At 70.1% G+C, this 56662-nt stretch carries 54 protein-coding genes, 2 tRNA genes and 1 riboswitch (1 of these 57 cut by a window edge); of the genes, 23 read left to right on the top strand and 33 right to left on the bottom strand.

The features are described 5' to 3' along the window. Nucleotides 1-147: 147 nt before the first annotated feature. The 4 genes from ABZ434_RS20570 to ABZ434_RS20585 all read right to left on the bottom strand — a co-directional run bounded on the left by ABZ434_RS20570 (nucleotide 148) and on the right by ABZ434_RS20585 (nucleotide 4889). Entirely contained in the window at nucleotides 148-1698 is a 1551-nt protein-coding gene (locus ABZ434_RS20570; protein ID WP_359138604.1) for a glycoside hydrolase family 3 protein, read from the bottom strand. A gap of 8 nt (nucleotides 1699-1706) precedes the next feature. Beyond that, nucleotides 1707-2537, bottom strand: coding sequence for a carbohydrate ABC transporter permease (locus ABZ434_RS20575; RefSeq protein ID WP_359138606.1), 831 nt, complete (start codon nucleotides 2535-2537; stop codon nucleotides 1707-1709). Then, entirely contained in the window at nucleotides 2534-3520 is a 987-nt protein-coding gene (locus tag ABZ434_RS20580) for a sugar ABC transporter permease (protein WP_359138608.1), read from the bottom strand. Before ABZ434_RS20580 ends, ABZ434_RS20575 begins: the two co-directional genes overlap by 4 nt. A gap of 85 nt (nucleotides 3521-3605) precedes the next feature. Continuing rightward, complete coding sequence (locus ABZ434_RS20585; RefSeq protein ID WP_359138610.1) at nucleotides 3606-4889, bottom strand: extracellular solute-binding protein; 1284 nt, start codon at nucleotides 4887-4889, stop codon at nucleotides 3606-3608. 305 nt (nucleotides 4890-5194) lie between these two features. Here ABZ434_RS20585 and ABZ434_RS20590 point away from each other — a divergent pair, with 305 nt between their 5' ends. The 6 genes from ABZ434_RS20590 (at nucleotide 5195) to ABZ434_RS20615 (ending at nucleotide 12496) form a co-directional block, all read left to right on the top strand. Then, nucleotides 5195-5959, top strand: coding sequence for a GntR family transcriptional regulator (locus ABZ434_RS20590; protein WP_219567584.1), 765 nt, complete (start codon nucleotides 5195-5197; stop codon nucleotides 5957-5959). Nucleotides 5960-6231: 272 nt separating this feature from the next. After that, the gene (locus ABZ434_RS20595; protein WP_359138612.1) at nucleotides 6232-6486 is read left to right on the top strand and encodes a DUF3311 domain-containing protein; all 255 of its coding nucleotides are present in this window, start codon (nucleotides 6232-6234) and stop codon (nucleotides 6484-6486) included. Continuing rightward, nucleotides 6483-8117 (top strand): monocarboxylate uptake permease MctP, encoded by a 1635-nt coding sequence (mctP, locus tag ABZ434_RS20600; protein WP_359138614.1) that lies wholly within the window; start codon nucleotides 6483-6485, stop codon nucleotides 8115-8117. The genes ABZ434_RS20595 and mctP overlap by 4 nt, the downstream gene beginning before the upstream one ends. Before the next feature lie 118 nt (nucleotides 8118-8235). Further along, nucleotides 8236-8748, top strand: coding sequence for a GNAT family N-acetyltransferase (locus tag ABZ434_RS20605; protein ID WP_359138616.1), 513 nt, complete (start codon nucleotides 8236-8238; stop codon nucleotides 8746-8748). 52 nt (nucleotides 8749-8800) lie between these two features. Then, nucleotides 8801-8938: riboswitch (cobalamin riboswitch) on the top strand. A gap of 133 nt (nucleotides 8939-9071) precedes the next feature. Next, nucleotides 9072-11480, top strand: a complete 2409-nt coding sequence (locus ABZ434_RS20610) for a ribonucleoside-diphosphate reductase subunit alpha (protein WP_359138620.1) — start codon at nucleotides 9072-9074, stop codon at nucleotides 11478-11480. After that, a complete protein-coding gene (locus ABZ434_RS20615; protein ID WP_328896255.1) occupies nucleotides 11480-12496 on the top strand; it encodes a ribonucleotide-diphosphate reductase subunit beta in 1017 nt (338 codons plus the stop codon). The genes ABZ434_RS20610 and ABZ434_RS20615 overlap by 1 nt, the downstream gene beginning before the upstream one ends. Nucleotides 12497-12500: 4 nt before the next feature. Here the strand turns inward: ABZ434_RS20615 and ABZ434_RS20620 are convergent, their stop codons facing one another. After that, nucleotides 12501-12713, bottom strand: a complete 213-nt coding sequence (locus ABZ434_RS20620) for a hypothetical protein (protein WP_359138623.1) — start codon at nucleotides 12711-12713, stop codon at nucleotides 12501-12503. Between the two features lie 81 nt (nucleotides 12714-12794). On the opposite strand from ABZ434_RS20620, the gene ABZ434_RS20625 reads away from it, so the two are divergent. Continuing rightward, nucleotides 12795-13769, top strand: a complete 975-nt coding sequence (locus tag ABZ434_RS20625) for a helix-turn-helix domain-containing protein (RefSeq protein WP_359138626.1) — start codon at nucleotides 12795-12797, stop codon at nucleotides 13767-13769. A 92-nt stretch (nucleotides 13770-13861) separates the two neighbouring features. Next, nucleotides 13862-15781 carry a family 20 glycosylhydrolase gene (locus ABZ434_RS20630; protein WP_359138629.1) on the top strand — a complete coding sequence of 640 codons (1920 nt, stop codon included), beginning with the start codon at nucleotides 13862-13864 and terminating at the stop codon, nucleotides 15779-15781. Nucleotides 15782-15834: 53 nt separating this feature from the next. Here the strand turns inward: ABZ434_RS20630 and ABZ434_RS20635 are convergent, their stop codons facing one another. The 9 genes from ABZ434_RS20635 to ABZ434_RS20675 form a co-directional block, all read right to left on the bottom strand. Beyond that, nucleotides 15835-16566, bottom strand: coding sequence for a D-Ala-D-Ala carboxypeptidase family metallohydrolase (locus ABZ434_RS20635; protein ID WP_359138632.1), 732 nt, complete (start codon nucleotides 16564-16566; stop codon nucleotides 15835-15837). A gap of 165 nt (nucleotides 16567-16731) precedes the next feature. Then, a complete protein-coding gene (def, locus tag ABZ434_RS20640; RefSeq protein WP_359138634.1) occupies nucleotides 16732-17370 on the bottom strand; it encodes a peptide deformylase in 639 nt (212 codons plus the stop codon). Nucleotides 17371-17497: 127 nt separating this feature from the next. Continuing rightward, on the bottom strand, nucleotides 17498-18490 hold the full coding sequence (locus ABZ434_RS20645) for a hypothetical protein (RefSeq protein WP_219567555.1): 993 nt from the start codon (nucleotides 18488-18490) through the stop codon (nucleotides 17498-17500). 91 nt (nucleotides 18491-18581) lie between these two features. Then, on the bottom strand, nucleotides 18582-19874 hold the full coding sequence (locus ABZ434_RS20650) for a metal-dependent phosphohydrolase (protein WP_359138638.1): 1293 nt from the start codon (nucleotides 19872-19874) through the stop codon (nucleotides 18582-18584). Continuing rightward, complete coding sequence (locus ABZ434_RS20655) at nucleotides 19871-21277, bottom strand: HD-GYP domain-containing protein (RefSeq protein WP_359138641.1); 1407 nt, start codon at nucleotides 21275-21277, stop codon at nucleotides 19871-19873. Before ABZ434_RS20655 ends, ABZ434_RS20650 begins: the two co-directional genes overlap by 4 nt. A 104-nt stretch (nucleotides 21278-21381) precedes the next feature. Beyond that, nucleotides 21382-21702: a mycothiol system anti-sigma-R factor gene (gene rsrA / locus ABZ434_RS20660; protein ID WP_359138644.1), complete on the bottom strand. Its 321-nt coding sequence runs from the start codon at nucleotides 21700-21702 to the stop codon at nucleotides 21382-21384. Beyond that, the gene (locus ABZ434_RS20665) at nucleotides 21699-22355 is read right to left on the bottom strand and encodes a sigma-70 family RNA polymerase sigma factor (protein ID WP_018105559.1); all 657 of its coding nucleotides are present in this window, start codon (nucleotides 22353-22355) and stop codon (nucleotides 21699-21701) included. The genes rsrA and ABZ434_RS20665 overlap by 4 nt, the downstream gene beginning before the upstream one ends. A gap of 273 nt (nucleotides 22356-22628) precedes the next feature. Next, nucleotides 22629-23279 (bottom strand): alpha/beta family hydrolase, encoded by a 651-nt coding sequence (locus tag ABZ434_RS20670; RefSeq protein ID WP_359138647.1) that lies wholly within the window; start codon nucleotides 23277-23279, stop codon nucleotides 22629-22631. Nucleotides 23280-23329: 50 nt separating this feature from the next. Then, entirely contained in the window at nucleotides 23330-24145 is an 816-nt protein-coding gene (locus ABZ434_RS20675; protein WP_359138650.1) for an SOS response-associated peptidase, read from the bottom strand. Between the two features lie 65 nt (nucleotides 24146-24210). Between ABZ434_RS20675 and ABZ434_RS20680 the strand changes: the two genes are divergently transcribed. From ABZ434_RS20680 to ABZ434_RS20695, 4 genes are all read left to right on the top strand, one after another. Then, nucleotides 24211-24924 carry a M50 family metallopeptidase gene (locus tag ABZ434_RS20680; protein WP_359138653.1) on the top strand — a complete coding sequence of 238 codons (714 nt, stop codon included), beginning with the start codon at nucleotides 24211-24213 and terminating at the stop codon, nucleotides 24922-24924. Nucleotides 24925-24976: 52 nt separating this feature from the next. Next, entirely contained in the window at nucleotides 24977-26317 is a 1341-nt protein-coding gene (gene aroA / locus ABZ434_RS20685; RefSeq protein ID WP_359138656.1) for a 3-phosphoshikimate 1-carboxyvinyltransferase, read from the top strand. 3 nt (nucleotides 26318-26320) lie between these two features. Beyond that, nucleotides 26321-27337, top strand: a complete 1017-nt coding sequence (gene rsgA, locus ABZ434_RS20690) for a ribosome small subunit-dependent GTPase A (protein WP_359138659.1) — start codon at nucleotides 26321-26323, stop codon at nucleotides 27335-27337. Between the two features lie 183 nt (nucleotides 27338-27520). After that, nucleotides 27521-27844, top strand: a complete 324-nt coding sequence (locus ABZ434_RS20695; RefSeq protein ID WP_359138885.1) for a multidrug efflux SMR transporter — start codon at nucleotides 27521-27523, stop codon at nucleotides 27842-27844. A 6-nt stretch (nucleotides 27845-27850) separates the two neighbouring features. Here the strand turns inward: ABZ434_RS20695 and ABZ434_RS20700 are convergent, their stop codons facing one another. Then, nucleotides 27851-28483, bottom strand: coding sequence for a helix-turn-helix domain-containing protein (locus tag ABZ434_RS20700; protein WP_359138662.1), 633 nt, complete (start codon nucleotides 28481-28483; stop codon nucleotides 27851-27853). A 122-nt stretch (nucleotides 28484-28605) separates the two neighbouring features. Here ABZ434_RS20700 and hisN point away from each other — a divergent pair, with 122 nt between their 5' ends. After that, entirely contained in the window at nucleotides 28606-29406 is an 801-nt protein-coding gene (gene hisN, locus ABZ434_RS20705; RefSeq protein ID WP_359138665.1) for a histidinol-phosphatase, read from the top strand. 197 nt (nucleotides 29407-29603) lie between these two features. Then, nucleotides 29604-30005 carry a CBS domain-containing protein gene (locus tag ABZ434_RS20710; RefSeq protein ID WP_359138668.1) on the top strand — a complete coding sequence of 134 codons (402 nt, stop codon included), beginning with the start codon at nucleotides 29604-29606 and terminating at the stop codon, nucleotides 30003-30005. Nucleotides 30006-30068: 63 nt separating this feature from the next. Here the strand turns inward: ABZ434_RS20710 and ABZ434_RS20715 are convergent, their stop codons facing one another. Then, the gene (locus ABZ434_RS20715; RefSeq protein WP_359138671.1) at nucleotides 30069-31520 is read right to left on the bottom strand and encodes a catalase; all 1452 of its coding nucleotides are present in this window, start codon (nucleotides 31518-31520) and stop codon (nucleotides 30069-30071) included. A 174-nt stretch (nucleotides 31521-31694) separates the two neighbouring features. Here ABZ434_RS20715 and ABZ434_RS20720 point away from each other — a divergent pair, with 174 nt between their 5' ends. From ABZ434_RS20720 to ABZ434_RS20735, 4 genes are all read left to right on the top strand, one after another. Then, a complete protein-coding gene (locus ABZ434_RS20720; protein WP_359138673.1) occupies nucleotides 31695-32114 on the top strand; it encodes a Fur family transcriptional regulator in 420 nt (139 codons plus the stop codon). 192 nt (nucleotides 32115-32306) lie between these two features. Next, nucleotides 32307-33125 (top strand): ABC transporter ATP-binding protein, encoded by an 819-nt coding sequence (locus ABZ434_RS20725; protein ID WP_359138675.1) that lies wholly within the window; start codon nucleotides 32307-32309, stop codon nucleotides 33123-33125. Beyond that, nucleotides 33122-33991: an ABC transporter permease gene (locus ABZ434_RS20730; protein WP_359138678.1), complete on the top strand. Its 870-nt coding sequence runs from the start codon at nucleotides 33122-33124 to the stop codon at nucleotides 33989-33991. Before ABZ434_RS20725 ends, ABZ434_RS20730 begins: the two co-directional genes overlap by 4 nt. Before the next feature lie 71 nt (nucleotides 33992-34062). After that, nucleotides 34063-35172: an ABC transporter substrate-binding protein gene (locus tag ABZ434_RS20735; RefSeq protein WP_359138681.1), complete on the top strand. Its 1110-nt coding sequence runs from the start codon at nucleotides 34063-34065 to the stop codon at nucleotides 35170-35172. A gap of 68 nt (nucleotides 35173-35240) precedes the next feature. Here ABZ434_RS20735 and ABZ434_RS20740 read toward each other — a convergent pair. From ABZ434_RS20740 to ABZ434_RS20755, 4 genes are all read right to left on the bottom strand, one after another. After that, nucleotides 35241-35314, bottom strand: a tRNA-Met gene (locus tag ABZ434_RS20740). Between the two features lie 224 nt (nucleotides 35315-35538). Continuing rightward, nucleotides 35539-37596: a sel1 repeat family protein gene (locus ABZ434_RS20745; RefSeq protein ID WP_359138685.1), complete on the bottom strand. Its 2058-nt coding sequence runs from the start codon at nucleotides 37594-37596 to the stop codon at nucleotides 35539-35541. A gap of 213 nt (nucleotides 37597-37809) precedes the next feature. After that, nucleotides 37810-37883: transfer RNA gene (locus tag ABZ434_RS20750), tRNA-Met, on the bottom strand. Nucleotides 37884-37935: 52 nt separating this feature from the next. Next, entirely contained in the window at nucleotides 37936-40869 is a 2934-nt protein-coding gene (locus ABZ434_RS20755) for a UPF0182 family protein (protein WP_359138890.1), read from the bottom strand. A gap of 127 nt (nucleotides 40870-40996) precedes the next feature. Here ABZ434_RS20755 and ABZ434_RS20760 point away from each other — a divergent pair, with 127 nt between their 5' ends. Beyond that, nucleotides 40997-41563, top strand: a complete 567-nt coding sequence (locus ABZ434_RS20760) for a PPA1309 family protein (protein ID WP_359138688.1) — start codon at nucleotides 40997-40999, stop codon at nucleotides 41561-41563. 31 nt (nucleotides 41564-41594) lie between these two features. Here ABZ434_RS20760 and ABZ434_RS20765 read toward each other — a convergent pair whose 3' ends face one another. From ABZ434_RS20765 to ABZ434_RS20780, 4 genes are all read right to left on the bottom strand, one after another. Continuing rightward, nucleotides 41595-42683, bottom strand: a complete 1089-nt coding sequence (locus ABZ434_RS20765; RefSeq protein WP_359138690.1) for a PDZ domain-containing protein — start codon at nucleotides 42681-42683, stop codon at nucleotides 41595-41597. A 145-nt stretch (nucleotides 42684-42828) separates the two neighbouring features. Beyond that, nucleotides 42829-43017, bottom strand: a complete 189-nt coding sequence (locus tag ABZ434_RS20770; protein WP_328950384.1) for a hypothetical protein — start codon at nucleotides 43015-43017, stop codon at nucleotides 42829-42831. A gap of 128 nt (nucleotides 43018-43145) precedes the next feature. Beyond that, nucleotides 43146-43607 carry a molybdenum cofactor biosynthesis protein MoaE gene (locus tag ABZ434_RS20775; RefSeq protein ID WP_359138694.1) on the bottom strand — a complete coding sequence of 154 codons (462 nt, stop codon included), beginning with the start codon at nucleotides 43605-43607 and terminating at the stop codon, nucleotides 43146-43148. 161 nt (nucleotides 43608-43768) lie between these two features. Then, the gene (locus ABZ434_RS20780) at nucleotides 43769-44911 is read right to left on the bottom strand and encodes an SDR family oxidoreductase (RefSeq protein ID WP_359138697.1); all 1143 of its coding nucleotides are present in this window, start codon (nucleotides 44909-44911) and stop codon (nucleotides 43769-43771) included. 189 nt (nucleotides 44912-45100) lie between these two features. Between ABZ434_RS20780 and ABZ434_RS20785 the strand changes: the two genes are divergently transcribed. Both ABZ434_RS20785 and ABZ434_RS20790 read left to right on the top strand, forming a co-directional pair. After that, a complete protein-coding gene (locus ABZ434_RS20785) occupies nucleotides 45101-46540 on the top strand; it encodes a zinc-dependent metalloprotease (protein WP_359138699.1) in 1440 nt (479 codons plus the stop codon). Then, nucleotides 46537-47085, top strand: a complete 549-nt coding sequence (locus ABZ434_RS20790) for an NUDIX hydrolase (protein ID WP_359138702.1) — start codon at nucleotides 46537-46539, stop codon at nucleotides 47083-47085. Before ABZ434_RS20785 ends, ABZ434_RS20790 begins: the two co-directional genes overlap by 4 nt. Nucleotides 47086-47193: 108 nt before the next feature. On the opposite strand, the gene ABZ434_RS20795 is transcribed toward ABZ434_RS20790, so the two are convergent. The 4 genes from ABZ434_RS20795 to ABZ434_RS20810 form a co-directional block, all read right to left on the bottom strand. Beyond that, a complete protein-coding gene (locus ABZ434_RS20795; protein WP_359138704.1) occupies nucleotides 47194-47949 on the bottom strand; it encodes an AIM24 family protein in 756 nt (251 codons plus the stop codon). 19 nt (nucleotides 47950-47968) lie between these two features. Continuing rightward, nucleotides 47969-48649 carry an AIM24 family protein gene (locus ABZ434_RS20800; protein WP_148020615.1) on the bottom strand — a complete coding sequence of 227 codons (681 nt, stop codon included), beginning with the start codon at nucleotides 48647-48649 and terminating at the stop codon, nucleotides 47969-47971. Between the two features lie 11 nt (nucleotides 48650-48660). Then, complete coding sequence (locus ABZ434_RS20805) at nucleotides 48661-50244, bottom strand: TerD family protein (protein ID WP_359138707.1); 1584 nt, start codon at nucleotides 50242-50244, stop codon at nucleotides 48661-48663. Nucleotides 50245-50350: 106 nt separating this feature from the next. Continuing rightward, on the bottom strand, nucleotides 50351-50974 hold the full coding sequence (locus ABZ434_RS20810; RefSeq protein WP_359138710.1) for a M48 family metallopeptidase: 624 nt from the start codon (nucleotides 50972-50974) through the stop codon (nucleotides 50351-50353). A 187-nt stretch (nucleotides 50975-51161) separates the two neighbouring features. On the opposite strand from ABZ434_RS20810, the gene ABZ434_RS20815 reads away from it, so the two are divergent. Together ABZ434_RS20815 and ABZ434_RS20820 are read left to right on the top strand one after the other, a co-directional pair. Next, complete coding sequence (locus ABZ434_RS20815) at nucleotides 51162-52307, top strand: ThiF family adenylyltransferase (protein WP_359138713.1); 1146 nt, start codon at nucleotides 51162-51164, stop codon at nucleotides 52305-52307. A 41-nt stretch (nucleotides 52308-52348) separates the two neighbouring features. Next, nucleotides 52349-53848, top strand: a complete 1500-nt coding sequence (locus tag ABZ434_RS20820) for an AarF/ABC1/UbiB kinase family protein (protein WP_359138716.1) — start codon at nucleotides 52349-52351, stop codon at nucleotides 53846-53848. A 40-nt stretch (nucleotides 53849-53888) separates the two neighbouring features. Here the strand turns inward: ABZ434_RS20820 and ABZ434_RS20825 are convergent, their stop codons facing one another. The 5 genes from ABZ434_RS20825 to ABZ434_RS20845 all read right to left on the bottom strand — a co-directional run. Beyond that, nucleotides 53889-54092 (bottom strand): hypothetical protein, encoded by a 204-nt coding sequence (locus tag ABZ434_RS20825; protein WP_359138719.1) that lies wholly within the window; start codon nucleotides 54090-54092, stop codon nucleotides 53889-53891. A 225-nt stretch (nucleotides 54093-54317) separates the two neighbouring features. Then, nucleotides 54318-54641 (bottom strand): hypothetical protein, encoded by a 324-nt coding sequence (locus ABZ434_RS20830; protein ID WP_359138893.1) that lies wholly within the window; start codon nucleotides 54639-54641, stop codon nucleotides 54318-54320. 32 nt (nucleotides 54642-54673) lie between these two features. Beyond that, on the bottom strand, nucleotides 54674-55042 hold the full coding sequence (locus ABZ434_RS20835) for a WhiB family transcriptional regulator (RefSeq protein ID WP_093549938.1): 369 nt from the start codon (nucleotides 55040-55042) through the stop codon (nucleotides 54674-54676). A 172-nt stretch (nucleotides 55043-55214) separates the two neighbouring features. Further along, complete coding sequence (locus ABZ434_RS20840) at nucleotides 55215-55547, bottom strand: hypothetical protein (protein WP_359138723.1); 333 nt, start codon at nucleotides 55545-55547, stop codon at nucleotides 55215-55217. A gap of 165 nt (nucleotides 55548-55712) precedes the next feature. Beyond that, nucleotides 55713-56662, bottom strand: the 3' end of a protein-coding gene (locus ABZ434_RS20845; RefSeq protein WP_359138725.1) for an ATP-dependent DNA helicase UvrD2. The gene runs 1300 nt beyond the window's last position; 950 of the gene's 2250 nt are visible here — the last part of the coding sequence; the start codon falls outside the window, past its right edge — the gene reads right to left on this strand; the stop codon is at nucleotides 55713-55715.

A 56662-nucleotide genomic window follows, 5' to 3' on the forward strand; every position in this document is an offset into this window, starting at 1 on the left:
CCCTCCCAAACACTTTCCCCCACCCCCCCCATCTCCCTATCTATCGGCGGGGTCCCCCCCCGTCCGCCCGGTCCGCGTGGGGGCCGGGACACCGTGTGGTGTCCCGGCCCTCTCGCGTACCGGGCGTCCCGCGTGGACGCGTCGTCCTCAAGCGCCGGACGGACCCGAACGGGTGATCGCTTCCGCCGCCGCTCGGCCGCAGACCCTGGCCGCGCCGTGGGTGGCGATGTGCAGGGCACCCCTGGGCTCGGCCTGGGGGACGCCCATCTCGACCACGATCGTGTCCGGACGCGCCGCGAGCACCGCGTCGAGGGCCTCGGTCATCCACGGGTGGCGGTGCGCGTCGCGGACGACCGCGACGATGCGGCGCTCCCCCGCGGCCCGCAGCACACCGGCCGCGGGGGCCTCGGACTCGCTGCTGTAGGTGTCGGTGCCGGTGCCGGGCACCAGCCGGGCCAGTTCGGCGGCGATGCCCCACGGGGTCTCGTCACCGACGGCGATGTTCGCGACCGGGGTGAACGCGGCGACGTACGCCGGCCCCGTGAGCGGCTCGCCGGTGCCGGTCACCTTCACCGCACGGCGGGCGGCGACCAGACCGATGTCCGAGCCGATGTGCGTGCTGTTTCCGGTGCCGGGCACGGTCCCCTCCTGCGCTGCCGCGCCCGGCTCCGGGACAGCCCCCCTGGCCCGCTGCGTCCAGGACGCGAGGGCCCGTACCCGGGCCGCGGCATCGGCGAGCCGCTCCTCGGGCAGTTCACCGGCACGGACCGCCGCGACCAGCGCGTCGCGCAGCCGCAGGACCGTGCTGTCGTCGTCGAGGCCGCCGCCGACGCAGAGCGCGTCGGCACCCGCCGCGATCGCGAGGACCGAACCGCGCTCGATCCCGTACGTCGAGGCGATGGCCTGCATCTCCACGGCGTCGGTGACGATCAGGCCGTCGTAGCCCAGTTCCTCGCGCAGCAGACCGGTCAGGATCTGCGGGCTCAGGGTCGCCGGGCGGTGCGGGTCGAGCGCGGGAAGCAGGATGTGCGCGCTCATCACCGATCTGGAACCCGCCGCGATGGCCGCCCGGAACGGCACCAGTTCACGGGCGTGCAGGGTTTCCAGGTCCACGTCGATGCGCGGCAGCGCGTGGTGCGAGTCGACCGCGGTGTCGCCGTGCCCCGGGAAGTGCTTGGTGCAGGCGGCGACGCCGGCGGCCTGGAGGCCCTCGACGTACGCGGCGGTGTGCCGCGCGACCAGATGGGGGTCGGCGCCGAACGACCGCACACCGATGACCGGATTGCCCGGATTGGAATTGACGTCCGCGGAGGGCGCCCAGTTGAGGTTGACGCCGCAGTCGGCGAGCCGGCGTCCCAGCTCCTGGGCCACGGCTCGGGTCAGCGTGACGTCGTCGACGGAGCCGAGCGCCAGGTTGCCCGGGAAGGACGAGCCGTGACGCACCTCCAGACGGGTGACGTCGCCGCCCTCCTCGTCGATCGCGACGAGCACGTCGTCGCGTTCGGCGCGGAGCTGTGCGGTGAGCGCGGCGAGTTGTCCGGGCGTCTCGATGTTGCGGCCGAAGAGCCCGACGGAGGAGAGGCCTTCACCGACGCGACGCAGCAGCCAGTCCGGTGCGGTGGTGCCGGTGAAGCCCGGCTGCAGGACGGCGAGAGCGTCACGGGTGACGGTGTCCGTGGTGGAGATCAGGGTGGTCATGGGAGGCGTTATCCCTTCACTGCGCCGTCGGTAAGACCGCTGACGGCCTTGCGCTGCAAGTAGATGAAGAGGATCAGGATCGGGATCGCGAAGAGTGAGGAGGCGGCCATGGTCGCTCCCCAGTCGTCACCGAACGCGGTCTGGAACTGCGAGAGCCAGAGCGGCAGGGTCTGGGACTCGATGTCCTTGTTGAGGATGAGGACGAGCGGGAACTCGTTCCAGGCGGTGATGAAACCGAAGAGCGAGGTCGCCATCAGACCGGGGCCGAGCAGGGGCAGGATCACCTTCCTGAACGCCTGCGGGCGGGTGCAGCCGTCGACCATGGCGGACTCCTCCAGTTCCTTGGGCACGGCGGCGACGTAGCCGCGCAGCGTCAGGATGGTGAAGGGCAGGACCATCATCATGTAGAAGGCCGTCAGCGGGATCAGGCTGTTCAGCATGTCCGCGTCGCGGACCAGCATGTAGATCGCGATGACCATGACTTCCCAGGGCGCCATCTGCGCGATCATGAACATAAGCAGGATGCCGCGGCGGCCCTTGAAGCGCATGCGCGCCATGGCGAAGGACGCCAGCAGAGCGATCACCAGCGAGGCGACCACGGAGACGATCGTCACCGTGAAGGAGTTGCCGACCAGGGTCCAGAAGTGGTCGGCCGCCATGGCCTTCTTGAAGTGCTCGAAGGTGATGTCGGTGGGGAACCACACGGGGGTGTCGGTGATGATGTCGCCGGTCGGCTTGAAGGCCGTGCTGAACATCCAGTAGACGGGGAAAGCGAAGCCTATGAAGAGGACGACTGCCGTCAGGTTGGGCCAGATCCGGCCGAACAGTGAGCGCTTCACAGCTCGTCCTCCTCTTGCTTGAGTACGGTGCGCAGGTAGTAGGCGGTCATCGCCAGCAGGACGAGCATCGTCAGGAACGAGATGGCCGCACCCATGCCGAAGTGCTGGTTGCCGACACCTTCGACGAACGCGTAGACGGGCAGGGTCTCGGTGAGCCGGTCCGGGCCGCCGCCGTTGATCGCGAAGAGCTGGGCGAAGCACTTGAAGACCCAGATGACTTCGAGGAACGTCGTGGCCAGCAGGAACGGCTTGAGGAACGGGAGCGTCACCAAGGTGAAGCTCTTCCAGGAGTTGGCGCCGTCCAGCGAGGCGGCCTCGTACAACTCCTTGGGGATCGTCGTCGACGCGGCGTACAGGTTGATCGCCACGAAGGGGATGGACTGCCAGACGATCACCAGGGTGACCAGCGAGAACGTGGAGAGCTGACTGCTCGTCCAGTTGAAGTCGGCCATCGAGTGCCAGCCGAGGCTGTCGAGGACGTAGTTGACGACTCCGAACCGCTGGGCGAACAGCCACTGGTAGACCGTCGTCGCCGCGATCATCGGCATGGCCCAGGCGAGCACCAGGCCCAGCATGAGGACCAGGCGCATCTTCTTGCCCAGACGCGCGAGCAGGAGGCCGACCAGCATCCCGATCACCATGATCAGGACGACGTTGGCGGCGGTGAAGAGGACCGATCGCTCGACGACTCTCCAGAAGTCCGAACTACCGAGGACTTCCTTGTAGTTGTCGATGCCGTTCCACTCGGTCAGGTGGAGGATCAGCTGGCGCGGGTTGAGGTTCTGGAACGACAGCATGCCGTTCTTGACCAGTGGGTAGCCCAGGAGCACCGCTGTGACGAGCAGTGCGGGCACGAGGAGGAGGTAGGGGGCGGAGCCGCCGGCCCGCTCCTTGCTCGATGCGGCGGGGCCACCGGAAGGGGCGACATCCTTGCGGACGCCGGCTGCCGGGACCGAGTCCACTTTTTCGGTCTGCACTGACATGCTCGCCATCTCTGTCTTGGGCCGTACGGTCGAGTCACGCGAGTGCGCCGGGGGGCGGTGGTCGCCCGCCCCCCGGCGCGTTCGATCAGCTCTTCTGCGAGAGACGCTTGTTGATCTCGGACTCGACCGCCTTGGCGGCTTCGGCCGGGGACTTGCCGTTCAGAACCGCGGTCATGTAGCTCTTGATCGGGTTCGGCGCGTTCTCGACTGCGGCCCACTCGGGGATGAGCGGGGTGGTGCCACCGGCGGCGGCGGCCGGGGCGGCGGCCTCGGCGGCGCCGTTTCCGGTCAGGTTGGAGTTGAGCGACTCCTTGTTCGGGATGACGCCGTTCTCCTTGGCCAGCTGGCCCTCGAACTGGTCGGACAGGGAGAGCTTCAGGAACTCCTTGGCGAGGTCCTGCTTCTTGCTGCCCGCGGCGACCGCGAAGTTCGAGCCGCCGAGGAAGACACCCTCGGGCTTGGCGGCGGTCTCACCCGGGATGGTGAAGTAGCCGATGTCGCTCTCGATCTTCTTGTTGGCCGCGATGGCCGTGCCGGCCTCCCAGCCCATGCCGATGAAGGCACCCACGTTGCCCTTGGCGAAGACCTCGGCCTGCTGCGGGGTGGCCTCGTCCTTGTCCTTGGGAGCCTTGGAGTAGCCCTGGTACTTCTTGTAGAGCTCCATGGCCGCGGTGACCTTGGGGTCGGAGAGGTTGGAGACGTACTTGTCCCCTTCCTTCTTCACGAGGTCCGCGCCCTGGCCGATGGTCAGGCCGTCGAAGAAGTACCAGTTCTGGCCGGGCAGGTAGATCGGCTCGGCCTTGCCCTTCGCCTTGATGGCGTCCAGGTCCTTGAAGAACTCGTCCCGCGTCTTCGGGGTGTCCTTGATGCCGGCGTCGGCCCAGACCTTCTTGTTGTAGATGACGACGCGGTTGGCGAAGTACCACGGGGCGGCGTACTGCTTGCCGTCGAAGACCGAGGACTTGTTGAGCGCCTCGACCCAGTCGCCGCCGATCTCCGCCTTGAGGTCACTCAGGTCGGAGAGGCCGCCCGTTGCCGCGTAGGCCGGGGTCTGGGTGTTGCCGACCTCGATGACGTCCGGCGGGGTCGACTCGGAGAGAGCCGTCGTGATCTTCTGCTGAATGCCGTCCCACTTCTGGGTCTCGAACTTCAGCTTGGCGCCGGTCTTCTTCTCGAAGGCGGCGGTCAGGTCCTTGGTCCAGCCGGGAGGCGTCGAGCCGTCCATGGCCCAGACAGTCAGCGTCTGACCCTTGTAGCTGTCGGGGCCCGTCTTCTTGCTGCTGCTGTCGGTCTTGTCGTCCGAGCCACAGGCAGTGGCACCGGCCAACAGAGCCACGACGCCAATGGCCGCGATGAGTCCGCGCTTCACGACACCCTCCTCAGGGATGCAAGAGAATTCCCCCCACCACCCGAGAACGCCCACCGCCGCACAATGAAATGCGACGGGTACTGCCCGTGGGGCTGGGACCTGGTCTTTAATGGTTTAGACCAGTACCGGGAGCTTGGCCTAGACCTTTAGGGGTGTCAAGGGTGTATAAGAAGTGCACTCGCGTCCGTTATAGGACCGACACCTGAGGGAGGGCGACGAGCCGTGACCGGACCGTGCCACCATGTGAGCCGCGACAGACGGAGGAGCCGGTGACGGCAGCAACGCAGCAGTCGGGAAGGCGGGCCATGGGTGCCGACGGGGGCAGTGCGGGGAACGAGACGGGCGCCGGGACGCGCACCGCGCGCGTCCCGAAGTACTACCGGCTGAAGCGACATCTGCTCGACATGACGGACACCATGCCGCCGGGCACCCCCGTGCCCCCGGAGCGGACCCTGGCCGCCGAATTCGACACCTCGCGCACCACCGTGCGCCAGGCGCTCCAGGAACTGGTCGTCGAGGGCCGGCTGGAGCGCATCCAGGGGAAGGGAACCTTCGTCGCCAAGCCGAAGGTCTCGCAGGCCCTCCAGCTCACCTCGTACACCGAAGACATGCGCGCCCAGGGCCTGGAACCGACGTCCCAACTCCTGGACATCGGCTACGTGACGGCCGACGACACGCTTGCCGGACTGCTCGACATCAGTGCGGGCGGGCGCGTGCTGCGGATCGAACGGCTGCGCCTGGCGAGCGGTGAGCCGATGGCCATCGAGACCACGCACCTCTCGGCCAAACGCTTTCCCGCGCTACGGCGTTCGCTCGTGAAGTACACCTCCCTCTACACGGCCCTGGCGGAGGTGTACGACGTACGGCTGGCCGAGGCCGAGGAGACCATCGAGACCTCCCTCGCCACCCCGCGCGAAGCCGGCCTGCTCGGCACGGACGTCGGGCTTCCGATGCTGATGCTGTCCCGCCACTCGCTGGACGGCCAGGGCGAGCCGGTCGAATGGGTCCGCTCGGTCTACCGGGGCGACCGCTACAAGTTCGTGGCCCGCCTGAAGCGGCCGCTGGACTGACCCTGCCGCCGGACCGGCCGGGTCGCGTCACCGTTCGCCCGCACAGCCCCCGTGGAACCCTTCCCACGGGGGCTGTTCGCTGCCCATGGACCTCCCACCCCTGATTGGTCTGGACCAACACCCAGACGTTTGACGTCATTTCGGCCAGGCGTCCGACCGCACAGGACCGTTGCCGGACCGCAATGCGGACAGGGGGTGACGGTGGCCGGATCCCTCGCCTAGATTTCGTGCGCATTACACCAGGTGATCAGCGAGGGGACGGAGTCGCCGCCATGCCAGCAGGCCCAGAAGGAAAACCACCCACCGTCACACCGATGCGGGTGGTCATCGCCCTCTGTCTCATCGCGCCGTTCGTGGCGATGCTCTGGGTGAGTTCGTACGCCAAGGTCGATCCGACCTTCATCGGGATCCCGTTCTTCTACTGGTACCAGATGCTCTGGGTGCTGATCTCCACGGCGCTCACGATGGTCGCGTACAAGCTGTGGCAGCGTGACCAGCGCTCCCGCAAGGGAGGTGCGTCAGCATGAAGGACGGCGTGAACGGCGTCGCACTCGGCGTCTTCATCTTCTTCTTCCTGGCCGTCACGGTCGTCGGCTTCATGGCCGCCCGCTGGCGCAAGGCCGAGAACGAGGCCAGCCTCGACGAATGGGGGCTGGGCGGAAGGTCGTTCGGCACCTGGGTCACCTGGTTCCTGCTCGGCGGCGACCTGTACACCGCGTACACCTTCGTCGCCGTACCGGCGGCGATCTACGCGGCGGGAGCGGCCGGCTTCTTCGCGGTTCCCTACACCATCCTGGTGTACCCGCTGATCTTCACGTTCCTGCCGCGCCTGTGGTCGGTCTCGCACAAGCACGGCTACGTCACCACCTCGGACTTCGTCCGCGGCCGCTTCGGCTCCAAGGGGCTCTCGCTGGCGGTCGCCGTCACCGGCATCCTCGCCACGATGCCCTACATCGCGCTGCAACTCGTCGGCATCCAGGCGGTACTGGACGTGATGGGCGTCGGCGGCGGCGAGAACACGCACTGGTTCATCAAGGACCTGCCGCTGCTGATCGCGTTCGCCGTGCTCGCCGCGTACACGTACTCCTCCGGCCTGCGCGCACCCGCGCTGATCGCGTTCGTCAAGGACGGACTGATCTACCTGGTCATCGCCGTGGCGATCATCTACATCCCGATCAAGCTCGGCGGCTTCGACGACATCTTCGCCAAGGCGGGCGAGGCGTTCTCGGCCAAGAACGAGGCGGCCGGGAAACCGGTGGCCGGACTCGCGCCCGGCGCGGCGGGCCAGTGGGGTTACGCCACCCTGGCGCTGGGGTCGGCGCTGGCGCTCTTCATGTACCCGCACTCGATCACGGCGACGCTCTCCAGCCGCAGCCGTGACGTGATCCGCCGCAACACGACGATCCTGCCGCTGTACTCACTGATGCTGGGCCTGCTCGCGCTGCTCGGCTTCATGGCGATCGCCGCCGGGGTCAAGGTGGACAACGGCCAGCTGGCGATCCCGCAGTTGTTCGAGAACATGTTCCCCGACTGGTTCGCGGGTGTGGCCTTCGCCGCCATCGGCATCGGCGCGCTGGTGCCGGCCGCGATCATGTCGATCGCCGCGGCGAACCTGTTCACCCGCAACATCTACAAGGACTTCCTGAAGCCCGACGCCACACCCGCGCAGGAGACCAAGGTCTCCAAGCTGGTGTCGCTGCTCGTGAAGGTCGGCGCGCTCGCCTTCGTCCTCACCATGGACAAGACGGTCGCGATCAACTTCCAGCTGCTCGGCGGGATCTGGATCCTCCAGACGATGCCGGCCCTGGTCGGCGGGCTGTTCACCCGGTGGTTCCACCGCTGGGCGCTGCTCGCGGGCTGGGCGGTCGGCATGGTCTACGGAACGGCTGCCGCGTACGGGGTCGCCAGCCCGACCCAGAAGCACTTCGGCGGGTCCTCCAAGGAGATCCCGGGCATCGGCGAGATCGGCTACATCGGTCTGACGGCCTTCGTGCTGAACGTCGTGGTCGTCGTCGTCCTCACCTTCGTCCTGAACGCCGTGAAGGCGCCCGCCGGGGTCGACGAGACCTCCCCGGGCGACTACACCGCGGACGCGGGCGACCCGGGTGTGAAGACGGAGCTCCCGCCGGCCACCGCCGGTGCGGCCGGCGGTCACTGACCTGCGCCCTGCGTGAACGGGCCGCCGTCACCCTCCGCGAGGGTGCGGCGGCCCGTTCGCGAGCCGGGGCGGAAAAGCCCTTGCGGCCCCGGCCCGTGCGTGCGGCACACTGCCACGTATGGACATGACGATCCGGCCGGTCGAGCCTGCCGAGCACGCGCTCCTCGGCGAGATCACCGCTCAGGCCTATCTCGGCGACGGCCTCCTGGACTTCGGCGCCGACGATCCGTACCTGGTGCAGCTGCGCGACGTGCCCCGCCGCGCAGCCGAGGCCGAGGTGCTGGTGGCCGCCGATGCGGAGGGCCGCGTCCTGGGCGGGGTCACCTACGCCCCGCCGGGCAACCCGTGGGCCGACATCGCGGCGGCCGACGAGGCCGAGTTCCGGATGCTGGCGGTCTCCCACGAGGCCCGTGGCGCCGGGGCGGGCGAGGCGCTCGTACGGGCCTGTATCGACCGCGCACGGGGCACCGCGGGGGTCACGGGGCTCGTCCTGTCGACGCAGCCGGGGATGCTCGGGGCCCACCGGATCTACGGGCGCCTCGGTTTCGTACGGACCCCCGAGAGGGACTGGAATCCGATCGCCGACCTGAAGCTGCTGACCTACCGTCTGGAGCTCCGTCCCGTGGCGTGAGAGCGCGCTGGGGCCACGTACGACACAACATGTGGGGGCTGCCGCATCCGGCAGCCCCCACATGTATGCTCGTGCTCGCTGTCGCCGCAGGGAAATCCGGTGCGAATCCGGAACTGTCCCGCAACGGTGTGTTCGGTGCGCATTTGCGCACCCCTGAGTCCGAGATCCTGCCGACAGCGCATCCGGCTCGACCGATCCGGATGCCCAGACGTCCGGGCCTCGTGGATGGGCCGGTGGACGCCGCACGGAGCGCTGCCCTGCCGCGCCCCGCCCGGCTGCCCCCGCTCCCCGAAGGCCCCGAGCCGAGCGAGGGAGAGCACCGCGTGACCATCGCGCCAGCCGATCCGGTTTCAGCGGCCGAGTCCGAAGCAGCCGAGGCCGAGGCGGCCCGGTCCGGCGGACCCGCGAAGGACGGACCCGGGACCGCACTGCTGCGGACCCTCACCGACCTCACCGCCGATCTGCCCGACACCGACCCCGGACGCGTCGCCGCCGCCGCGCTGCGCGGCCGCAACGCCCGGTCGGACGAGGCCGAGCTGCGCTCGCTGGCCACCGAGGCCGCCGCGGGCCTGATCTCCGAGGACCCCGCCTACTCCCGGCTCGCCGCCCGTCTCCTCACCCGCACCATCGCGGACGAGGCGGCCGGGCAGGGCGCGACGTCGTTCTCCGCCTCGGTCGCCGTCGGGCACCGTGAGGGCCTGATCGCGGACCGCACCGCCGAGTTCGTCACGCTCCACGCGGCCGCCCTGGACGCGCTGGTCGGGCGGTCGCTCGCCGACGGCGCCGACGACCGCTTCGGCTACTTCGGTCTGCGCACCCTGCACAGCCGCTACCTGCTGCGCCACCCGCTCACCCGTCAGGTCATCGAGACGCCGCAGCACTTCATGCTGCGCGTCGCCTCCGGTCTCGCCGAGGACACCTCCGAGCGCGCTCTGGACGAGGTCACCGCGCTGTACGGGCTGATGAGCCGACTGGACTACCTGCCCTCCTCCCCCACGCTCTTCAACTCCGGTACCCGGCACCCGCAGATGTCCTCCTGCTACCTGCTGGACTCCCCGCTGGACGAGCTGGACTCCATCTACGACCGCTACCACCAGGTGGCGCGCCTGTCCAAGCACGCGGGCGGCATCGGTCTCTCGTACTCCCGCATCCGCGCCCGCGGTTCGCTGATCCGCGGCACCAACGGGCACTCCAACGGCATCGTGCCGTTCCTGAAGACGCTCGACGCCTCCGTCGCCGCGGTCAACCAGGGCGGCCGGCGCAAGGGCGCCGCCGCCGTCTACCTGGAGACGTGGCACGCGGACATCGAGGAGTTCCTGGAGCTGCGCGACAACACGGGCGAGGACCAGAGGCGTACGCACAACCTCAACCTGGCGCACTGGATCCCCGACGAGTTCATGCGCCGGGTGGACGCGGACGGCACCTGGTCGCTGTTCTCCCCGGCCGACGTGCCCGAACTGGTCGACCTCTGGGGCGACGAGTTCGACGCCGCCTACCGGGCCGCCGAGGCCAAGGGCCTGGCCCGCAAGACCATGCCGGCCCGTGAGCTGTACGGCCGGATGATGCGGACCCTCGCCCAGACCGGCCAGGGCTGGATGACGTTCAAGGACGCCTCCAACCGCACCGCGAACCAGACCGCCGAGCCGGGCCGCGTCGTGCACTCGTCGAACCTGTGCACCGAGATCCTGGAGGTCACGGACGACGGCGAGACGGCCGTCTGCAACCTCGGCTCGGTCAACCTCGGCGCGTTCGTCGAGGGCGGCACGATCGACTGGGAGCGCCTCGACGCCACCGTCCGCACCGCCGTGACCTTCCTCGACCGGGTCGTGGACATCAACTTCTACCCGACCGAGCAGGCCGGCCGGTCCAACGCCCGCTGGCGGCCGGTGGGTCTGGGTGCCATGGGCCTCCAGGACGTCTTCTTCCGGCTGCGGCTGCCGTTCGACTCCCCCGAGGCCCGCGCCCTGTCGACGAAGATCTCCGAGCGGATCATGCTCGCCGCCTACGAGGCGTCCTGCGATCTCGCGGAGCGCTCCGGCCCGCTGCCCGCCTGGGCCGAGACACGTGCCGCCCGCGGTGTGCTGCACCCCGACCACTACGACACCGAGTTCCACTGGCCGGAGCGCTGGGACGCCCTGCGCGCCCGGGTCGCGGAGACCGGCATGCGCAACTCGCTGCTCCTGGCCATCGCGCCGACCGCGACGATCGCCTCGATCGCGGGTGTGTACGAGTGCATCGAGCCGCAGGTCTCCAATCTCTTCAAGCGCGAGACGCTCAGCGGTGAGTTCCTCCAGGTCAACGGGTATCTGGTGGACGAGCTGAAGAAGCTCGGCGTGTGGGACGCCCGGACCCGCGAGGCGCTGCGCGAGGCGAGCGGCTCGGTGCAGGGCTTCGCGTGGATCCCCGAGGAGGTGCGGGCGCTGTACCGCACGGCGTGGGAGATCCCGCAGCGCGGGCTGATCGACATGGCGGCCGCCCGTACGCCGTTCCTCGACCAGAGCCAGTCGCTGAACCTCTTCCTGGAGACGCCGACGATCGGCAAGCTCTCCTCGATGTACGCGTACGCCTGGAAGCAGGGGCTGAAGACGACGTACTACCTGCGCTCCCGTCCGGCCACCCGGATCGCCCGTGCGGCGTCCGCCGCCCCGATCCCCGAGCAGGCGCCCGCACCCGACGCGGACGCGATCGCCTGCTCCCTGGAAAACCCCGAGTCCTGCGAGGCCTGCCAGTAATGAGCTCCAACGACGACAAGAACCTGCTGGACCCGGGCTTCGAACTGACCCTGCGGCCGATGCGCTACCCGGACTTCTACGAGCGCTACCGGGACGCGATCAAGAACACCTGGCACGTGGAGGAGGTCGACCTCCACTCCGACGTGGCGGACCTCGCCAAGATGTCGCCCGCCGAGCAGCATCTGATCGGCCGGCTGGTGGCCTTCTTCGCGACCGGCGACTCGATCGTCTCCAACAACCTCGTGCTGACGCTGTACAAGCACATCAACTCCCCGGAAGCGCGGCTGTACCTGTCTCGGCAGCTCTTCGAGGAGGCCGTGCACGTCCAGTTCTATCTGACGCTGCTCGACACGTATCTGCCCGATCCGGACGACCGGGCGGCCGCTTTCGACGCGGTCGAGGAGATCCCTTCGATCCGCGAGAAGGCGCAGTTCTGCTTCCGGTGGATGGACTCGGTGGAGAAGATCGACCGGCTGGAGACGAAGGCCGACCGCCGCCGCTTCCTGCTGAACCTGATCTGCTTCGCGGCGTGCATCGAGGGGCTGTTCTTCTACGGCGCCTTCGCGTACGTGTACTGGTTCCGCTCGCGCGGGCTGCTGCACGGCCTCGCCACGGGCACCAACTGGGTGTTCCGTGACGAGACGATGCACATGAACTTCGCGTTCGAGGTCGTGGACACCGTCCGCAAGGAGGAGCCCGACCTCTTCGACGACGCGCTCCAGCAGCAGGTGACCGACATGCTGAAGGAGGCCGTCGAGGCGGAGCTGCAGTTCGGCCGGGACCTGTGCGGCGAGGGCCTGCCCGGGATGAACACCGAGTCGATGCGCCAGTACCTGGAGTGCGTCGCCGACCAGCGGCTCACCCGGCTGGGCTTCCCGGCGGTGTACGGCTCGGAGAACCCGTTCTCGTTCATGGAGCTCCAGGGGGTCCAGGAGCTGACGAACTTCTTCGAGCGCCGCCCGTCCGCCTACCAGGTGGCCGTCGAGGGCACGGTCGGCTTCGACGACGACTTCTGATTCCTCAGATCCTCGCCCAGCTCCTCACGTACGGACGCCGTGCGGCCTTCACCGGCCGCGCGGCGTCCGCCGTTTGCGGGGGTTCGGTACTCCGGGCCCGTTCAGCTTCCCGGAGCTCGCGGTCGATGCGGCTCTCGCGGACGATGCCGATCAGCACCGGCAGCAGGACGAGAGCGAAAACAACGGATATGCCCAGGACGTTCTGGAATGTGTTCATGCCTCTACTGTCGTCGGTTCCGGCCGATCGCGGCAGTGGCAGGACTGTCATGGAGCATCGAATTACTGCCACACTGAGGTCATGCTGAAAAATGTCGCCGCCCTGCTCCTGGACGAGGTCAATCCCTTCGAACTCGGCGTCCTGTGCGAGGTGTTCGGCCTCGACCGCAGCGACGAGGGACTGCCGGTGCACGATTTCGCCGTGGTCTCCGCCGAGGGCCCGGTACTGCGCACCCACGCCGGATTCACCATCACCACCCCCCACGGCCTCGACCGCCTGGAGGAGGCCGACCTCATCGCCGTCCCGGCCGGTACCCACTTCGTGGACCGGGAGTACCCCGAGGAGGTCCTGGAGGCGCTGCGCCGCGCCGTGGACCGCGGGGCCAGGGTGCTGAGCGTCTGCTCGGGGGCGTACGTGCTCGGCGCGGCCGGCCTTCTGGACGGGCGGCGCTGCACCACCCACTGGCGTCACGCCGCCGAGCTCGCGCGCCGCTTCCCCCGCGCGGTCGTCGAACCGGACGTGCTGTACGTGGACGAGGGCCCGGTCATCACGTCGGCGGGCACGGCCGCGGGGATCGACGCCTGTCTGCATCTGGTCCGCCAGGCGTACGGGACCGCCGCCGCCAACACCATCGCCCGCCGCATGGTGGTGCCGCCGCACCGTGACGGCGGCCAGGCGCAGTACATCCAGCGCCCGCTGCCCCGGACCCGCTGCGACACGGTCGGCGACACGCTGGCCTGGATGGAGCGCCACCTCGACCAGGAGATGACCGTCGAGCAGCTGGCCGCCCAGGCACACATGTCACCCCGCACCTTCGCCCGCCGCTTCCAGCAGGAGACGGGCACCACGCCGTATCGCTGGCTGCTGCGTCAGCGGGTGCTGTTGGCGCAGCACCTGCTGGAGACATCCGATGAAACGATGGATACGATCGCCGGACAGACCGGCTTCGGGAACGCCGCCGCACTCCGTCATCAGTTCGTCCGCTCACTGGGTACCACGCCGAACACGTACCGCCGCACCTTCCGGGGCCCGGGCGAACTGACCGAAGTCGCCTGATCCTTTACGGGCCTGTCATCGGATCATTCGTCCAACTGTTTCCGTCACCTGTCCATGGACCCGGCACCCGATCGGGGTCCAGGGTCGGGCGCATGGACATCCGGATCGCCAAACGAAGGACCATCGGGGCCGTGGTGGCCGCGCTCGCCGCCACTGTGCTGCCCCTGCAGAGCGCCTCGGCCCAGGACGGAGCGGCCGACGCGGCTCCACCGCCCGAGGTGCTTCCGTCGCTGCGGCAGTGGCAGCCCGGCGAGGGGGAGTTCACGCTCACGGACCGGGCGAAGATCGTGCTGGACGGGGTGCGCGAGCAGCGCACGGCGGCCGACGCGGCGCGGTTCGCGGGCGAGCTGGCGGGAAAGGCCCCGGTCTCGCGGGGCGCGGCCCGCTCCGGTGACATCGTGCTGCGCCAGGACCCCGCCCTGAAGGGCTCGTTGGGCGCGGAGGGCTACCGTCTCGACGTCGGCGACCGGGTCACGGTCACCGCCGCCACGTCGGCAGGGGTGTTCTACGGTTCACGCACGGTACTGCAGCTGCTCAACGACGACGGGCGGGCCGCGCGCGGTTCGGCGACCGACGTGCCCGCCTACCGCGAACGCGGTGTCGGGGTGTGCGCCTGCTACATCAACGTCTCGCTGCCCTGGTTCGAGCGGCTGATGAAGGACATGGCCTCCCAGAAGCTCAACCAGCTCTGGATCGAGGCGAAGGTCAGGAGTGACGTCGATCCGGAGTCGGCGTTCTGGGGCTACTACACGAAGCCGCAGGTGCGTGCCCTGGTCGCGATGGCGAAGAAGTACCACATCGATCTGGTGCCGGAGATCAACTCCCCCGGCCACATGGACACGTACCTGGAGAATCATCCGGAACTCCAGCTCCGGGACAAGGACGGCGTCGCCTCACCGCCCCGGCTGGACATCTCACGGCCCGAGGCGCTTGCGTACTACACCTCGATGGTCGACGAGGCCCTGGCGGTGTGGGGCACCCGCACCTGGCACATGGGCGCCGACGAGTACATGATCGGCTCCTCGTACCCGGACTATCCGCAGCTGCAGACGGCCGCGATCGCGAAGTTCGGTGCCTCGGCCACTCCCGACGACCTCTTCGCCGACTTCATCAACCAGGTCAACGCCCACGTGAAGGCCGGCGGCCGGTCGCTGCGGATCTGGAACGACGGCCTGATGGGCCGTAACAGCGTGGTCCCCCTCGACCGTGACATCACCGTCGAGCACTGGCTGGGCGGCGGCGCCATCCAGCAGCCGTCCGCCCTGCTGGCCGAGGGCCGGCCGGTGATGAACTCCGCGTACGCGCTCTACCTCGTGCGCGGCGGGTACACGATGCAGACCCAGAAGCTGTACGAGAGCGACTGGACGCCCCTGCGCTTCGAGGGCCAGACCCTGCCGGCCACGGCGGCGAACCTGACCGGCGCGAAGATCAGCCTGTGGCCGGACAGCGCGGCGGCCGAGACCGAGAACGAGGTCGAGGCGAAGGTCTTCATGCCGTTGCGCTTCATCGCGCAGGCCACCTGGGGCGGCCCGAAGCCCAGCGGGACGTACGCCGGTTTCGAGGCCCTGGCCCGCAGGATCGGGCACGCCCCCGGGTGGGACAACACCGACCGCACCCCGCTGGCCGATGGTACGTACCGGCTGACCGCGGGCAGGAAGGCGCTGACGCCCGGCACCGGCGGCGGGGTGTCGCTGGCCGGGGCCTCGGAGGCGGCCTGGGCGCTGACGGCGACCGCCGACGGCTACTACACCGTGGAGTCCGCGGAGAGCGGGCTGTGCCTGGACGCGGTGCGTGGCAAGAAGTACCTGGGCGCTCCGCTGGAGGTGGGGGCCGAGCTGTCCCTCAGCACCTGTGCGGCGGGCGCGCGCACGCAGCGCTGGCAGCTGGACACCGGAGCCGGTGCGCTGGTCCTGCGCAACGCCATCTCGCAGCTCCGCCTGACGGAGCGGTCCGCGGACGGTGCCGCGGTGCAGACGACGGGCGGGACGCGCCTGAGCGCGAAGTCCGCCTGACCGCCTGGACGCAGAGGTGGGGCCCGCCGGTGCCGGCGGGCCCCACACGCGTGTCAGATACCGCAGTTGGGCGCCGACCAGAAGTGGCTGGGGCCCTGGTTCACGTGGACGTGGTCGTTGTGGTCGGGGTAACCCGGGCCGAGGATCCCGTTGAACCCGTGGTTGCGGGCCTGCTGGGCCAGGGTGCAGAAGGCGATCCCTCCCAGGTCCGCCGCGTCGCCGTACAGATGACGGCTGTTCGACGCGCCGCCGGCCGCGCTGTTGCAGGAGGTGGAGCGGAAGCCGCTGTTGACGGTGATGGGGCGGTCACCGAGCGCGTGCCGCAGTGCCTCCAGCTTCCACATGGTGCTCAGGGCGTTGGCCTTGGCCGTGCCGGCCGCCACGGCACCACCCGCCCAGGTGCTGTTGCAGTGGTTGAGCTCGGCGTACGTGAAGTGGATGGGGGTGCAGTCGTTGTCCTGGAGCGCGTAGATCTTGGACTGGGTGGCGGGGCCCGCGACACCGTCGGCGGCGAGTCCGTAGGCGGCCTGGAAGCGCTTGACGGCGGCGGTGGTGGCCGGCCCGTAGGAGCCGTCGATGGCGAGCACGGAGTTGTATCCGGGGTACCCGGCCACGCGGAGCTGGAGCTGGACGACATCGTTGCCGGTGGCGCCCGGGGCCAGGGTGCGGGTCCAGGTGTAGCAGCCGTCGGCCTGTGCGGTCCCGGCCGTCACCACCGCCCCGCCCAAGGCGAATGCCATGGTCATGACAAGGCCGAGCAGGAGTCGTGCGGAACGTCTGAGCATGGGGGGCTCCCTACCACGGTGAAGGTGTGGAGTGTGAGCCTGTCGGACGAGTCGACGCGCGTCAACTATGCATGGGAGAACGAAAGTTGACGTTCGGTAACACAGCAGGGGCCCCGCCCCGGCATACCGGTGCAGGGCCCCTCGCGGAATGCGCGCGCCGTCCGGTCAGTCGTTCGGGACGACCTCGTAGCGCGGGGTGTTCTCCGCCATCTGGCGCAGCGCGTCCTTGCGGTCGCGCTTGGAGAGGCGGTCGATGTACAGGTAGCCGTACAGGTGGTCCGTCTCGTGCTGGAGGCAGCGGGCGAAGTAGCCGTTGCCCCGCACCTTGACCGGGTTGCCCTTGGCGTCCTGGCCGCGGACCACGGCGTAGTCCGGGCGGGCCAGCGAGGCGTACGCCGTCGGGACCGAGAGGCAGCCCTCGTTGGAGTCGTCCAGGACGCGCTCCTCGGGCGCCAGCTCGTCGAGCACCGGGTTGCAGATGGCGCCCGTGTGCCGGACCCCGTCGTCGTCGGGGCAGTCGTAGACGAAGACCTTGAGGTCGACCCCGATCTGGTTGGCGGCCAGGCCCACGCCCTCCGCCGTCCGCTGGCTGGCGAACATGTCGTCGATCAGCTGGGCCAGCTCGTCGTCGAACGCGGTGACGTCCTTGCACTCCTTGTGCAGGACCGGGTTGCCCACGACCGTGATCGGGCGCGAGGTGCCGCGCTCGCGGTGTGCTGCCTCACGCGCCTCACAGTCCTCGGTGTCGACGAGAAAACCTTCCTCGTCGACGCTGATCTGCTCGTCCGTCTCCTGCTGCGCCATGTCCGCCGTACGCCTTCCTCACAACCTGAACCCCGGGATCCGCGGCTCGCGAGAACCAGGGCACCCGTGCACCGGAATCGGTGCGCGTACAGCCTACGGGCACCCGTCAGCAGACTTCTTCGAGACGTCAGCAGACTTCTTCGAGATCCCGCCACTCGCGGCTGTCCGGGCTGTCCGCCACCCAGCCGTCGAGCAGCCCGCGCACCAGTCCGGCGGGGGCGGCGAGCCCGCACTCGCGCTCGGGCACCCACAGCTCGCCCGCGGTGCGGTGGCCCAGCGGACCGGGGTGGCCCGGCTCGCTGTGGTCGTGCGGGTCGAGGTGCTCGCCGTCGCCCTCGTCACTCTCCATCCGGCTCTCCGAGCAGGCCCGGCACAGCAGCCGTACGGACGACGACCAGTCCTCGGCGGCGAACCCGGCGTCGGACGCCAGCTGCTCCAGCGCGTCCCGGTCCGCCTCGGTGGCCGCTTCGAGGAGCACCACCCAGGTGGGGACGGGAGACGGAGCCCACAGCTCGATCTCGTCGAACACGGGGTACGAGGGCCCGGCCGCGGTGATCCGCTCGCCGTGCGGCACCCCGTCGTGCAGGACGACCTCGCCCCATCGCCGCCCGGACGACGGCAGCGGGATCGACAGCACCTCGATCCGTGCCGGATCCAGCCTGCGGCCCCAGACGACCTCGGCCTCGCCCTCTGGCGACAGCCGCACGGCCGCGCTGCCCAGCTCCATGCCGACCGGCTCGCTGCCCGCCGCCGGAGTCTGCTGCCCGCCGCCGGGCACCTTCAGCCCGTACGCCTGCCACGCCCGGCGGGCCAGCGGCCAGTCCTGGAGCGCTGTGGCGGCGATCCCGACGTTCCACCAGTCGGGGGCGCCGGACTCCTTGTCGAGCAGCGCGACGGCCCGCAGGCCCGCGGCTCTCGCCTGTTCCCAGTCGTGGCGGAACTTGTGCAGCAGCGCCAGATTGAACCACGACTCGGAGAGCCAGGGCTCCAGGTCCGCCGCCCGCGTCAGCAGTGCGCCCGCGTCCTCGTACCGGCCGTCGCCGATCAGCGTGAACGCGCGGTCCGTGGCCTGCCGCCAAGAGGCGGAGGGCCGATGCCGTACCTTCCCGAAGATCCTCACGATTCCCGCCTGTCCCGACTGGACACCCTCGTTTTTCCGCTCTCTTCGCATCCAACCATGCCCGGCCGGACGCCCGCTCATTACCCATGGGTTACCCCGGCAGGACAGGGGTCAGACCGCCCCTGGCCAGAACCCTGGCGAGCGATTCCACGACCTGGGGCTGGTAATCACGGCCGGTCCCGAGCCTGAGCTGCTCCAGTGCGCCGAGCGGCCCGCTGAGACCTTCCCCGCACAGGTCGTCGTATGCGTTGACCGCCCTGACGATCCTGGCGGAGAGCGGCTGCTCGCGGTAGGGGTCCGCCTGCTGCTCCACGACGACGGCGACCTGGGTGTCCACCCCGGTCTGGCGGACCACCGCACCACCCAGCAGGGCGATCCGGCGCTGCTCGGCGGCCGGCAGGGAGGCGGTCGCCCCGTCCGGCACCGGGTCGACGAGCGAGAGCTGGCCGATGTCGTGCATCAGCGCCGCGTACTCCAGGACGGTGAGCTCAGGCCCGGAGAGGCCCATCTCACGTCCGACGGCCGTGCAGAGGACCGCCACCCTGCGGGCGTGACCGTGCGGGGTGTACCCGGCGATCTCGGTGGACCGGGCGAGCGAGGCGATGGTCTGCCGGTACGTCGTGCGCACGGCGGCGAACCGGCGGAAGGACACCTGGGCGAGCAGGAGCGGTACGCACAGGACGGGCAGCGCCCACAGCCCGGCGACGGCGACCCCGAGCGCCATCACGGCACCGGTCGCACAGACCGCCGACCCGATGCCCCGCAGCGCCCGCAGCTCGTCGCGGAGCAGCGGCCCGTACGGGACGGGGGCGACGCCGGCCGCCCGGAGGCTGCGGGGCAGCGTGCGGGCCCGCAGCAGCAGGGCGCCCAGCACGGCGTCGCACAGGGCGGTGAGCCCGAGCAGCACGAGCAGGAAGGCCGCGTAGTACGGGCCGTCGCCGAACCAGCTCTCGGACCGGCCGGAGTTGTACAGCGGCTGGAAACAGACCGCCGCGAAGGCCACGGTCAGGATGCGACGGGCCACCTGGTCGGGGCCCGGCCCGCTGCCGCGGGCGACATGGGGCACGGAGGCGACGAGCTGCGCAGCGACGAGCACGGCGAGCACCTGGAGCACCCCGTGGCTCGTGTGCTCCCCGCCGCTGCGCCCGAGCAGGGCGTACGCGAGTGCCCCGGCGGCACCGAGCGGCGCGGGCTCCCGCTCGCCCGGCTGCGCGCCCCAGCGCGCCAGCTCACCGATGGTGATGAGCACCCCGAAGGCCAGGGCGTGACCGGGTTCGTGGACGCCGTCCCAGAGGGTGTGCCCGAGCGCGGCGCCGGCCAGTGCCAGTGCGGCGCCGCGCACGGCCAGGACGACGGGCGGCAGCCGTACCCACCGCGGGCTCACCGGGGCAGGTCCGAATCGAGCCCGTCCGGCGGTTGAGGCAGAAGCGGCTTCCGCCGGGCCCCGGCTCCCTGGCCCCGAGCCCCGCCCCGCTGCGGCGGGAACCGCACGTCGTCCGCAGTCACGGCCCCCGACCACCCGTGCCGTTCCAGGCCTCGCGCCAGGGCCCGCACCATCTGCGGGTCGAACTGGGTGCCCGCACACCGCTTGAGCTCCTCCACGGCGACGGGCACCGGGCGGCCCGGACGGTAGGAGCGGGTCGAGGTCATCGCGTCGAACGCGTCGGCGACGGCGACGACCCGGGCGAACTCGGGGATCCGGCGACCGGTCAGCCCGTACGGGTACCCGCTGCCGTCGAGCCGCTCGTGATGGTGCAGGATCGCGGCCCGTGCCTCTCCGAGGAACCCGATGCCGCGCACGATCTCGTGCCCGTACTCCGGGTGCAGTTCGATCACCCGGCGTTCCTCCGGCGTCAGCGGCCCCTCCTTGCGCAGCACCCTCGTCGGCACCCCGAGCTTGCCGACGTCGTGCAGGATCCCGGCGAACCGGAGCACCTCGATGCGCTCCTTCGCCATGCCCAGCTCCTGCGCGATCAGTACCGACGCGTGGCCCACCCGCTCGCTGTGCCCCCGGGTGTAGGTGTCCTTGATGTCGACGGCCTGCACCAGGGCCCTGATCGTGGCGCGGTGCGCGGCGTGCTCGCGGTGGTACTGGGCGAAGACCCAGCAGGAGATGTACATCGGCAGCAGGACGAAGAGCGCGGCCAGCGGGCCGTACGAGCTGGTCCACAGGACCGCCATCATCAGCCCGGCGAGACCGTGCACCAGGTGCGGCCCCAGCGAGCGCGGCAGCAGCCCGCTCCAGGCTCGCCGCAGGGGCAGCTGCTCCGCCACGGCGAGGATGCTCCCGTCCAGGGCGGTCAGCACGAGGCTGAAGACCAGCGCGGCGGCGCAGGCGGGCAGCAGCGCGTACGGAAAGTCGGGGAGGCTGCCGGGCCCGGGGCCGCCGAGCGCGGCGGGACCACCGAGCAGGGTGTGCGCCGAGGAGGCCGCCCAGACGGTGACGGGCAGCAGGCCGGCCCGCCAGATCCGGCGGGCGGCGGCGGGCGGCTTGTCCACCCGGCCGACGAGCGAGCCCGGGATCGCGACCAGCGCGGCTGCCGGGGGAGGCAGCAGGAAGGCCGCGGCGAGCAGCAGGGGAAAGAACGATCCGGCACTGATCGGCACGGAACTGCCGAAGAAGGGACAGCGGCCGGGAAGTTCGCAGACGAGATAGAGCCCGGCGAGCAGCCCGAGGGTGGCCCACGGGGTGCCCGCGCCGGGGCGCAGCGCGGGCAGGACACACAGGGCGGCGCCGAGCGCGACGGCCAGGATGTACGCCCGCGCCGCGCCACGTGTGGCTCTCACCCGTTCCGCCCGCCCCCCAGCATCGCCAATGGAGGCGCCAGGCTAGCGAGTTGGGCGTCCCGGCTGAGTGCCGACGACCGCGATTAGCACGTTCGGGTGATGCGTCATTCGTTGGCGGCGGCCGGCAGCCCGGTGTCGGAGACCGTGACGTCCTGTTCCGGTACCGCCTGCCCGGACCGGATCAGGTCGATCCGGCCCATCACCTTCGAGCGCAGGTCGGCCGGCACGTCGTCCTGACCGCAGCAGCGCTTGACCAGCTTCTTCACGGCCTGCTCCAGGCCGTACTTCTCCAGGCAGGGGGAGCACTCGCCGAAGTGCACCTCGAACTTGGTGCAGTCGCTGTCGGGCATCTCCCGGTCGAGGAACTCGTAGAGGTGATCGAGGACCTCAGCGCACTCCGTCTCGTGCGGCTCTCCGCAGCTCATGAGCCCGAGCCTTTCCGATCGTCCGACTCACCGGCGCCCGCCGGGACGAGCCCGCGGTCACGGGCGTAGTCCTCCAGCATGCCGCGCAGTTGACGGCGGCCCCGGTGCAGCCGGGACATCACCGTACCGATGGGAGTCCCCATGATGTCCGCGATCTCCTTGTAGGCAAAGCCCTCTACATCGGCAAGATAGACCGCGATGCGGAACTCTTCGGGGATCGCCTGCAGCGCAGACTTCACATCGGAGTCGGGCAGGTGGTCGAGGGCCTGGGACTCGGCGGAGCGCAGACCGGTCGACATGTGCGACTCGGCTCGGGCCAGCTGCCAGTCCTCGATCTCCTCGGCCGCACTGCGCTGGGGTTCGCGCTGCTTCTTGCGGTACGAGTTGATGAAGGTGTTGGTGAGGATGCGGTACATCCACGCCTTGAGGTTGGTGCCCTCACGGAACTGATGGAAGGAGCCGTACGCCTTCGCATACGTCTCCTGGACCAGGTCCTCGGCGTCCGCGGGGTTGCGCGTCATGCGCAGCGCGGCCGAGTACATCTGGTCGAGGAAACCGAGGGCATCGCGCTCGAAGCGCGCGTTGCGCTCGGCGGTCGTCTCCTGCGGGCGGCCGTCGTCGGTCCCTGTGTCGGTCCCAGTGACCGGACCCACCTCCTCCAACGCTGTGGCGGAGCCGAAACCGGACCCGCTCGAATCGGAGAATAGTCGACCTTGGTCCGACGCGGGCTGTCGATCCGATCCGCTCAGTGCCCGCTCGGGAGTGGTCTTGGCCGCATGCAACACCGTCCACTCCAGGTCAGCGGCGTTCGAGCGACGCGGGCAGATGGTCGAACCCATGCGACGGACTCCCTCTCCACATACGACGTTGGTGTACCGACGTCCCGAACAACAGCGGTCCCTCGCCCCGCATTCCCGGGGCGTGCGTCACACGATTCCGGCCAGCCAGCCGGTCACGGATGTGGTGAGGATCTCCATCGCCTGATCCTCGGTCAGCCCGGACCGCTTGGGGACGGCGAAGCCGTGGTCCCCGTGCGGCACCTCGGCCATCCGATACTCCCCCGGAGGGAATTCGGCGGGCTTGCCGAACGGGTCGTTGCCGCCCTGGACGACGAGCGTGGGAAGACCGGAGGCCAGGAGTTCGTCCGCGCGGGACTTCTCCGGGCGGCCCGGTGGGTGCAGCGGGAAACTGAGCGCGAGGACCGCACGGGCACCGAGCCCGGCCGCCGTGCGGCAGGCCACCCTGGCCCCCGCACTGCGCCCGCCGGCGACGACCGGGAGTCCCGGGGCCGCCAGGGCGGGCCACAGACCGCGCCAGCCGGTGTCCAGGGTCTTCGGGGCGGGCGCGAGCTTCTTCCCGGCGACCCGCCAGGGCTGCTCCACCAGAGCGACGCTCACCCCGTGCCCGGGCAGCGCGGCGGCCAGGGCCCTCAGATCGCGGGCCTCGATGCCGCCGCCGGCACCGTGTCCGAGCGCGAGGAGGAGGCGGGGTTCCGCCGCGGACACCCAGGCGATCCGGGCGGTGCCGGTGTCGGTGTCGACCGTTTCGGTGCGGGGGTCTGTCTCGGTGGTTTTCACACCCCCATCCAACCAACCCGGGGCGGGCCGTCCGAGGTCCGGCGCGTCCCTCAGAAGAGCGTGCTCACCTCGGGTGCGGCCAGCTCGTCGAGCAGCTCGGGACCGTTGTTGCGGACGTTGCTGACGGCGGTGGCCACCGGGTAGGCCCGCATCAGCCCGCCGGGCGGGGGCGCGAGCAGTCCGCGCAGCTCCTCGACGTCGGTGCGGGAGGGGTCCAGCCAGTCGTCCCAGCGGTCCGGGGTCAGCATCAGAGGCATCCGGGGGTGGATGTCGGCGAGCGCGGACGGGCCCTCGGCGGGGGCCACGGCGAGCGGGCTCGTCTCCGCCTCGGTCGTGATCACCGAGCACGTCACCCACCAGGCCTGGGGATGGTCGTCCGGCAGGGTCCGGTCGCGCCAGAACTCGTACAGCCCGGCCATGGCGAAGACCGAACCGTCGGCGGGCGTCACGAAGTACGGCTGCTTGCGGGGGCGCTTCTTTCGGCCCTTCTCCTCCAGCTGCCGCTCCTCGGTGCCGGTCACCCACTCGTAATAGCCGTCGGCCGGCAGGATGCAGCGCCGGGAGACGAAGGGGCGCCGGAAGGACGGCTTCTCATGGATGGTCTCGGCGCGGGCGTTGATCATCCGGGCGCCGCCCTCCGGGGATTTGGCCCATGAGGGGACGAGCCCCCATTTCAGGGCGCGGAGCTGGCGAACCGGACGCTGGTCGTCGGCGTCCTTCACAGGACGTTCCAGTACGGCGTAGACCTCCTTGGTCGGCGCCACGTTGTAATCGGGTTCCAGCGTCTCGGCCGGTTCCCACTTCTCCACCTGGAAGAGTCCGGTCAGATCCTCGGGCCGCCGACTCGCTGCATACCGTCCGCACATAGGTGCCAGACTGCCACGACCGTCATCCCGAACGGACGCCAATACCGCAAGGAGCCGCCCACGCCATGGACAGCACCGATCTCGGCAATCTGTGGGACCGCGTCTTCGGCACCCAGCCCGCCCCCGAGCAGTGGCTGGTGGTGGTGACCGCCACGGCCGCGCTGATCGCCGTCGTACCGAACTTCATATGGCGGCTGTCCCGCAACGCGATCACCATCGCCCACGAGGGCGGCCACGGCCTGATCGCCCTGCTCACGGGGCGGCAGCTCTCGGGCATCCGGCTGCACTCGGACACCAGCGGGCTGACGGTGAGCCGGGGCAAGCCGACCGGGATCGGCATGGTCCTGACCGCGGCGGCCGGCTACACCGCTCCGCCGCTGCTCGGTCTGGGCGGTGCCTGGCTGCTGGTGAACGGCCGGATCACGCTCCTGCTGTGGCTGGCCACGGCACTGCTCGCGGTGATGCTGGTGATGATCCGCAATGTGTACGGGGCGCTCACGGTCATCCTCACCGGGTCGCTGTTCCTGCTGATGTCATGGCTGGCCTCACCCGCCTGGCAGTCACTGTTCGCCTACAGCGCGGTCTGGTTCCTGCTGCTGGGCGGTGTGCGTCCGGCGTTCGAGCTGCAGTCCAAGCGACGGCACGGCGGGGCGCCGGACTCGGACGCGGACCAGTTGTCCCGGCTGACGGACGTGCCGGCCGCGCTGTGGCTGTTCCTGTTCCACGCCGTGTCGCTCTGCTCGCTCATCGGCGGCGGGCGCTGGCTGCTGGGGCTGTGAGGCGGGCCCTGCGACGCCACGCCCCATGTACCGGACGCTCTAAAGTGACCTCATGACCGAAAGTTCCGTGCACCCCGCCCTCTGGCCCGCCCCTCACGCGAGCGGAGCCGTCGACGCCACTGTCACGGTGCCCGGATCGAAATCGGTCACCAACCGCGCGCTGGTGCTCGCCGCCCTCTCCTCGGAGCCCGGCTGGCTGCGCCGCCCGCTGCGCTCCCGCGACACCCTGCTGATGGCCGAGGCGCTGCGCGCGATGGGCGTCGGCATCGAGGAGACGGTGTCCTCCAGCTCGTCCGTCGCCGGCGGTCCGGACGGCTCGGGCGAGGCCTGGCGGGTCATCCCGGCCGGCCTGCACGGCCCGGTCACCGTCGACGTCGGCAACGCCGGCACGGTCATGCGCTTCCTGCCTCCCGTGGCGACCCTGGCGAACGGGCCGGTCCGTTTCGACGGCGACCCCCGTTCCTACGAGCGCCCGCTGACCGGCGTGATCGACGCCCTGCGCGTACTCGGCGCCCGGATCGACGACGACGGCCGCGGCTCGCTGCCGATGACCGTGCACGGCGGCGGCGCGCTGGACGGCGGTCCCGTGGCGATCGACGCCTCCTCTTCCTCCCAGTTCGTCTCGGCCCTGCTGCTGTCGGCGCCGCGCTTCAACCAGGGCGTGGAGGTACGTCACACCGGCGCCCTGCTCCCCTCGATGCCGCACATCCGGATGACCGTCGACATGCTGCGGGCCGTCGGGGCCCAGGTGGACGAGCCGGAGACGGGCGGCGAGCCGAACGTCTGGCGGGTCTCCCCCTCGGCCCTGCTGGGCCGCGATCTGACCGTGGAGCCCGACCTGTCCAACGCCCAGCCGTTCCTGGCCGCGGCGCTGGTCACCGGCGGCCGGGTCACCATTCCGGACTGGCCGGTGCGCACCACACAGCCCGGTGACGCGCTGCGCGAGATCTTCACCGCCATGGGCGGCAGCTGCGAACTGACCGAGCACGGTCTCACCTTCACCGGCTCGGGCCGGATCCACGGCATCGACGTCGACCTCGGCGAGGTGGGCGAGCTCACCCCGGGCATCGCGGCTGTCGCGGCCCTGGCCGACTCCCCCTCCACCCTGAGCGGCGTCGCCCACCTGCGGCTGCACGAGACGGACCGGCTGGCCGCGCTCACCAAGGAGATCAACGAGCTGGGCGGCGACGTCACCGAGACCGCCGACGGCCTCCACATCCGGCCCAGGCCGCTGCACGGCGGTACCTTCCATACGTACGACGACCACCGGATGGCCACCGCGGGGTCGATCATCGGCCTTGCCGTCCCCGGAGTGGAGATCGAGAACGTGGCGACGACCGCCAAGACCCTGCCCGACTTCCCGCAGATGTGGACCGGAATGCTCGGGGCCTGAGACATGCGCCGCTACGGCAAGAACCCCGACGAGGACGACATCCGGGTCCGCCCCAACCGCAAGGGCAACCGGCCTCGTACGCACATCCGGCCCAAGCACGAGGACGCCGAGGAGGGCATGGTCCTCACCGTGGACCGCGGCCGCCTCACCTGCCTCGTGGAGGGCCGTACGGTCATCGCGATGAAGGCCCGTGAGCTGGGCCGCAAGGCAGCGGTGGTGGGCGACACCGTCTCCATCGTCGGCGATCTCTCGGGCGACAAGGACACCCTCGCCCGGATCGTGCGGATCGGTGAGCGCCGTTCGGTGCTGCGCCGGACGGCGGACGACGACGACCCGTTCGAGCGGGTGGTGGTGGCCAACGCCGACCAGCTGGCGATCGTCACGGCGCTGGCCGATCCGGAACCCCGTCCGCGCATGATCGACCGCTGTCTGGTCGCGGCTTACGACGGCGGGCTCTCCCCCCTCCTGGTGCTGACCAAGTCCGATCTGGCCTCGCCCGACAAGCTGCTGGAGGCGTACACCCCGCTGGGGGTCCCGTTCATCGTCACCAGCCGCGAGGAACTGGAGAACGGAGATGCCGCCGACCGGGTCCGCGAGCAGCTGAACGACCGGGTCACCGCCTTCGTCGGGCACTCGGGTGTCGGCAAGACCACCCTGGTCAACGCCCTCGTCCCGAAGGACAGGCGGCGCACCACCGGGGTCGTCAACGCGGTCACCGGCCGTGGCCGGCACACCACCACATCGGCGCTGGCCCTCCCGCTGCCGGACTACCGGGGCTGGGTGATCGACACCCCAGGGGTGCGTTCCTTCGGCCTGAACCACATCGACCCGTCCCGGGTCATCAACGCCTTCCCCGACCTCCAGCCCGGCACCGAGGAGTGCCCGCGCGGCTGCACCCACGACAGTCAGCAACCGGAATGCGCGCTGGACGCCTGGGTGGCCGGGGGTCACGCCGATCCGGCACGTCTGGACTCGCTGCGGCGGCTGCTGTCCACCAGGGAACGGCGCGAAGGCGACTGACCGCCGGAGCCCCGGCGCCCGCCCCCGCTGCTCCCCACGGCCGGACCGCGGGGCCCGGGGGCCGGCACCGGGGTTCAACGCGAAGACGACTGCCCCGCCACGTTTGCGATCACCCGTCACCGGTAAGTGCATAATCACACCCAGCGGTACAAGGCGGTCACCTACGCGGGAGGGGCACTGACGATGGCGTGGCTGCTGGTCGTGGTCGCGGGACTTCTGGAGACCGGCTTCGCGGTCTGCCTCAAGCTGTCGCACGGCTTCAGCCGGCTCTGGCCGACCATCGCCTTCTGCATCTTCGCCCTCGGCAGTTTCGGTCTGCTGACCCTCTCCCTGAAGAAGCTCGACGTCGGTCCCGCCTACGCGGTGTGGACCGGCATCGGTGCGGCGGGCACCGCGATCTACGGCATGGTCTTCCTGGACGACGTGGTCTCCACGCTCAAGCTGGTCTCGATCTCGCTGGTGATCCTCGGCGTGATCGGTCTCCAGCTCTCCGGCTCGTCCCACTGACGGCCCTCACCGCCGCACTCGGGCAGCCGCGTCCGGCAGCCGGCCCACGACCTCCCGCATCAGTTGCGCCCCGTCCCCCGCCACGTCCGCGGACGGCGGCACCAGCGCGTAGGACAGGGCGAGGCGCAGGGCGAGTTCGCAGATCACGGCCAGGGCCGCCCGGTCGTGCGGCGTACGCCCGTCGTCCAGAGCGGCCACCGCCCGGTCCCTGACCTGCCCGAGGAAGGCGGCGGGGGACGGCGTCCCGGCGTCGGCCCGGCGCTGGGCCGGGACGGCGGAGGCGGAACGTCGCACCGGTGCGGGCGGCTGCGGTAACCGCTCGCCCCAGCAGCCCGTGAGCAACCCTCGGATCAGGGCGCTCCCCCGGGTGGCGCGGACCGTCCAGGCGGCTGTGGCGGCCAGTCTGTCGCCCGTTCCGCCGACGGATCCCAGCGCTCGTTCGACACCTGCCAGATAGCTGTCGGCGGCGCGGCGGACCAGGGCCCGGGCCAGTCCGTCCTTGCTGCCGAACTCGTTGTAGAGCGTCTGGCGGGACACCCCGGCGGCCGCGGCCACGTCGACCATCCGCACGGCGGGCCAGGGCCGGGCGGCCAGCGCCGCGTGGGCGGCGTCCAGCAGTGCTTCCCGCGCTGTCGGCATCGTCGCCTCCCACACCGAGGGCTCTGCGTTTCAGAGTTGAGGCGCTCATCCGCACTGTCAAGGGTTCAAGCGGCCCGCGGGGCCCTGTGGCTCCGTTCACCCGCGGTGGATACTGTGACGGCATGCCCGATTACCACGATGATCTGCGCCTCGCCCACGTGCTTGCGGACGCCGCCGACGCGACGACGATGGACCGGTTCAAGGCTCTGGACCTCAAGGTCGAGACCAAGCCGGACATGACGCCGGTGAGCGAGGCCGACAAGGCCGCCGAGGAGCTGATCCGCGGCCACCTCCATCGGGCACGGCCGCGCGACGCGATCCTGGGCGAGGAGTACGGGATCGAGGGCACGGGTCCGCGCCGCTGGGTGATCGACCCGATCGACGGCACCAAGAACTACGTGCGCGGCGTGCCGGTCTGGGCCACGCTGATCTCCCTGATGGAAGCCGGCGAGGACGGCTTCCAGCCGGTGGTCGGTGTGGTGTCCGCGCCGGCGCTGCAGCGGCGCTGGTGGGCGGCGAAGGGCGCGGGTGCGTTCTCCGGCCGCAGTCTGACCTCCGCGACCCGGCTGAGCGTCTCGAAGGTGGAGCGCATCGCGGACGCCTCGTTCGCGTACTCCTCGCTGACCGGCTGGGAGGAGCAGGGCCGCCTGGACGGCTTCATGGACCTGACCCGGGCCTGCTGGCGCACCCGCGGTTACGGGGACTTCTGGCCGTACATGATGGTCGCCGAGGGTTCGGTCGACATCTCCGCCGAGCCGGAGCTCTCGCTCTGGGACATGGCCGCGAACGCGATCATCGTCCAGGAGGCGGGGGGCCGGTTCACCAGCCTGGACGGGGTCGACGGACCGGGCGGCGGGAACGCGGCGGCCTCCAACGGGACGCTCCACCACGAGCTTCTGGGTTATCTGAACCAGCGCTACTGACCGAGGCGCGCCGGGCCGCACGGCCCTGAGCAGGCGTACGGGACCGACGAGGGGCGTGCTGCACCACCGCACGCCCCTCGAGCGATCTTCGCTCCCCCTTGTTGTCCCCCCATTTCGGTGCAACTCTGAGAGTCCCCCCACTTGTGAACTTGTGAATCGGCTCACGCAGTCGCTTCACGAAGGAGGTGGCTCCCTTCATGCTCGTCCGCGACGCCATGAGCACGATGGTCCTCACCATCGGCCCGACCCACACCCTCCGCCAGGCCGCCCGGCTGATGTCGGCGCGCCGGATCGGAGCAGCCGTAGTCCACGACCCGGACACCTGCGGGCTCGGCATCATCACCGAGCGCGACATCCTCAACGCGGTGGGAGCGGGGCAGGATCCCGACGTGGAGACCGCCTCCACCCACACGACGACCGATGTGGTCTTCGCCGCACCCACCTGGACCCTGGAGGAGGCCGCCGAGGCCATGACGCACGGCGGCTTCCGGCACCTGATCGTGCTGGACGACGACGGGCCGGTCGGCATCGTCTCGGTGCGTGACATCATCCGCTGCTGGACACCGGCCAGGCGTCAACCGGTGGAGCTGGTCGGCTGAGGCGCCGGACACACGGCCGGCCGGCCCCCGCGCACGGGAGCCGGCCGGTCTTCCGACGGAGAACTACGAGCGCAGGGCCTGGACGGCCGCGTCCAGGCGCTTGCCGAAGTCGCCGTCGGCCTGGCGGAAGTTGTTGATCGCGCGCTCGGCGATGTCGTCGCGCGAGACCTTCGCGATGAACCCGGCGAGGTTGTCGATCAGCCGGCTCTTCTCGTCCTCGGAGTACAGCCGGTAGAGGTTCCCTGCCTGCACGAAGTCGTCGTCCTCGGCGTGCCTCGGCGCCTCGTGGGTCCCGGTGCCACCCGTGACCTGGGTGGGCTCCCACAGGGGCCGGTCGGTCTGGGCCGGCCCGCCGAAGCTGTTCGGCTCGTAGTTCTTCGCGCCCTTGTGGCGGCCGTCGTACAGAGCCCCGTCGCGGCTGTTGGTGCGGGCCTCGGTGGCGTGCGGACGGTTCACCGGCAGGTGATCGGCGTTGATGCCGACGCGGTAGCGGTGCGCGTCGCCGTACGCGAAGAGACGGCCCTGGAGCATCTTGTCCGGGGAGGGGCCGATGCCGGGCACGAAGTGCGCGGGGCTGAAGACCGACTGCTCGGTCTCGGCGAAGACGTTCTCCGGATTCCGGTTGAGCTCCAGCTTGCCGATCTCGATCGGCGGGTAGTCCGCGTGCGGCCACACCTTGGTGAGGTCGAACGGGTTGAACCGGTACGTGGCCGCCTCGGCCTCCGGCATGATCTGGACCTGCACGGTCCAGGACGGGAAGTCGCCGCGCTCGATGGACTCGCGCAGGTCGCGCTGGTGGCTGTCCGGGTCCTCACCGGCGAGCTTGTTGGCCTCGGCCTGGGTGAGGTTCCTGATGCCCTGGTCGGTCTTGAAGTGGTACTTGACCCAGAAGACCTCGCCGGCCTCGTTGTTCCACTGGTAGGTGTGCGAGCCGAACCCGTTCATGTGGCGCAGCGTGGCGGGGATTCCCCGGTCACCGAAGAGCCAGGTCACCTGGTGGGTGGACTCGGGCGAGAGGCTCCAGAAGTCCCAGACGTTGTCCGCCTCCTGGGAGCCGGTGTACGGGTCGCGCTTCTGGGTGTGGATGAAGTCGGGAAACTTGATGGCGTCCTTGATGAAGAACACCGGGGTGTTGTTTCCGACGAGGTCGTAGTTGCCGTCCTCGGTGTAGAACTTCAGCGCGAAACCGCGGGGGTCACGCACCGCGTCGGCGGAGCCGAGGTTGCCGGCGACGGTGGAGAAGCGCAGGAAGGTCTCGGTCTGCTTGCCGACCTCGGAGAGGAACTTCGCCCGCGTCCACTGCGAGACGTCGCGGGTCAGCGTGAACGTGCCGTACGCCCCGGCACCGCGGGCGTGCACGACGCGCTCCGGAATGCGCTCACGGTTGAAGTGCGCGAGCTTCTCCAGCAGTGACTGGTCCTGCACCAGGACCGGACCGCCGACGCCCGCGGTCTGACTGTTCTGGTTGTCGGCGACCGGTGCTCCGGCCTCCGTGGTGAGCGGTCCCTGTGTCACGTGCGCCTCCTGCGTCGTTCCTGCGCGTACGTCACGCCGTCGTGCCTGCGTGGCGAGCACAGCCTGTCCTGCCCTATGTCGTAACCGATCCTACAATGGACTAAGTCCAAGTCAAGGTGGCATCCAAAGCCACACCCGTTCAGGACCTGGCTCCGCCACTGTTAGGCTTGGGCCATGAGTGACCTGCTGGAACGACTCCGTGGACGCGGCTGGCGCATGACCGCACAGCGGCGCGTCGTGGCCGAGGTCCTGGACGGGGAGCACGTGCACCTGACGGCCGACGAGGTCCACGCACGGGCCGTCGCCAAGCTGCCCGAGATCTCCCGCGCCACCGTGTACAACACACTGGGCGAGATGGTGACGCTCGGCGAGGTCATCGAGGTCTCCACCGATCGCCGGGCCAAGCGCTACGACCCGAACGCACACCGCCCCCACCACCACCTGGTCTGCGCGAAGTGCGGCGCCATCCGAGACGTTCACCCGGCAGGCGACCCGCTCGCGGACCTGCCGGCCGGCGAGCGCTTCGGCTTCATGATCTCCGGCGTCGAGATGACGTACCGGGGCATCTGCCCGAACTGCGCGACGGCCGCCTGACCTCTGCACCCCCTCCGCCCTCACCGGACATTCCGGTGAGGGCGCCGTCGGCATGTCCCGAACCATCCGCCCGGCCGCTCCCTCCGTCCGCGCACACCCCCTTCCCCAATCTGACGGGTCGTCATATCGTCATCGGCGATCACAGCCGCCCCCGCGACGGCTGTGCACCTCGATGTGCACGAGGAGAGACCCGTGGGAGACCCGCACCCGAACCCACCCCAGGCAACCGCGCCATCCGTCGCCGCGCCCAAACTCCGGGCCCACGCCCTGTCCCGCTCCTTCGGGCGCGGCACCCGGGCACTCGCCGCGCTCGGCCCCGTCGATCTCACCATCGCGCCGGGCGAGTTCACCTGCATCGTCGGACCCTCCGGCTGTGGCAAGTCCACCCTGCTGAGGATCGCTGCCGGACTCCTGCGCCCCAGCGCGGGTGAACTGTCCATCCGTACGTCGTCGCCCCGCCCTGCCGCGATGATCTTCCAGGACTACGGGATCCACGACTGGAAGACCGTCCTGGCCAACGTCCGCTTCGGTCTCGACATCCAGCGCGTGCCCCGCCGTGAGGCCGATGCCAGGGCGCGCGACTGGCTGGCCCGGCTGGGGCTCGCCGAGTTCGCCGGCGCCTATCCCGCCGAGCTCTCGGGCGGCATGCGCCAGCGGGTGGCCATCGCCCGCGCGCTCGCCGTCGAGCCCGAGATCCTGCTGATGGACGAGCCCTTCGCGGCGCTCGACGCCCAACTGCGCACGATCCTGCAGGACGAACTGCTCGACCTCACCCAGACCACCCTCACCACCACCCTGTTCATCACCCACAGCCTGGAAGAGGCGATCGTGCTCGGGGACCGGGTCCTCGTGATGTCCGCCCGTCCGGGCCGGGTCATTGCCGAGCACCGCCCGCCGTTCGCCCGGCCGCGCACCGGCGACATCCGTTCCACACCCGAGTTCACCGCGCTGAAGAGCGAGTTGTGGGAACTGCTGCGCGGCGAGGTCCACCGAGAGGCGGCGCAGGTATGAGCACGGCCGTACGGTCCACGACCTCCGGCGAACAGGTCCTGGTCCGCAGACCGGGGCCGCAGGAACTCCATCCCGTACGCACCCACCGCAGGCGCCGCACCCTGGAGATCGCGCTCGCCGTCGCCGTACCGCTGGCCCTGGTCCTGGTCTGGCAGCTCGCCGCCGCCAGGTCCTGGATCGACGAGCGCGTCTACCCCGCGCCCTCCACCATCCTCGCGGACGGCTGGGACCGTGCGGCCGACGGCGATCTGTGGCCGGACGTGTGGGCCACGCTCAAGCGGGTCCTGGGCGGCTATGCGATCGGTACGGTCGCGGGCTATGCCCTCGGGCTGCTGATGGGTTGGCTCGCGCTCGTCCGGGCCGCGCTGGAACCGCTGCTCGACGCCCTCTACGTCGTGCCGAAACTGGCGCTGCTGCCGGTCTTCCTCAATATGTTCGGCCTCGGCGAGGGACCGCAGATCGCACTGGTCGCCACCACCGTCTTCTTCTTCGTCTGGATCTCGACGATGGCGGCCGTGCTCGCCGTCCCGTCCGGTCACCGGGACGCGGGGCAGGTGTTCGGCGCCTCGCCCTGGCAGATGTTCCGGCACGTCCTGCTGCCCGCCTCGCTGCCCGCGGTCCTGGTCGGTGCGCGGATCGCGGCGGGGGTGGCCGTGCTGGTCATCGTCGCCTCGGAGCAGATCGCCGCAGCCGACGGGCTGGGACACCTGATCTTCGACTCCCGCGCCCTGTTCCAAAACGACGTGATGTTCGTCGGCATCGTCTGCGTCGCGGTGCTCGGCGTCGTCTTCTCCGAGGTGGTGCGGATCGCGGGCCGGCTGCTCACCCCCTGGGCCCCGCGCGACCGCGGCCGCAGTCAGTCGTGAACCGCTCCACCCGCTCCCTGTACGGAGGCACTGTGCGTACACGTACCCCTTTCACCTGCACCGTTGTGCTCGTGGCCGCGTCCCTGCTCGGTGCGGCAGGCTGCGCTGGGAACGACTCGTCGGACGGCGCCGACGCCGCTGACGCCGCGCCCCGCACCGTCAAGCCCGTCGCCGGCTGCGGGGCCGGCGCCTGGACCGACCCCTCGGACCTCGCACCCGGCCGCAAGCCCGCCCGCTGCGACAAGGGCGCACCGGCCCCCCAGCCGCTCGCGAAGAAGCGGAAGATCACCGTTGCCACCGGCACCCTGAGCGCCGAGTACGTCGCTCCGCTCCAGATCGCGGTCGCCAGGGGCGAGTTCGAGAAGGAGGGCCTCGATGTCTCCCTGAAGGTGCTGCCCACCCCGGACGCCCTGCCCCTGCTCGCCAAGGGCGACGTCGACGCGCAGTGGGCAGCGCCCGAGGCCGCGGTGATGAACGGCATCAACGGCGGCTTCGCCATCAAGTGGGTGGCGGGCAACTTCTCCCCCGACCCGAGCTCCAAGAGCGGCCTGTGGGTGCGTCTCAAGGACGGCGAGAGCGCCGATCACGTGGACATGGCGGGGCGGAAACTCGGCACGATGATCGGCAAGGGCTCGGTGATCGCGTATCCGATGGACACGTCACTGAAGAAGCACGGCGGCGGCCTGGACAGGATCAGCTTCCAGCAGCTCGGCTCAGCGGACGTGCTCACCGCCCTGCAGAACGGCGGTGTGGACTCCGCCTGGCTGCTCGACCCGATCTGGCGGAAGGTGGACGGCGACGAGAAGTACGCCTTCCTCGGCGGTCAGCCGGTCGGCGAGCCGCTCGGCGGGCTCCTCTTCGGCCCGACGCTGCTGAACGAGGACCCGGACGCGGGCGTCGCCTTCCTGCGGGCCTACATCCGGACCGTGAATACCTACTTCGCCGGCGACTACAAATCCGACCCTGCCTTCGTCGCCGAACTGGCCGGACTGATGAAGACCGACGAAGCAACCCTGCGGTCGACACCCTCGATGCGGATGGACTGGGAGATCCGCAGGGGCACGACGGACCGGCTCCAGAAGGCGTATGCCGACTCGGGCGTCTCTACGGGCTCGCCGGTACCGGAGGAGAAGGCGGTGGACCGCGCGATGTACGGCGAGGCCGTGGGCCACAGGCCCTGAGCCGTCAGGAGGGCCCGGGCATGCACAGAGGGCCGGATCCCCGAAAGGATCCGGCCCTCTGTCTTCAGTAGCGGGGACAGGATTTGAACCTGCGACCTCTGGGTTATGAGCCCAGCGAGCTACCGAGCTGCTCCACCCCGCGTCGTTGTGATCCCCACAGTACGTCACGCCCTGGACCAGCGCAAATCCCTTTCCACGGGCCCGTGGGGCAGGCCCGACGGCCTCTGTTCCCGGCCCTGCGGGAGTGCCCGTGGGGCCGGCCCGGGGGCCTTTTGCGCCAGGCGCCCACAGGCCCCGGCGACCGCTGGTCCAGGCCGGCGGGAGGGCCTCTGCTCGAGGCCTCCTGCCGGGGCCCCGGGGCCTTCGCTACGCGGTCAGTTCCTGGTGCAGTGCCTCGCGCAGCCGCCCGGCACGCTCCGCGACCTCCGCCGGCCCCAGCTCGACGGCCCGCGCGCACCACCGCTGCCCCTCGGTGAGCTCGCCGCGGCGCGCGGCCAGCAGGGCGAGGCGCAGCGCGGCCCGTCCGTGCCCGTCACCGGCGGCGCGGGTCCACCACAGCGCGGCCTCACGCTCGCTGCCCTCGCGGGCGAGCAGCAGTCCGAGGTTGAAGGCCCCGTTGCGGCTGCCCGACTCGGCCGCCTCCCGGTACCAGCGGGCGGCGCTCTCCACGTCCCCCCGGGCCGCGGCGAGCATGCCTACGCGGACCTGGGCGCGGCGGTGCCCCTGTTCGGCGGCTCGCTCGTACCACTCCTCGCACTCGGTCTTGTCCGGCATGGCTTCGCCGAGCGCGGGAGGCCCGGGCGGCGGCTGCCGCGCGTCCAGCAGCCCGGCCAGCCGGAAGGCCGCCTCCGCGCTGCCGCCACCCGCGGCACAGCGCAGATGCCGTTCGGCCTCGCGCTCCTGACCGTGGTGCAGCAGCGCCATGCCGACCTGGAGTGCGGCCTCGGTGTGGCCGGCCGCCGCGGCACGCTCGTACCAGAGCAGCGCCGTACGGTCCTCGTCGCGCCCGGCGTGCAGGATGCCGAGGTTGAAGGCCGCGTCGACGCTGCCGGCCTCGGCCGCCTTGGAGAACCAGGGCTCCGCGCCGGTCGCGTCGCCCGCCTGGAGCAGGAGCACGGCCAGGGCGTTGGCGGCCTCGCGGTGGCCCGCGTAGGCGGCGCGCCGGTACCACTGCTCGGCCTGTGGCGTACGGTCCTGGGCGGCGCAGAGCAGCCCGAGGTTGTACGCGCCGTTGACGTCGCCCGCGTCCATCGCCGCGCGGTACCAGCGCTCGGCGGTCTGCTGCTCGCCCCGGGCGGCGTGCAGCGCGCCGAGCGCGTTGGCGGCGTTGCCGTCGCCGTCCTGGGCGGCACGCAGCCACCACACGGCGGCGCTCTCCTGGTCGCCCGCGTCGCGCAGCAGGAAGCCGAGCGCGCAGGCGGCCCGCGCCTCCCCGGCCTTGGCGGAGATGAGGTACCAGCGGCCCGCCTCCTTGAGCTCGCCGCGCTGCTCGAGGATGGCTCCGAGGTGGAGGGCGGCACGGCGGTGTCCGCGCGCCGCGGACTGCCGGTACCACTGCTCGGCCTCGCTCATGCGTCCCGCGTCGGGGCCCGCGACCGGGCTGTCGCGCTTGCGCACGGCGGCCCCGCGCGCTCCGGCGCCCTTCTCGGACTCGGGTCCGGTACGAGGACCCAGGCCGGGGCGGACGAACGCGTCGTGCGCGTCGTCCGTCGCGTTGCGCTCCAGCATGCGTGCCAGCCGGTACGCCGCCTCGCGGTGTCCCTGCTCGGCGGCGGCGCGCAACCAGCGCTCCGCGCCCACATCGCTGCGGTGTTCCAGCAGGTCGGCCAGGGCGTACGCCCCCAGAGCGTGGCCCTGCTCGGCGGACTGGCGCAGCCAGTACTCGGCCCCGGGCTCGTCACCGCGCTCGCGGTAGTGGCGCCCGAGAGCGTGCGCCGCCGCGGCGGAACCGGCGACGGCGGCGATCCGCCACCAGCCGGCCGCCTCGTCCGCATAGCCGCGCTGGTGCAGGAGGACGCCCAGGTTGTTGGCCGCCGCGCGGTCGCCGTCGGCGGTGGCTCCGCGCAGGTAGGCCTCGGCCCCGCTCAGGTCGCCCCTGCGCAGCAGCAGCGCACCGAGCACGCTCATCGACTCGGTGTCCCCGGCATCGGCGGCGCGGCGGTGGCGTGCCTCGTTCTCGGCGTTGTCCGCGCTCGCCGCGGTCTCCGCACTCTCGGCGTTCTCCACGCCGTCGGCGGTCTCTGCGGTCTCTGCACTGTCGACGGTCGCGGCACACTCCGCAGTCTCGGCGGTATCGATGTGGTCGTTGTACTGCGCGGCGGCAGCAGCAAATGCCACATCCGCCACTTTTTCCGCCGGATGGACGCGCTGTCGCACAAACCGCCCTGTCTCCAACAGAGTTGCCCTGTCCCCCATAAATACCATCGTCGCACCACCTACAACCCACGCACACCTGGAATATCGCGGCGAGCGAGGTCACTTCAGCGTTTTGTCGACATGCCCACAGGGAGACAAGTCAAACACGCTCGTGCCCAACTCGTGCCCCGCGAACCGCACTTCACGCAGACTGCACAGAAAAGTCACCACGACATGACGAAGGCCCGGATCCCCTGGAGGATCCGGGCCTTCGTCTTTCAGTAGCGGGGACAGGATTTGAACCTGCGACCTCTGGGTTATGAGCCCAGCGAGCTACCGAGCTGCTCCACCCCGCGTCGTTGTGTTCAAACCGTACCACGACGCGCGGGTGGAGCTTTACCGAGTTACTCAGCCGCCGCTGTCGGCACTCGCCGACGCAGCCGGTTTCTTCGATTCATCCGTCGCACTCGGGCTGCCGGCCTTGGGCTGGGCTGCGGCTGCCCGCTCCAGCGCGTCCTGCAGATCCTCCTGGGCCTTGCCGTAGGCGGTCCAGTCCTGCTCCTTCAGGGCCGTCTCGCCTGCCGTGTAGGCCTTCTGCGCGTCGGCGATCGCCTTCTTCAGCGCGGCATCACCGGTGGCCGGCGGTTCCGTCGTGTCGCCCGGTGGTCGCGTCGTATCGGCCGGTGGCTCGGTCGTATCGGAACCCTCGACCCCGAAGACCGCGTTGAGCGCCTCTCCGAGGCTGTTCTCGAAGACGATCTTCGATCCGTACGAGGCGGCGACCTTGCGCAGCAGTGGATAGTTCTGCGTGCCGCCGCGCGTGTACACCGGCTCGATGTAGAGGAAGCCCCCTTCGAGCGGGACCGTGAGCAGGTTGCCGTACTCGATGTCGGAGTCGGTGCCCTTGAGGTTTCTCACGAACTCGGCGACGTCGTCGTTGCCGTTGAGCTCACTCTGTACCTGGCCCGGGCCCTTCACCGTGGTGGTGACTCTCAGCAGCCTTATCGTGCCGTAGTCCTTGCTGGCCGCGTCGGCGTCCACCGCCATGAACGCCCCCAGGTCGGGTCGTCCCTTGGGTGTGAAGGTCGTCGTCAGCGAGAACTTCTGCGCCGCCTGATCCGGCATCTTTATGCTCAGGTAGTACGGCGGCACGGCACCGGACTCCTGGTTGGTCGGATCGTCCGGGACCTGCCACGCGTCACTGCCGCTGTAGAACTGCGCGGGGCTCGTGACGTGGTAGCGGGTGAGCAGTTCGCGCTGCACCTTGAACAGGTCCTGCGGGTAGCGCAGGTGGTCCATGAGGTCCTGCGGAATGTCCGTCTTGGACTTCACGGTCCCGGGGAACGCCTTGCGCCAGGTCTTGAGGACCGGGTCCTCGGTGTCCCACTCGTAGAGCGTGACCTTGCCGTCGTACGCGTCGACGGTGGCCTTCACCGAGTTGCGGATGTAGTTGACCTGGTTCTGCTGGGCGACGACCGCGCGCTGGTTGGTGGTCAGCGAGTCGGCCGTGGTGTCACCGAGCGTCGTACGCGAGGCGTACGGGTAGCCGTTGGTCGTGGTGTACGCGTCGACCACCCACTGGATGCGGTGGTTCACCACGGCCGGGTAGGCGTCGCCGTCGATGGTCAGCCAAGGGGCCACCGCCTCGACGCGCTCCTTGGGCGTGCGGTTGTAGAGAATCCGCGAACCGTCCCCGATGGCTCCCGAATACAGGATCTGCGGCTCGCTGAACGCCACCGCGTAGGCGGCGCGGTTGAAGGCGTTGGAGAGGCTGACCCCGCTCTTGCCCTTGTAACTGGTGGTCTTCTCGCCGTCCTCCTCGTAGTCGAGCTCCTTCTGGGGCCCGCCGACGATGGAGTACTGCTCGGTCTTCTCGCCGTAGTAGATCTCCTGCTTGTACTCGCCCAGCTCGCCGGTGGTCGGCAGGCCGGACTCGGTGAAGTCGGGAGATCCCTTCGGGTTCTTACCGGTGGTGGTGCCCCGGGCCGCGATCGCGCCGTAGCCGTGGGTGTAGGTGAAGTGGTCGTTGATCCAGTTGCGCTTGGGGATGCCCTGGAGGTTGAGCTCGCGCAGACCGATGACCGTGTCCTGCTCCTTGCCGGCCTCGTCCTTGTAGCGGTCGACGTCCAGCGTCTTGGGGAACTGGTAGTAGTTCCTCTTCTGCTGGAGCTGCTGGAAGGCCGGGGAGACGACGTTGGGGTCCATCACCCGGTAGCTGGCCGCGGCGTCCGCGCTGGCGCGGAGCTTCGCTTCGTCCTCCGTGGTCGACTTGCCCGAGTAGTCGGTGACCTTCGCGTCATCGATGTCGTAGGCGTCGCGCGTGGCCTTGATGTTCTTCTGAATGAACGGGGCTTCCTTGGCCTGCTCGTTCGGCTGGACCTGGAACTTCTGCACGATCGCCGGGTAGAGCCCGCCGATCAGGATCGCGGAGAGGACCATCAGCCCGAATCCGATCACCGGGAGCTGCCAGGTGCGGCGCCAGAGCGTCGCGAAGAACAACACGGCGCAGATCGCGGCGATGCAGAACAGGATGGTCTTCGCCGGCAGATAGGCGTTGGCGTCGACGTACCGCAGGCCCGTCCAGTTGTCCGTCGCCTTGAAGTCGCTCGACTTCACGGCCAGCCCGTAGCGGTCGAGCCAGTACGCCACGGCCTTCAGCGCGACGAAGATGCCCAGCAGCACCGAGAGATGGCCGGTGGCCGCCCCGGTCGCCCGCGCGCCGGGGCTGGTGATGCGCAGCCCGCCGTACAGGTAATGGGTCAGCGCGGCGGCGATCAGCGAGAGCACCGTCGCCGCGAAGCCGAAGCCCAGCAGGAAGCGGTACCACGGCAGGTCGAAGGCGTAGAAGGAGACGTCCAGGTGGAACTGGGGGTCCTTCTGGCCGAACGACACCCCGTTCACATACATCAGCCAGGTACGCCACTGGCCGGAGGCGGACGCACCGGCGATCAGGCCGACGAGCGCGGTGATCGCGAGCAGCACCCACTTCTTGTACGGGGCGAGACTCATCCGGTAGCGGTCCAGGCTCTGCTGCTCCAGGGACATCGCGCTCAGCGGCGGCCGGAGCCGGTGCGCGAGCCAGATGTTCACACCGATGGCGATGGCCATCAGCAGTCCGAAGACGAGGAACAGCCCGATCTTGGTCCACAGGGTGGTGGTGAAGACGGATGAATACGCGACCGACCTGTACCAGAGCCAGTCCGTCCAGAACCCCGCGAACATGACGAACGCCATGGCGAGGATCGCCAGGACGCCCAGTGTCATGAGCAGGGTTCGGGCGCGCCGGGACGGGCGGCCGACTCTGATCCGTGGCCCGGTCGGGCCTCCGCCGCGGTCCGGCATCTGGAAAGCCAACGTGCGCACCTCGAAGTTCGCGGTCGTGTGGAGCGGGCCCAGCGATCGTAGAGCCCACCTATGCAACTTACTGAGGCTTTACCTAGTTCCCGTTCCGGGGGCGGAAGGAGGCAGGATGTTGTCCATGCCCAACGTTTCCCCCTCAGGCCCTCCGATGGCCGCGAGCCCGCTCACTGTCGCCGTGCTCGAGATCGACGAGTACATCTCCGGTCTCGGCTGGGACCAGCCCGCCCGGCTCTTCGCCCTTGTCGACACCGCACGGCTGCGTGTCCAGGAGCCCGGACTCGCCGCTCAGCTCGGCCTCGACGACGACTCGAAGCCCGCCGCACTCACCCCTATCGAGCAGGAGGAGCTTCCCGCCGGTACCGCACTGGACGAGTTCCTCGCCACGATCGCCTGGCCCGACGCCGTCGTCGGGTGCGCGATGACGGTCGAGCGGCTGATGCTGCCGCCGTCCGCGGAGGCCTCAGTACCGGAAGGTCTCGACGACGCCCAGCTGACCAAGTGGGTCGCCAGGCACCCCGACCGGCAGGAGGTGCGGATGACCGTGGCCGTCCTGCGTGACGGTGCCCGCGAGTCGGCCGTGCGCCTGCGGGAGAAGGACTCGCCGAACGACGTGCGGACCGGCGCCGGTCTGGTGCCGGGGCTGGCCGAGGCGCTGGCCGCGACCTTCGAGTCCTGACCCTGCCTCCCACACCGACGTGGGGATGCGGTCAGCCTGCCGAGCAGCTCGGCAGACCGGCCGCGTCCCCGTTGCGGATCTTCTCCAGCGACTCCTTGGCGTCGTCGATGGTCTTGACCTTGACCAGCGTGAGCCCGTCCGGGGTGTCGGAGGCGGCCGACTCGCAGTTCTCGCCAGGGGTCAGGAAGTAGCGTGCGCCGGCGTTGCGCGCGCCGACGAGCTTCATGTTGATCCCGCCGATCGGTCCGACCTTGCCCTTGTCGTCGATCGTGCCCGTGCCCGCGATGAACTTGCCGCCCGTCAGCTGCCCCGGGGTCAGTTTGTCGACGATGCCGAGGGAGAACATCAGACCGGCGCTCGGACCGCCCACGTCGGCGAGCTTGATGTCGATCTCGAACGGGAAGGTGTGGTCCGTTCCCGCTTGGATGCCGACGATCGCCCGGTTCTCCTTGGGGGCCTTCTCGGTGGTGATGGTGATCTTCTCGCTGCCCACGGGCTCCTTGCCGGCCTTCTCGGCCGCCGCCGCGGTCTTGGCCGGGATGATCGTGAACGTGACGTCCTGGCCGGGCTCGTGCCGGGTGACCAGCTTCGCCACGTCGTCGGGCTGCTCCACCGCGGTGCCGTCGACGGCCTTGATCACGTCGCCCGCGTGAAGCCTGCCCTGTGAGGGGCTGTCCTTGAGGACCGTGGAGACGACGACCCGTGAGGACACCGGGATCCCCAGCTCGGTGAGGGCCGCGACCTTGGCGCTCTCCTGGGACTGGCTGAACTCCTCGGCGTTCTCCTGCGTCGACTGCTCCTCGGTCTTTCCGTCCGGGTAGAGCGTGTCGTGCGGGACGACCACGCTGTCGTGGCCCAGCCATCCGTAGACGGCCTCGACGAGGTTCATGTTGTAGTCGGCGCCGGTGACCCTGACCGTCGTCATGTTGAGATTGCCGGAGGTCTCGTACGTCTTGTGTCCGGTGATCTGCAGGACGGGCTCGCCGTCGACCTTGCCGAGTGTGTTCACGGTCGGCCCGGGGGACATCTCCGAGTACGGCACTTTGATCAGCACGCCTGCGCAGAGCAGCGCGATCAGGATCAGGGTGGAGGCGAGCATCGTCGCGGTGCGGCGTGGCATGGAACGACAGTACGGGAAGGGCCCGTCAGTGCACCGTCGGGGCCGGTCCGTACGAGGGCCGTGGCCGGGCGTGGCGAGGACGCCGGGCGAGGGAGCCGGGGGTTGACGGGCTGCGGATTGGCGACTGCGTACGACCGGTCTGGTGTCAGACGTTCGATATCTGCTCGACCGGCTCGGAAGCGGAGTGTGAGCGCTCCATCGCTTCACGGAACCGGGCATAGCCGGCGAGCTCGGTGACGTCCCCGGTCGTGCGATTACGGGCGGCCCAGCTTCCCCATATCGCAGCACCGAACGCAGCGAAAAGTGGAATCAACAACCAGGCGAGTGCTGCCATGACGACCTCCCTGCCCCATGAGCGACCGCAACTGAACGATCAGCAGATTAACCATCTGCAGAACCAACGCTCATGGCAGGGGTGTGGTTACGCAAATCGGGGTGGATGTCCGCCTGTACGGTTTGCGCTCAGCAGGCGCCGACCCACTCCTCCGTACCGTCGGAGAAGCGCTGGTGCTTCCAGATCGGGACCTCGTGCTTGAGGTCGTCGATGAGCTTGCGGCAGGCCTCGAAGGCCTCCGCGCGGTGCGGGCAGGAGACCGCCACCACCACCGCGAGATCGCCGACCTCCAGTTCACCCACCCGGTGTACGGCGGCCAGTGCCCGGACCGGGAAACCGGCGACGACCTTCTCCGCCACCCGGCGCATCTCGTCCTGCGCCGAGGGGTGGCACGAATAGCCCAGCGCCCCGACGTCCTGACCGCCGTCGTGATTGCGCACGGTGCCGACGAAGAGCGCCGTGCCGCCCGCCGCGTCGTCGCCGACAGCGCGGAAGACCTCGTCCAGGGACAGCGGTGTGTCGCGGATCTCCAGCAGCCGGATGGGGTCCTGTGCCGCCTGCTCGCCGGGGTGGTCGTACGTGGGTGCCATGACAGCCATCGTGCCGTACCGCCGCTCCATCGCGGAATACGGCTTTCACCCGGCGGGCCGTCGGCCGCCTTGGAGCCTCCTACAGGTGCCGGCTCGCAACGCCGGCTGCGGCTCCGGACGCGACCTCGTGCCCGGGCCGGCGAGCTCCGCCGGTCCGGGCCCTAGAACCGGCGACGGGCCTTGCGGGCACGGCGTACCAGGGCCGCGGTGCCGAGCAGCGCCACCGTCGCGCCGGCGGCTCCGGCCGCGGTCGCGTCCTTGCGGCCGAGCCGGCGGCCGGCGACGGTGTGGCGCCCCTCGACCTCTTCCAGCAGAGCGGCGAGCACCTCCTCGTTCGTCCAGCTCGGGCGCCACCCCGCGTCGTGCAGGCGGCTCACGCTGACCACCCAGGGATGCATCGTGTACGCCAGGTCGCCCGCCGGTGACGGGGTCAGGCCGATCCGGTGGAGCCGGGCGGCGGCACCGAGCGCGACGGCCGAGGGAAGCTCCATGCGGCGGACGCCGCTGAGCTCCTCGACCTCAGCCTGTTCGAGCCACCCGTCACAGCCGACCGCGAACTCTCCGTCGATCTTTTCCAGCGCTGCGTACTCCAGCGCCGTGACCAGGTCGTCGACGTGGCAGAACTGCCACGTGGGGCGCGACCCGGCGACGACCAGGAGGCGCGGCGACTCGAAGTAGCGGGTCAGCGCCGTGTCCGTACCGCCGACGAGCACGGTGGGACGGACCACGGTGACCTGGAGTCCGGGGTGGGCGCGGGGCGCGCGGCGGCCGAGGCGTTCGATCTCCAGCAGGTCGCCGACGCCGGTCGCCTCGGCGGTGGCGCGCAGCTCGGCGTCCTCGGCGAGCGGGACGTCGTTGTCGGGCAGTGCGCCGTAGACCATGGCCGAGGTGCACAGCACGACGCGGTGGACGCCCACGGCCGCGGCCGCGGTCAGCACGGTCTGGGTGCCGCGCACGTTGTAGGCGGTGCGGGCGGCCGGGTCGGTCTCCAGGTCGAGATCGAGCGCCAGGTGGACCACCACGTCGGCGCCGCGCAGTTTCTCCGCGATCGCGGGGTCGCGCACGTCGAGAATGTGCCAGGTCGCCTCGGAGACCTCTCCGCGGCGCTCGTCGATGGCGATGACCTGCTTGATCTCCTCGGACGCCGCCAGGCGTGCGGTGAGCAGCTCACCGACACCCGTCGCGGCTCCGGTGACCGCCACGACAGGGCCGCGGCTTCCGGAGCGGCTGCGGACGGTCTTGTTCTCGGGCGAAGGGTCGGCCAGGTTTCGCGCTGCGCGAACCTGAGGATCTGGGGAACTCACCGGGCGTCTCCAGCGGTTGTCTTCAGTACGTACCCGAATGACGCGTACGTACCAGGTGCGTCCATCCTGCCGCAGGCCGGAAGCAGGCGGAGCACTGAGGCCCCGAGCGGACTTGGTGTCTACGCTGGATGGTGATGTCGGGCAGTCGCCGTCGGTTCGAGCCGGCGGCCCTACGAGCCGAGGAAACCCGTGAGTGACACCCCATTCGGATTCGGCCTTCCGCCGGAGGAGCCGGACGACGGCGACAAGGGCAAGAAGAACGACCCCACCGGAGGTGGGCAGGGTTCGGGCGGTCCGGCGAACCCGTTCGGCTTCGGCCCCGGCGCGGGCGGTGACAACCCCTTCGCCGCCATGTTCGGCTCCATGAACCCGAACGACCTGGGCGCCGCCTTCCAGCAGCTCGGCCAGATGCTGAGCTACGAGGGCGGCCCGGTGAACTGGGACATGGCCAAGCAGATCGCCCGCCAGACGGTTTCGCAGGGCACCCCCGACGGCACCAAGGACGCAAGCGTCGGCCCGTCGGACCGTTCCGCGGTCGACGAGGCGCTGCGCCTGGCGGACCACTGGCTCGACGGCGTGACGTCGCTGCCCTCCGGTTCCGTCTCGACCGTGGCGTGGAGCCGTGCCGAGTGGGTCGAGGCTTCCCTTCCCGCCTGGCAGAAGCTGGTCGACCCGGTGGCCGAGCGTGTCGGCCTCGCCATGGGTGATGTGCTGCCCGAGGAGATGCAGGCGATGGCCGGCCCGCTGATCGGCATGATGCGGTCGATGGGCGGCGCGATGTTCGGCCAGCAGATCGGACAGGCCGTCGGCGTGCTCGCCGGCGAGGTGGTCGGTTCCACCGACATCGGGCTGCCGCTCGGACCGGCCGGCAAGGCCGCCCTGCTTCCGCTGAACGTCGAGCGGTTCGGCAAGGACCTGAGCGTGCCGCAGGACGAGGTACGGCTGTACCTGGCCCTGCGCGAGTCCGCCCACCAGCGGCTCTTCGCCCATGTGCCGTGGCTGCGCTCGCATCTGTTCGGTGCGGTCGAGGGCTACGCGCGCGGGATCAAGGTCGACACCAGCAAGCTGGAGGACGTGGTCGGCCAGTTCGACCCCTCGCAGCCGGAGCAGCTGCAGGACGCCCTCCAGCAGGGCATGTTCCAGCCGGAGGACACCCCGGAGCAGAAGGCCGCCCTGGCTCGCCTGGAGACGGCGCTCGCGCTCGTCGAGGGCTGGGTGGACGCCGTGGTCCACGAGGCCGCGAAGTCCCGGCTGACCTCCGCGGACGCGCTGCGCGAGACGATGCGCAGGCGCCGCGCCTCCGGCGGTCCCGCCGAGCAGACGTTCGCCACGCTCATCGGTCTCCAGCTGCGTCCGCGCCGGCTGCGGGACGCATCGCGACTGTGGGCCTCGCTCACCGACGCGCGGGGGCTCGACGGGCGCGACGCGTTGTGGGAGCACCCCGACATGCTGCCCACCGCCCACGACCTCGACGATCCGGACGGGTTCGTCCACCACGAGCAGCTGGACTTCTCCGAGCTGGACAAGATGCTCGGCGAGGCGGCGAAGGGGCCGCAGAAGCCCGCAGCGGAGCCTTCGGACGACGCCGACGCCGGTGACACCGACGACAAGGACGACACCGACAAGTGAGCCTGCACGATGATGCCGTCCTCGTACTGAAGGGCTACGGAACCGGGGCGGATGCCACCCAGGAGGAGCTGCGCCAGGCGTACCTGGACCATCTGGCACGGCATCCCGACGGCATGTGGAAGGCCTGCGGGGCCGGACATCTGACGGCCAGCGCGCTGGTCGTCGATCCGGAGCGCGGCAGGGTGCTGCTCACGCTGCACCGGAAGCTGCGGATGTGGCTGCAGATGGGCGGCCACTGCGAACCGGGGGACGGCTCGCTGGCCGCAGCAGCGCTGCGCGAGGCGACGGAGGAGTCCGGTATCGCCGGCCTGGCCCTGCTCGAGGGCGGCCCGGTGGTCCTGGACCGCCATCCGATCCCCGCACCGTGCCACTGGCACCTGGACGTCCAGTACGCGGCTCTGGCGCCGTCGGGCGCGGCGGAGCGGATCAGCGAGGAGTCGCTCGACCTCCGCTGGTTCGCCTACGACGAGGTCGCCGGGGTCGCCGACTCCTCGGTGGTCCGCCTCATGGAACGTACGCGCACCGCCCTGGACGCCGGCCGGTAGCCGGAAGCCGGCGGTACGGGTGAGGGGCGGCCTCCGGGAGGCCGCCCCTCACCCGTCCATGCCACTGTGCCCGTCTCACCCCTCGTACGCAGGGACGGGCGGGACCGCTCAGTTCCAGGCGTTGTTCTGGTTCTGCGCGTGAGAACCCTGCTGCCCCATGCCGAACTGGGCACCGAGGCCCTGGCCGATCTGGGCACTCTGCGGCGGCAGCACCTCGCTGGGCTGCACCAGGGCGAAGCCCTGGCCGAGGAAGCTGAGCTCCCAGCCCTCGCCCGTGTTGCCACGTCGGCGGAAGACGCCCGAGGAATGCGTCTGTGCCTGCATCTGCACCCGCAGTGAGCTGGACCAGGCGACGATCGCGTCGGCGTCGGCGTTGACGTACTTGTCGGGTGTGACCTGCATCATCAGCGGCTGGCCGGAGGTCATCAGCGCGACCTTGCCGGTGCCGGAGATGTTGAGCTGGTACTTGCCGGTGCCCGAGATTCCGTACTGGCTGTCCACCGCGATGACCTCGGTGTGCAGGGAGGAGTCGAGCGCCAGGACGTAGGAGCTGTCCACCGTCAGACCGTCGCGGTCGACGTCCACCACGTGGACGTACTGCGCGAGGTTGGCGAGGTAGACCGTGCCCTGCCCCGAGCAGCGCATCAGGTCGAGGCCCTCACCGGTGGTGGCGCGAGCGCGGCGCTGTCCGTGCGACTGGTACTCGCCGTCGAACTCCATCAGGCCCTGGTACGCGACCATGGCTCCCTTGCGGGCGAGGACGTCGTCGTGGCCGGTCAGCGCGACCCGCAGGAGCTGCGGGTTCTGGACCGTGTACCGCTCCTGGGACTGCTGTTCCGTATAGCTGAAAAGCGGACTCTGCATGGTGTGTTCTCCCTCCCCGTCAGTTCCGGACCCGCAGGCGGTCGGTACTGTCCTCGCTCGGCTGGACGACGACGATCCCCTGGCCGGAGAAGGCCATCTGGAACGCCTCGCCGCTGCCCCGCCCGATGAGCGAGGAGGCCTTGAAGCTGCGCTTGCCCTTCACCTTGAGGTTCGGGGACCAGGCCACGAGGGCGTCCGGGTCGACGTACGTCTCGTCCTCGCCACGTCCGCAGTCGACGACGATCGGTGTGCCGCGCGAGGTGATCGCGACCCAGCCGGTACCGGAGATGCAGACGTTCCACAGGCCCTGGCCGGCGAACTTGGCCAGCCCCTTGACCCTTTCGACACCCCAGGTGAGGTGGCCGTCGAAGGCGAGGACGTTGGTGCCGTTGACCGAGAGGGAGTCGTTGTTGAGATTGATGACGACCACGTCGGCGCCGTAGTCGGCGAGGTAGAGCAGCCCGTCGCCGGCGCACTTCATCAGGGGCGCGCCCTCGCCGGTGATCCACTGCGAGGCGATCTGGCGGACGGCCGGCGGGTTGGGCTCGTACTGGATGAAGCCCTCGTACGCCACCATCGAGCCGGTGCGCGCGTACAGGTCCTGACCGGTCGCCATGGCGACCTTCAGCATCGAATGGCCGTGGTTCTCCATCCGGGCCGTGACGGGTGTCGGGGCGTAGCCCGCGAGTTGCTGATTCATGACGGGCTCCCTCAGACCTCGTAGGGCTGGACGACGATGAAGTTGCCGGGGGCGCCCCGGAACTGGAGGTTCACGGTCTCCCCGCTGTGTCCGGGGTAGGCGTTGCGGCGCAGCCGGACCTGACTGGAGATGATCACCTGGGACGCGGCCGACCATGCCACGACGGCGTTGCAGTCGGCGAAGGTGGTCGGGGTGACCGGCAGGACGACGGGGACACCGTGGGTCTTGACGACGATGGTGCCGGTGCCCTGGAACTGCATGGTGAACAGGGCCCCGCCGGGGATGCCGTGGCCCTCGATCCTGCGTACCTCGTACTGCAGCGACTCGTCGAAGGCGAGGACGCTCTCGGCCGAGACACAGATGCCGTCGCCCTGGAGCTCGATGGCGTGCAGATGGGAGCCGTCCTCGGCGAGGAAGACCTGGCCACGGCCGGTGCAGCGCATCAGCTGCATTTCCTGGCCGGTGGCGTTGCCCACCATCCGGCCGGCGAAGCCGGCACCCTTGTAGCCGAAGTCGACCTTGCCCTGGTACATCACCATGCTGCCCTGGCGGGCCAGCACTCCGGCTCCGCCCATGGTGAGGTCGACGCGCATGAGTTGCTGGTTCTGCGGGGTCCAGCGCTGACCGGTGGCTGTCTCCTTGTACGGCTGGAGCGCGGCCAGGAGGCCGGCACCGGCCTGCGGTACCCCCTGGGGAACACCTTGCGGCATTCCCTGCGGGGCGCCTGGCGGCTGCTGTCCGTACGGAGCCGGTGCGGGCTGCCCGAACGGCGCGGGTGCCTGTGCCGGGACCTGTCCGAACTGCGGCTGCTGGGGCGGCTGCCCGTAAGGAGCCGGTGCGGGCGGCGGCGGCACGCTGACGCCGTGCTGCGGTGCCAGCGGCGCCGCTATCGTCGGCGCGGCGTGCATCTGCTGCTGCGGCGCGGGTGCCTGAGCCGCCGGTGCGCCGAAGGACGGCGCGGGCTGCGGTGCGGCCGGGGCGCCGAAGGAGGGGGCGGGGGTCGTTGCCTGTGCGGGCGGGGCGAACGACGGGGCGGCGGACTGCGGCTGGGGAGCGGCGGGGGCCTCCTCGGCGACCTCGCCGCCGAAGTTCTTCAGCAGCGCGTCGAGCCCGCCGTCGAAGCCCTGGCCGACGGCGGCGAACCGCCAGACGTCCTTGAGGTAGAAGTCACCCAGCATCACGGCACGCTCGGTGGTGAACTCCGAGCCCGTGAACGCGTACCTGACGACTTCTTCGCCACCCGCGACAATCCGGATGTACCCGGGGCCGACCTGCGACATCTGTCCGGCACCGTCCAGCGTCGCGGTGAAGGACAGCTTGTGAATGCTCGCCGGAATGCGGTCCAGGGTGACGCGGAACGACTCCGTGTCACCGGCCTGCGCACCAAGGAGCTGAATGGACTCCTCAGGCGATTTCGGCTGGTTGAAGAAGATGAAATAACGGTCGTCGGAGAGCTGCTCATTGGCATCGAGGCCGAAGCAGCTGATGTCAAAGGTCAGTCCCGGGCCGGCGATCTGCACACCTACGTACAGGTCCGTCCCCGGCGTGAGATCGCTGATCTTGGCCTTGTGGCCGCGTTGGAATTCCCTGGCCATGCGTAACGACCGTCCCCCATCCGGAAGGTAAATGCGTCGCGTCAGGCTAACCGCAAACTCAGGTCCTGGGCCAAGCCGGTACAGACCCGGTACAAAAACACGAACGTCACTCGCCGCGTGCGGCAGGAAGGTGGGGCAGCCGGTCGGCGGCCACCACCCCTTCGAGATACCCCCGGGCCCGCTCGGTACGGGGGTAGGAGTCGAGGAGCCGCCAGAACCGCGGTCCGTGCCCGGGCACCAGGAGATGGGCCAGCTCGTGGACGAGTACGTAGTCGACGACGTACTCCGGCATGCCCTGCAACCGGTGCGAGAGCCGGATGCTGCCCTCGGCCGGGGTGCACGACCCCCACCGGGTGTTCTGATTGGTCACCCACCGGACCGAGAGGGGCCGGGCCCGGCCGTCGAAATACAGGGCGGACAGCCGCTCCGCCCGCTCCACGAGCGCACTGTCGCCGAGGATCCGCTTGTTCTCCTGGGCGGCGAGCTTGTCCAGCATCACGCTCACCCAGCGCTGCTCCTCGGCCGCGGACATCCGGGCGGGGATCAGCACGATCGTGCGATCGCCCTCCCGGTACGCGGAGACCGTTCTGCTGCGGCGGGTGCTCCTGCGGACCTCGACCGCGCTCGTCGCCGAGGCACGGGGCGGGTGGTCGGCCGCACTGCGCCGGTGGGTTCCGGCGCCGCGCGCGGAAGTCTCCCCGGCAGAGCCGGGTGTCGGGTCGGCGGGCACGCCACGACGTTACCCGCTGTCAGTGGGGGAAGTCCCGCCTCCGGGACGGTTCACACATGATCCACCTCATGGCTTGCACCATTTGAACGACTAATACCCCCTGCCTGTGGACAACTTTTCGCACGGTTCCGCGGCGCGCCTCATTCTGGCAATGGATCTCACGCAGCCACACAGACCGGAGGAAGCCGTGCATCCGATGTTGAAGCCCGCACTACGCCGCGCATGGCGCGGCAGCGGCACCGTGCAATTCGGCGTGACCCCCGCACATGCGGTCAAGGTCGGTCCGATGGATATCGCGACGGGCTGTTTCCTGGAACTGCTCGACGGAACACGCGGGATGCCTCTGCTGCGCGAAGAGGCCCGGGCACTGGATCTGAATGATCATCAAGTGGACACACTCGTGGCGCGGTTGATGGACGCGGGACTCGTCGACGACGTGCGGGCGGGCGGACCGGAAGCCGATGCGTTACGGAACCGGCTGGACGCACTGGAGCAGTACCGGCCCGACCTGGCGTCACTCTCTGTCGTCCATCCCGAGCCGGGCGGCGGAATGCGACGGCTGGCGGCCCGCCGCTCCATGCGGGTCCAGGTGCGGGGAGCCGGACGGGTCGGCGCCGCGATCGCGGCGGTGCTTTCCGGGTCGGGGGTGGGCCGGGTCGAGGTCCTGGACGGCGGGTGCGCCGAACCGTGCGACGTGTCGCCCGGGGGCCTGCCGGTTTCGGCGGTCGGTGAGCGCCGGGACTCGGCGGCGCGCCAACTGGTCCGCCGGTCCTTCCCCGGTCCTGCGCCTCGGGGCGTGCAGTCGGCGGCGGGCCGCGCGAGCGGGGAGCCCGGTCTGTCCCTGATCGTCGTCGCCCCGCGCGACGGCCTGACCGGCTACGTTCCCGATCCGCGCACCGCCGAGCCGTGGATCGCCTCGGGTACGCCCCATCTCTATGCAGGGGTCATCGAGGCCACCGGGTTCGTCGGACCGCTGGTGCTTCCGGGAGGCACGGCCTGTGCGGGCTGCCTCGATCGGCACCGCCGGGACCGGGACCAGCAGTGGCCGCGCATGCTGGCTCAATGGCAGTCCGGGCGGCGCACCGCCGTGCAGGCGTGCGATCTGGGACTGGCGACAGCGGTGGCGGGGCTTGCGGCGTCCCATGCGCTGGCCTTCCTCGACGGCGAACTGCCGGCCAGTACCGGGGCGCGCTGGGAAGCCTCGCTGCCGCTGTCGGACTGGCGGTCGGAGCAGATCGGGGCGCACGTCGACTGTTCCTGTGGAGCGAGTGGGCACACTGAAGGGGTGCGCACCTCCGGGGCCGGCACGGCGCACGACACAATGGCCGGGTAACCGCCGCACGCAGCGCGGCAGTCTGGGTTTTGGAGGGGCATATGTCTGATCTTCCCCGGAAGGCGGTCACTCGAACTGCCAAGCTGGCCACGCTGCCTTTGGGGTTCGCCGGCCGGGCCACGTGGGGTCTGGGAAAGCGCATCGGCGGGAAGTCCGCGGAGCTGGTGGCCCGCGAGGTCCAGCAGCGCACCGCCGATCAGCTCTTCAAGGTGCTGGGCGAGCTGAAGGGCGGGGCCATGAAGCTCGGACAGGCACTGTCCGTCTTCGAGTCCGCCCTGCCGGAGGAGGTCGCGGGCCCCTACCGCGCCGCCCTGACGAAACTGCAGGAGGCAGCCCCTCCCCTGCCCACCGCCACGGTGCACGCAGTGCTGGCGGAACGGCTCGGCGAGGACTGGCAGGAACTGTTCCTGGAATTCGAGGACAAGCCGTCGGCCGCCGCCTCGATCGGGCAGGTGCACCGGGCGGTGTGGCACGACGGCCGGGACGTGGCCGTGAAGGTGCAGTACCCGGGCGCGGGTGAGGCACTGCTCTCGGATCTCACACAGCTCAGCCGGTTCGCCAGGCTGCTCGGCCCGCTGGTCCCCGGCATGGACATCAAGCCGCTCATCACGGAGATGCGGGACCGGGTGTCGGAGGAACTGGACTACGAGCAGGAGGCGCGGTCGCAGCGGGAGCACGCGGAGGAGTTCGCGGACGACCCCGATGTCGTGGTCCCCGGGGTGGTCCACCAGGCCGATCAGGTGCTGGTCACCGAATGGATCGACGGGGTGCCGCTGGCAGATGTGATCGCCGGGGGGACCCCCGAGCAGCGGGACCGGGCCGGGCAACTGCTGGCCAGGTTCCTGTTCTCCGGGCCCGCGCGCACCGGGTTGCTGCACGCGGACCCGCACCCGGGCAATTTCCGCCTGCTCCCCGCAGACCCGTCCTTTGCGACGGACAGCGAAGTTGATCAGGACGATGCCGCGGATTCAGGTGCGGACGCCGGTGCGGCTCAGTGGCGCCTGGGGGTACTGGACTTCGGCACGGTGGACCGGTTGCCGGGCGGGCTGCCGCAGACCATCGGGGACTCCTTGCGTCTGACGCTCCAGGGAGATGCGGACTCCGTGTACGAACTGCTGCGTGAGGAAGGGTTCGTCAAGGACTCGATCGAGCTCGCACCGGACGCGGTACTCGACTATCTGCTCCCGATCATCGAACCCGCCGAGGTGGAGGAGTTCACCTTCAGCCGGAGCTGGATGCGCAATCAGGCCGCCCGCATAGCGGACCCGCGCTCTCCCGCCCACCAGCTGGGCAAGCAGCTGAATCTGCCGCCCTCCTACCTGCTCATACACCGGGTGACGCTGAGCACGATCGGCGTGCTGTGCCAGCTCGGCGCCACGGTCCGGCTGCGCGAGGAACTGGAGTGCTGGCTTCCGGGGTTCCTGGCGCCGGACGAGGAGGCGGAGACGGAGACTCCTCGGGAAGAGGGCACAGCCGATGAGTACGAGGTGGCGGAGGAAGCGCCCGTGGAGGAGGCCGCGGCCGGAGCGGACATGACGTAGCGGCTCCGCGCCGGACACCCCGCGTGGGGTCTTGCGTCATTCACCACCGGGCGGAGTCGAGGCGGCCTTCGATGGCCCTGATGTGGGTGCGGGCGCAGTCGTCACAGAAGTAGCGGCGACTGCCGTTCTCCATGGAACAGAGCCAGGTCGGCGGAGCGTTCTCGCTCCCGGACCGGGCCCCGCACAGGGCGCATACGACGTCATCGGTGCCGCCCGCTCCGGGGCGACGGGTCTGCTCGTCCACCCCGTGACGATAACTCCGCGGCGCCGTTCCGGCGCGGCACCGCCGACGGCTCCGGCTGCTCCGGCGGCGTCAGCGGGGGCTCAGCGGGACCGGCCCGGACACGACCGCGGGGCCGGTCCGAGTGGACCGGCCCCGCGGTAGGGGTACGGATGTGGGTCCTGCTTGCCGGGGAGCAGAGAGCGGCTGCCCCCCGGCGGATACTGCCGGCGTGCGGTCCTGCTGGGTTCAGTGCATGACCGCCATGGCCAGCGCGCGGCGGGCGCGCAGAGAGGCGCGCTCGGCCCTGCGCTGCATCCGCCGCGCGGTGATCAGGCGCACGGCCTGACGTTCCGCTTCGGCTTCCCGCAGGCGGTCGTGCATATGCGCACGAGCCAGGGCTTCTGGGATGAGTTGCATCTCACGGGTCCTGTTCTGACGCGAGTCGTTCGCGCCGATGATGGTGACGTCCGGTGTCGCGGAGCCGACGGGCTCCCTCGTGGGGATGGTCATTGGTGCCTGGTTTCGGGGGTCGTGGGTCAGGGGACGGTCGATGGTTCCGATGCGTTTCATGGGCTTGGGGGCCATGACCCCCAGGTCGGCGGTCACGCCGCGACCGGGTTCTTGCGCGGACGGCCACGCGGCCGCTTGCGAGCGACGACGACGCCCTGGATGAAGAGCTCGCCACCCCAGACGCCCCAGGGCTCGCGGCGCTCCTTGGCGCCGGCGAGGCAGGCCTCGACGAGCGGACAGGTGCGGCAGAGGGACTTGGCGTACTCGACGTCGGCCGGCGACTCGGCGAAGAAGACCTCGGGGTCGTAGGAGCGGCAGGGGACGGGCACGCCGAGGTTCTCGATGGCGTCGTCGAGCGCGGTGAGCGCAGTGAGGGGGATCAAGGTGGAGTCCTCCGTGAGGCCGGGCGGGGGGATCGTGTCGGAAGGCGGGACGGACGGGGCGTGCGCTTCGAGTTGCACGGTGGTGGTGTCCTCGTCTGGTTGTTTCCGGCCTGTTGGCCGGGGGCGGCTGGTACCAGTTCTTGCTTGTCCCGAGGCTCCTTCGTGCTGTCTCGTCCGTTCGGACAAAACAAAAGGGCCGCGGATCCCGAGTGGGGTTCCGCGGCCCTGAAGGCGCCGGTCCGATCGTCGATCAGACTGGATCACTCCAGGGTTCAGGCCCACGGAAGGCCCACATCGTGTGGTGGTGCGTCGTCTTCTTGGCTCCGGCTTCCGCTCCCGCACCGACGGCCGCAAAGGCATAGGCCTGGGCCTGTCCCTTCGCTACTGCTGCTGCCGGTGCCTGGGTCGGTCGCTCATTGCGCTCCCGCACAGGAAGGCTTGCCAGAGACAGAGGGCTGACGGCAGAAATGCCGGACATACCGGTGCCACGAAGCGAGGAAGCCGAAGAGCGGGCGAGGCCGAGCGAGCAGGCGGAGACGACCGAGAGATCGGTCATTTTGTTGGTCTCGATGATGCTGATCACTTCAATCGCCTCCTCTCGGCGTCTCTGGGGACCGGTCGAGCCGGTCCTGCGTATTCGGATAAGTACAGCACAGGGTCAGGGCTTCAGAGAAGTCGCTGTTCCCGTGGTTAAGAACCTATGGTGATGACTGGGGCGGGCGCAAACTATTTTTTCGACGAGTTTTTCTCACATCTCCTCGTCGGCCGCTCCGGGGCCCTCAACCCCGTCCCCACCTGCGCAGATGTCCAGCACGGCGGCGCCGAACCGGCCCAACTTCCGCGCGCCGACCCCGGAGATCCCGGCCAGTTCGCCCTCCGTGCCGGGCACCGACTCGGCGATCGCCATCAGCGTCTTGTCGGTGAACACGCAGTACGCGGGCTGGCCGATGTCCTGCGCCCGCGCCGCGCGCCAGTCGCGCAGCCGCTCGTACAACGCCTCGTCCATGTCCGACGGGCAGTCGTCGCAGCGCATCAGCTTCATCTCGCCGGCGTCCGTCAGTGTCTTGCCGCAGACCCGGCACAGTGCGGGCCCGCGCCTCTTGCGCCGGACCGCGGCCGGGCGCTCGATGCCGCCGCTGCCGCCCGCCGTCGCCCGGCCCCCGGGTGCCGCGGAGCCGGGGCGCAGCCCGCTCAGGAACCGGCTCGGCCGGCGGCCCGCCCGGCCACCGGGTGAGCGCGCCAGCGACCACGACAGGGAGAGGTGGAAACGGGCCCTGGTGACACCGACATAGAGCAGCCGGCGCTCCTCCTCGATCTGTTCGTCCGTCTTGGCGTAGGTGATCGGCATCATGCCCTCGGTCAGCCCGACCAGGAACACGGCGTCCCACTCGAGGCCCTTCGCCGAGTGGAGCGAGGCCAGCGTGACGCCCTGGACCGTGGGGGCGTGCTGCGCGGCAGCCCGCTCGTCCAGTTCGGCGACCAGGTCGGACAGGGTCGCACCCGGCCTGGCCTGTTCGAAGTCCTCGGCCAGCCGGACGAGAGCGGCCAGGGACTCCCAGCGGTCGCGCACTGCCCCCGATCCTGTGGGCGGCTCGCTGCTCCAGCCCTTGGTGGAGAGCACCGCCCGCACCTCGGACGGCAGCCCCTCCGCATCGTCCAGCAGGGAGTCGTTGCCCCCGGCCCGGGCAGCCCCGCGCA

It is taken from the genome of Streptomyces sp. NPDC005761 (genome assembly GCF_040630635.1).
In the GTDB taxonomy this organism is placed as follows: Bacteria; Actinomycetota; Actinomycetes; order Streptomycetales; family Streptomycetaceae; genus Streptomyces.

Bases quoted from the DNA above. Each gene is read 5' to 3' on its own strand.
- rsrA (WP_359138644.1), bottom strand. From the start codon at position 21,702: ATGAGCTGCGGAGAGCCGCACGAGACGGAGTGCGCTGAGGTCCTCGAT.
- ABZ434_RS20630 (WP_359138629.1), top strand. From the start codon at position 13,862: ATGGACATCCGGATCGCCAAACGAAGGACCATCGGGGCCGTGGTGGCC.
- ABZ434_RS20635 (WP_359138632.1), bottom strand. From the start codon at position 16,566: ATGCTCAGACGTTCCGCACGACTCCTGCTCGGCCTTGTCATGACCATG.
- aroA (WP_359138656.1), top strand. From the start codon at position 24,977: ATGACCGAAAGTTCCGTGCACCCCGCCCTCTGGCCCGCCCCTCACGCG.
- ABZ434_RS20605 (WP_359138616.1), top strand. From the start codon at position 8,236: ATGGACATGACGATCCGGCCGGTCGAGCCTGCCGAGCACGCGCTCCTC.
- ABZ434_RS20700 (WP_359138662.1), bottom strand. From the start codon at position 28,483: ATGCCGACAGCGCGGGAAGCACTGCTGGACGCCGCCCACGCGGCGCTG.
- ABZ434_RS20795 (WP_359138704.1), bottom strand. From the start codon at position 47,949: ATGCAGAGTCCGCTTTTCAGCTATACGGAACAGCAGTCCCAGGAGCGG.
- mctP (WP_359138614.1), top strand. From the start codon at position 6,483: ATGAAGGACGGCGTGAACGGCGTCGCACTCGGCGTCTTCATCTTCTTC.
- ABZ434_RS20745 (WP_359138685.1), bottom strand. From the start codon at position 37,596: ATGGTATTTATGGGGGACAGGGCAACTCTGTTGGAGACAGGGCGGTTT.
- hisN (WP_359138665.1), top strand. From the start codon at position 28,606: ATGCCCGATTACCACGATGATCTGCGCCTCGCCCACGTGCTTGCGGAC.
- ABZ434_RS20770 (WP_328950384.1), bottom strand. From the start codon at position 43,017: ATGGCAGCACTCGCCTGGTTGTTGATTCCACTTTTCGCTGCGTTCGGT.
- ABZ434_RS20830 (WP_359138893.1), bottom strand. From the start codon at position 54,641: ATGAAACGCATCGGAACCATCGACCGTCCCCTGACCCACGACCCCCGA.
- ABZ434_RS20820 (WP_359138716.1), top strand. From the start codon at position 52,349: ATGTCTGATCTTCCCCGGAAGGCGGTCACTCGAACTGCCAAGCTGGCC.
- ABZ434_RS20720 (WP_359138673.1), top strand. From the start codon at position 31,695: ATGAGTGACCTGCTGGAACGACTCCGTGGACGCGGCTGGCGCATGACC.
- def (WP_359138634.1), bottom strand. From the start codon at position 17,370: ATGGCGCAGCAGGAGACGGACGAGCAGATCAGCGTCGACGAGGAAGGT.
- ABZ434_RS20730 (WP_359138678.1), top strand. From the start codon at position 33,122: ATGAGCACGGCCGTACGGTCCACGACCTCCGGCGAACAGGTCCTGGTC.
- ABZ434_RS20570 (WP_359138604.1), bottom strand. From the start codon at position 1,698: ATGACCACCCTGATCTCCACCACGGACACCGTCACCCGTGACGCTCTC.
- ABZ434_RS20680 (WP_359138653.1), top strand. From the start codon at position 24,211: ATGGACAGCACCGATCTCGGCAATCTGTGGGACCGCGTCTTCGGCACC.
- ABZ434_RS20765 (WP_359138690.1), bottom strand. From the start codon at position 42,683: ATGCCACGCCGCACCGCGACGATGCTCGCCTCCACCCTGATCCTGATC.
- ABZ434_RS20580 (WP_359138608.1), bottom strand. From the start codon at position 3,520: ATGTCAGTGCAGACCGAAAAAGTGGACTCGGTCCCGGCAGCCGGCGTC.
- ABZ434_RS20675 (WP_359138650.1), bottom strand. From the start codon at position 24,145: ATGTGCGGACGGTATGCAGCGAGTCGGCGGCCCGAGGATCTGACCGGA.
- ABZ434_RS20695 (WP_359138885.1), top strand. From the start codon at position 27,521: ATGGCGTGGCTGCTGGTCGTGGTCGCGGGACTTCTGGAGACCGGCTTC.
- ABZ434_RS20590 (WP_219567584.1), top strand. From the start codon at position 5,195: ATGGGTGCCGACGGGGGCAGTGCGGGGAACGAGACGGGCGCCGGGACG.
- ABZ434_RS20760 (WP_359138688.1), top strand. From the start codon at position 40,997: ATGTTGTCCATGCCCAACGTTTCCCCCTCAGGCCCTCCGATGGCCGCG.
- ABZ434_RS20625 (WP_359138626.1), top strand. From the start codon at position 12,795: ATGCTGAAAAATGTCGCCGCCCTGCTCCTGGACGAGGTCAATCCCTTC.
- ABZ434_RS20755 (WP_359138890.1), bottom strand. From the start codon at position 40,869: ATGCCGGACCGCGGCGGAGGCCCGACCGGGCCACGGATCAGAGTCGGC.
- ABZ434_RS20800 (WP_148020615.1), bottom strand. From the start codon at position 48,649: ATGAATCAGCAACTCGCGGGCTACGCCCCGACACCCGTCACGGCCCGG.
- rsgA (WP_359138659.1), top strand. From the start codon at position 26,321: ATGCGCCGCTACGGCAAGAACCCCGACGAGGACGACATCCGGGTCCGC.
- ABZ434_RS20805 (WP_359138707.1), bottom strand. From the start codon at position 50,244: ATGGCCAGGGAATTCCAACGCGGCCACAAGGCCAAGATCAGCGATCTC.
- ABZ434_RS20595 (WP_359138612.1), top strand. From the start codon at position 6,232: ATGCCAGCAGGCCCAGAAGGAAAACCACCCACCGTCACACCGATGCGG.
- ABZ434_RS20710 (WP_359138668.1), top strand. From the start codon at position 29,604: ATGCTCGTCCGCGACGCCATGAGCACGATGGTCCTCACCATCGGCCCG.
- ABZ434_RS20775 (WP_359138694.1), bottom strand. From the start codon at position 43,607: ATGGCACCCACGTACGACCACCCCGGCGAGCAGGCGGCACAGGACCCC.
- ABZ434_RS20620 (WP_359138623.1), bottom strand. From the start codon at position 12,713: ATGAACACATTCCAGAACGTCCTGGGCATATCCGTTGTTTTCGCTCTC.
- ABZ434_RS20615 (WP_328896255.1), top strand. From the start codon at position 11,480: ATGAGCTCCAACGACGACAAGAACCTGCTGGACCCGGGCTTCGAACTG.